49 protein-coding genes and 1 pseudogene (1 of these 50 running past the window's edge) are annotated in these 57,671 nt (G+C 56.4%); 38 read left to right on the forward strand and 12 right to left on the reverse strand.

Features of this window, described 5'->3' with window-relative positions:
- Positions 1-179 precede the first annotated feature (179 nt).
- On the forward strand, positions 180-932 hold the full coding sequence (locus KHU33_RS04240) for an L-asparaginase (protein ID WP_211461266.1): 753 nt from the start codon (positions 180-182) through the stop codon (positions 930-932).
- A gap of 29 nt (positions 933-961) precedes the next feature.
- On the opposite strand, the gene KHU33_RS04245 is transcribed toward KHU33_RS04240, so the two are convergent.
- Positions 962-1,954 (reverse strand): D-2-hydroxyacid dehydrogenase family protein, encoded by a 993-nt coding sequence (locus KHU33_RS04245; protein ID WP_211461267.1) that lies wholly within the window; start codon positions 1,952-1,954, stop codon positions 962-964.
- Positions 1,955-2,208: 254 nt separating this feature from the next.
- Between KHU33_RS04245 and KHU33_RS04250 the strand changes: the two genes are divergently transcribed.
- Positions 2,209-2,391, forward strand: coding sequence for a hypothetical protein (locus tag KHU33_RS04250; RefSeq protein WP_211461268.1), 183 nt, complete (start codon positions 2,209-2,211; stop codon positions 2,389-2,391).
- Complete coding sequence (locus KHU33_RS04255; protein WP_211461269.1) at positions 2,388-4,271, forward strand: phosphoenolpyruvate carboxykinase (GTP); 1,884 nt, start codon at positions 2,388-2,390, stop codon at positions 4,269-4,271. Before KHU33_RS04250 ends, KHU33_RS04255 begins: the two co-directional genes overlap by 4 nt.
- Before the next feature lie 309 nt (positions 4,272-4,580).
- On the opposite strand, the gene KHU33_RS04260 is transcribed toward KHU33_RS04255, so the two are convergent.
- Positions 4,581-4,898, reverse strand: coding sequence for a hypothetical protein (locus KHU33_RS04260; RefSeq protein ID WP_211461270.1), 318 nt, complete (start codon positions 4,896-4,898; stop codon positions 4,581-4,583).
- A gap of 388 nt (positions 4,899-5,286) precedes the next feature.
- Between KHU33_RS04260 and KHU33_RS04265 the strand changes: the two genes are divergently transcribed.
- The gene (locus tag KHU33_RS04265) at positions 5,287-6,252 is read left to right on the forward strand and encodes a LysR family transcriptional regulator (protein ID WP_211461271.1); all 966 of its coding nucleotides are present in this window, start codon (positions 5,287-5,289) and stop codon (positions 6,250-6,252) included.
- A gap of 25 nt (positions 6,253-6,277) precedes the next feature.
- Here the strand turns inward: KHU33_RS04265 and gntK are convergent, their stop codons facing one another.
- Positions 6,278-7,831 carry a gluconokinase gene (gntK, locus tag KHU33_RS04270; protein ID WP_211461272.1) on the reverse strand — a complete coding sequence of 518 codons (1,554 nt, stop codon included), beginning with the start codon at positions 7,829-7,831 and terminating at the stop codon, positions 6,278-6,280.
- Between the two features lie 384 nt (positions 7,832-8,215).
- Between gntK and gntR the strand changes: the two genes are divergently transcribed.
- Positions 8,216-9,250: an HTH-type transcriptional regulator GntR gene (gene gntR, locus KHU33_RS04275; protein ID WP_211461273.1), complete on the forward strand. Its 1,035-nt coding sequence runs from the start codon at positions 8,216-8,218 to the stop codon at positions 9,248-9,250.
- Between the two features lie 179 nt (positions 9,251-9,429).
- Here gntR and KHU33_RS04280 read toward each other — a convergent pair whose 3' ends face one another.
- From KHU33_RS04280 to KHU33_RS04295, 4 genes are all read right to left on the reverse strand, one after another.
- The gene (locus KHU33_RS04280; protein ID WP_211461274.1) at positions 9,430-11,151 is read right to left on the reverse strand and encodes an alkaline phosphatase family protein; all 1,722 of its coding nucleotides are present in this window, start codon (positions 11,149-11,151) and stop codon (positions 9,430-9,432) included.
- Positions 11,152-11,488: 337 nt separating this feature from the next.
- Positions 11,489-11,800: a hypothetical protein gene (locus KHU33_RS04285; RefSeq protein ID WP_230414043.1), complete on the reverse strand. Its 312-nt coding sequence runs from the start codon at positions 11,798-11,800 to the stop codon at positions 11,489-11,491.
- A 44-nt stretch (positions 11,801-11,844) separates the two neighbouring features.
- Entirely contained in the window at positions 11,845-12,303 is a 459-nt protein-coding gene (locus KHU33_RS04290) for an Lrp/AsnC ligand binding domain-containing protein (RefSeq protein ID WP_014008389.1), read from the reverse strand.
- 115 nt (positions 12,304-12,418) lie between these two features.
- Entirely contained in the window at positions 12,419-12,715 is a 297-nt protein-coding gene (locus KHU33_RS04295) for a hypothetical protein (protein WP_211461328.1), read from the reverse strand.
- Between KHU33_RS04295 and putA the strand changes: the two genes are divergently transcribed.
- On the forward strand, positions 12,675-16,367 hold the full coding sequence (putA, locus tag KHU33_RS04300; RefSeq protein WP_329956021.1) for a trifunctional transcriptional regulator/proline dehydrogenase/L-glutamate gamma-semialdehyde dehydrogenase: 3,693 nt from the start codon (positions 12,675-12,677) through the stop codon (positions 16,365-16,367). The genes KHU33_RS04295 and putA overlap by 41 nt on opposite strands.
- Before the next feature lie 122 nt (positions 16,368-16,489).
- Here putA and KHU33_RS04305 read toward each other — a convergent pair whose 3' ends face one another.
- Positions 16,490-18,532: a DUF3300 domain-containing protein gene (locus KHU33_RS04305; protein ID WP_211461277.1), complete on the reverse strand. Its 2,043-nt coding sequence runs from the start codon at positions 18,530-18,532 to the stop codon at positions 16,490-16,492.
- Positions 18,533-18,799: 267 nt separating this feature from the next.
- Between KHU33_RS04305 and KHU33_RS04310 the strand changes: the two genes are divergently transcribed.
- Positions 18,800-20,827, forward strand: coding sequence for an AsmA family protein (locus tag KHU33_RS04310; RefSeq protein ID WP_211461278.1), 2,028 nt, complete (start codon positions 18,800-18,802; stop codon positions 20,825-20,827).
- Between the two features lie 59 nt (positions 20,828-20,886).
- Here the strand turns inward: KHU33_RS04310 and KHU33_RS04315 are convergent, their stop codons facing one another.
- The gene (locus tag KHU33_RS04315; protein WP_211461279.1) at positions 20,887-22,188 is read right to left on the reverse strand and encodes an aspartate carbamoyltransferase; all 1,302 of its coding nucleotides are present in this window, start codon (positions 22,186-22,188) and stop codon (positions 20,887-20,889) included.
- Positions 22,189-23,029: 841 nt separating this feature from the next.
- Positions 23,030-23,917 (reverse strand): LysR family transcriptional regulator, encoded by an 888-nt coding sequence (locus tag KHU33_RS04320; protein WP_211461280.1) that lies wholly within the window; start codon positions 23,915-23,917, stop codon positions 23,030-23,032.
- Between the two features lie 140 nt (positions 23,918-24,057).
- On the opposite strand from KHU33_RS04320, the gene KHU33_RS04325 reads away from it, so the two are divergent.
- The 26 genes and pseudogenes from KHU33_RS04325 (at position 24,058) to KHU33_RS04450 (ending at position 49,720) form a co-directional block, all read left to right on the forward strand.
- Complete coding sequence (locus KHU33_RS04325) at positions 24,058-25,596, forward strand: CoA-acylating methylmalonate-semialdehyde dehydrogenase (RefSeq protein ID WP_211461281.1); 1,539 nt, start codon at positions 24,058-24,060, stop codon at positions 25,594-25,596.
- A gap of 158 nt (positions 25,597-25,754) precedes the next feature.
- Positions 25,755-27,392 (forward strand): GMC family oxidoreductase, encoded by a 1,638-nt coding sequence (locus KHU33_RS04330; RefSeq protein WP_211461282.1) that lies wholly within the window; start codon positions 25,755-25,757, stop codon positions 27,390-27,392.
- 242 nt (positions 27,393-27,634) lie between these two features.
- Positions 27,635-28,405 carry an ABC transporter ATP-binding protein gene (locus KHU33_RS04335; protein ID WP_211461283.1) on the forward strand — a complete coding sequence of 257 codons (771 nt, stop codon included), beginning with the start codon at positions 27,635-27,637 and terminating at the stop codon, positions 28,403-28,405.
- Positions 28,405-29,160, forward strand: coding sequence for an ABC transporter ATP-binding protein (locus KHU33_RS04340; protein ID WP_211461284.1), 756 nt, complete (start codon positions 28,405-28,407; stop codon positions 29,158-29,160). Before KHU33_RS04335 ends, KHU33_RS04340 begins: the two co-directional genes overlap by 1 nt.
- A 109-nt stretch (positions 29,161-29,269) precedes the next feature.
- On the forward strand, positions 29,270-30,478 hold the full coding sequence (locus KHU33_RS04345; protein WP_211461324.1) for an ABC transporter substrate-binding protein: 1,209 nt from the start codon (positions 29,270-29,272) through the stop codon (positions 30,476-30,478).
- 170 nt (positions 30,479-30,648) lie between these two features.
- Entirely contained in the window at positions 30,649-31,533 is an 885-nt protein-coding gene (locus KHU33_RS04350; protein ID WP_211461285.1) for a branched-chain amino acid ABC transporter permease, read from the forward strand.
- Positions 31,534-31,550: 17 nt separating this feature from the next.
- Positions 31,551-32,525, forward strand: a complete 975-nt coding sequence (locus KHU33_RS04355) for a branched-chain amino acid ABC transporter permease (RefSeq protein ID WP_211461286.1) — start codon at positions 31,551-31,553, stop codon at positions 32,523-32,525.
- 272 nt (positions 32,526-32,797) lie between these two features.
- Positions 32,798-33,498, forward strand: a pseudogene (locus tag KHU33_RS04360) (sulfite exporter TauE/SafE family protein).
- A 211-nt stretch (positions 33,499-33,709) separates the two neighbouring features.
- On the forward strand, positions 33,710-35,635 hold the full coding sequence (gene mnmG, locus KHU33_RS04365; protein ID WP_211461287.1) for a tRNA uridine-5-carboxymethylaminomethyl(34) synthesis enzyme MnmG: 1,926 nt from the start codon (positions 33,710-33,712) through the stop codon (positions 35,633-35,635).
- A 69-nt stretch (positions 35,636-35,704) separates the two neighbouring features.
- Positions 35,705-36,367 carry a 16S rRNA (guanine(527)-N(7))-methyltransferase RsmG gene (gene rsmG, locus KHU33_RS04370; protein ID WP_211461288.1) on the forward strand — a complete coding sequence of 221 codons (663 nt, stop codon included), beginning with the start codon at positions 35,705-35,707 and terminating at the stop codon, positions 36,365-36,367.
- Positions 36,368-36,383: 16 nt separating this feature from the next.
- Positions 36,384-37,019, forward strand: coding sequence for a leucine efflux protein LeuE (gene leuE / locus KHU33_RS04375; RefSeq protein ID WP_211461289.1), 636 nt, complete (start codon positions 36,384-36,386; stop codon positions 37,017-37,019).
- Between the two features lie 17 nt (positions 37,020-37,036).
- Complete coding sequence (locus KHU33_RS04380; RefSeq protein WP_211461290.1) at positions 37,037-37,807, forward strand: ParA family protein; 771 nt, start codon at positions 37,037-37,039, stop codon at positions 37,805-37,807.
- Between the two features lie 136 nt (positions 37,808-37,943).
- A complete protein-coding gene (locus KHU33_RS04385) occupies positions 37,944-38,840 on the forward strand; it encodes a ParB/RepB/Spo0J family partition protein (RefSeq protein WP_211461291.1) in 897 nt (298 codons plus the stop codon).
- 342 nt (positions 38,841-39,182) lie between these two features.
- Entirely contained in the window at positions 39,183-39,527 is a 345-nt protein-coding gene (locus KHU33_RS04390; RefSeq protein ID WP_211461292.1) for an ATP synthase subunit I, read from the forward strand.
- Positions 39,524-40,348 (forward strand): F0F1 ATP synthase subunit A, encoded by an 825-nt coding sequence (atpB, locus tag KHU33_RS04395; RefSeq protein ID WP_211461293.1) that lies wholly within the window; start codon positions 39,524-39,526, stop codon positions 40,346-40,348. The genes KHU33_RS04390 and atpB overlap by 4 nt, the downstream gene beginning before the upstream one ends.
- 113 nt (positions 40,349-40,461) lie before the next feature.
- On the forward strand, positions 40,462-40,707 hold the full coding sequence (atpE, locus tag KHU33_RS04400; RefSeq protein ID WP_011872763.1) for a F0F1 ATP synthase subunit C: 246 nt from the start codon (positions 40,462-40,464) through the stop codon (positions 40,705-40,707).
- A gap of 67 nt (positions 40,708-40,774) precedes the next feature.
- A complete protein-coding gene (locus tag KHU33_RS04405; RefSeq protein WP_211461294.1) occupies positions 40,775-41,245 on the forward strand; it encodes a F0F1 ATP synthase subunit B in 471 nt (156 codons plus the stop codon).
- 2 nt (positions 41,246-41,247) lie between these two features.
- Positions 41,248-41,787 (forward strand): F0F1 ATP synthase subunit delta, encoded by a 540-nt coding sequence (locus KHU33_RS04410; protein WP_211461295.1) that lies wholly within the window; start codon positions 41,248-41,250, stop codon positions 41,785-41,787.
- Positions 41,788-41,978: 191 nt separating this feature from the next.
- Entirely contained in the window at positions 41,979-43,520 is a 1,542-nt protein-coding gene (atpA, locus tag KHU33_RS04415) for a F0F1 ATP synthase subunit alpha (protein ID WP_211461296.1), read from the forward strand.
- Positions 43,521-43,537: 17 nt separating this feature from the next.
- Complete coding sequence (gene atpG, locus KHU33_RS04420; protein WP_211461297.1) at positions 43,538-44,410, forward strand: F0F1 ATP synthase subunit gamma; 873 nt, start codon at positions 43,538-43,540, stop codon at positions 44,408-44,410.
- A gap of 49 nt (positions 44,411-44,459) precedes the next feature.
- Entirely contained in the window at positions 44,460-45,860 is a 1,401-nt protein-coding gene (gene atpD / locus KHU33_RS04425) for a F0F1 ATP synthase subunit beta (protein ID WP_061535033.1), read from the forward strand.
- A gap of 93 nt (positions 45,861-45,953) precedes the next feature.
- Positions 45,954-46,379 (forward strand): F0F1 ATP synthase subunit epsilon, encoded by a 426-nt coding sequence (locus KHU33_RS04430; protein ID WP_211461298.1) that lies wholly within the window; start codon positions 45,954-45,956, stop codon positions 46,377-46,379.
- A 203-nt stretch (positions 46,380-46,582) separates the two neighbouring features.
- A complete protein-coding gene (locus tag KHU33_RS04435) occupies positions 46,583-47,353 on the forward strand; it encodes a basic amino acid ABC transporter substrate-binding protein (protein ID WP_211461299.1) in 771 nt (256 codons plus the stop codon).
- A gap of 140 nt (positions 47,354-47,493) precedes the next feature.
- A complete protein-coding gene (locus KHU33_RS04440) occupies positions 47,494-47,946 on the forward strand; it encodes a CoA-binding protein (RefSeq protein ID WP_211461300.1) in 453 nt (150 codons plus the stop codon).
- Between the two features lie 59 nt (positions 47,947-48,005).
- Positions 48,006-48,812, forward strand: a complete 807-nt coding sequence (locus KHU33_RS04445) for a PPK2 family polyphosphate kinase (protein ID WP_211461301.1) — start codon at positions 48,006-48,008, stop codon at positions 48,810-48,812.
- A gap of 95 nt (positions 48,813-48,907) precedes the next feature.
- Positions 48,908-49,720 carry an SGNH/GDSL hydrolase family protein gene (locus KHU33_RS04450; protein WP_211461302.1) on the forward strand — a complete coding sequence of 271 codons (813 nt, stop codon included), beginning with the start codon at positions 48,908-48,910 and terminating at the stop codon, positions 49,718-49,720.
- Between the two features lie 2 nt (positions 49,721-49,722).
- On the opposite strand, the gene KHU33_RS04455 is transcribed toward KHU33_RS04450, so the two are convergent.
- Both KHU33_RS04455 and pdxR read right to left on the reverse strand, forming a co-directional pair.
- Positions 49,723-50,496 carry a transporter substrate-binding domain-containing protein gene (locus KHU33_RS04455; RefSeq protein WP_230414046.1) on the reverse strand — a complete coding sequence of 258 codons (774 nt, stop codon included), beginning with the start codon at positions 50,494-50,496 and terminating at the stop codon, positions 49,723-49,725.
- Positions 50,497-50,516: 20 nt separating this feature from the next.
- Positions 50,517-52,040, reverse strand: a complete 1,524-nt coding sequence (pdxR, locus tag KHU33_RS04460) for a MocR-like pyridoxine biosynthesis transcription factor PdxR (RefSeq protein WP_211461304.1) — start codon at positions 52,038-52,040, stop codon at positions 50,517-50,519.
- A gap of 107 nt (positions 52,041-52,147) precedes the next feature.
- On the opposite strand from pdxR, the gene gabT reads away from it, so the two are divergent.
- From gabT to KHU33_RS04485, 5 genes are all read left to right on the forward strand, one after another.
- The gene (gene gabT, locus KHU33_RS04465; protein WP_268907106.1) at positions 52,148-53,500 is read left to right on the forward strand and encodes a 4-aminobutyrate--2-oxoglutarate transaminase; all 1,353 of its coding nucleotides are present in this window, start codon (positions 52,148-52,150) and stop codon (positions 53,498-53,500) included.
- A gap of 29 nt (positions 53,501-53,529) precedes the next feature.
- Positions 53,530-54,645, forward strand: coding sequence for an ABC transporter ATP-binding protein (locus KHU33_RS04470; protein ID WP_230414050.1), 1,116 nt, complete (start codon positions 53,530-53,532; stop codon positions 54,643-54,645).
- A gap of 49 nt (positions 54,646-54,694) precedes the next feature.
- Positions 54,695-55,735 (forward strand): ABC transporter substrate-binding protein, encoded by a 1,041-nt coding sequence (locus KHU33_RS04475; protein WP_211461305.1) that lies wholly within the window; start codon positions 54,695-54,697, stop codon positions 55,733-55,735.
- 100 nt (positions 55,736-55,835) lie between these two features.
- Positions 55,836-57,128 carry an ABC transporter permease gene (locus KHU33_RS04480; protein ID WP_211461306.1) on the forward strand — a complete coding sequence of 431 codons (1,293 nt, stop codon included), beginning with the start codon at positions 55,836-55,838 and terminating at the stop codon, positions 57,126-57,128.
- Between the two features lie 4 nt (positions 57,129-57,132).
- A protein-coding gene (locus tag KHU33_RS04485) for an ABC transporter permease (RefSeq protein ID WP_211461307.1) crosses the window boundary here: on the forward strand, positions 57,133-57,671 show its 5' portion. The gene runs 295 nt beyond the window's last position; only the first 539 of its 834 coding nucleotides appear in the window; the start codon lies at positions 57,133-57,135; the stop codon falls past the right edge of the window.

Consider the following 57,671-nt stretch of genomic DNA (forward strand, 5'->3'; position numbering starts at 1 on the left):
CCACCACACGTTTTGGTTGGAACGCATCTCCCAAATCAATTGTTAACAGGCCCTAAGCCCGGCGGATAGCTGCTGCGCCAATTCACCGCTCAATTTCACAGCCCTATGAAATCCCGGCGCAGCGGCTACACTGGTAACATTTGATTGCGGCCTGCACATTTTTCCAAGAAGTTCGACTCATGAAACCCATCGCTCCCGGCACCGTTATTTTTCACCGCTATCGCGGCTATGGCGTGATCACGTCGGTCAACCTGCTGACCGGCTGGATAGCTGCGCGCTTCGGCAGCGAGATGCGGACGCTGGATCTGAATCTGTCGTCGGACGAAGTGCAGCACGCGGACGGCGAGCCGATCCTGTTTCGTCACGCACCGCCGGACCGCATGCCGCATGCGCGCCTGATGGCGCTGGTGCGCGAATTGCATCGCGCCGGTTATCAACGCCTGTATTTGTACAGCTGGCCCAAACCGTCCGGCTTGCACTGGCGCTGGCATCTGTTTTGCGGCCGCCGCAACTGGATGGAGCGGGCTCGGCGCGAAGGCTGGTACGGTTCTGGCGCCGATTACAACTTCAACCCGATTCTGGGCTGGGGCGATCAGCCGGGAGCGTCGATAGCGGAACTGGCAAGCGCGCTGGCACAGTTCGATCCGCATGGCCTGGCGCAAGCCTTGGGGCGCGATGAAGATCATAGCGACTGGTTTGCCAAGGTATGCGACGCCTTGCTGCCCGATTACGCCTTCAGCCTGGGTTGGGGCGAGGGCGTCATGCCGGACAGCTTGCCGGTGATTCCAGTGCGCAAGAACCTGCCCGAATATAGCGGCCCGCCGTTGCCCTGGCCGCCGGGCTGGACCGGCATGTGGCGCGACACTACACTGGCCGCGCCGGCTGCCCGGCTGAACAAGCTGATTCTGCCCAGCGGCGCCGACCAAGACTGATTGCCTTGCTTGCAACCGCGCCTGGCAAATTACTTCGGCAGCAAGGCATCCGGATTCAAGACATTCGTCGGCGTGCCGTTGGCGAACTCCAGCACATTCTGAAACGCGGCACGGAAGTACAGTTCGTAGCTATCTTTTTCGACGTATCCCAGATGCGGAGACGCCAGTACATTCTCCATCCGCAGCAGCGGCGAATCCGGTGACAGGGGCTCGGTTTCAAATACGTCCAGTGCAGCATAGCCTGGCCGGCCTTGTTGCAAGGCCGGCAGCAGAGCGCCCTCGGCAACCAGCTCGGCACGGCTGGTGTTGACGAATATGGCGCTGGCTTTCATCGACGCCAGATCGGCCGCCTCGACGATGCCGCGCGTGGCCTCATTCAGACGCAGATGCAGCGACAGGACATCGGCTTCGGCAAAGAATTGTTGTTTTGTATCTGCCGCTAGATAACCGTCTTTCAGCGCGGCGGCACGGCTGGCTTCGCGGCCCCAGATTATCACCCGCATGCCGAACGCCTTGCCATAGGCCGCAATCATGCGGCCGATTTTTCCGTAACCCCAAAGCGCCAGGGTGCGTCCCTTGAGCACCGTGCCCAGTACATTGTTTTGCGGCAGTGCCGATACCGATTGCCATTGCCCCTGCTGCAGATTGCTGACGTAGCGCGGAATGCGGCGGCTGGCCGCCATGATCAACGCCCAGGTCAGTTCGGCCGGTGCGGTCGGGTCGCCGACGCCTTCGACGATGGCGATGCCGCAAGCGGTGGCGGCGTCGACATCGATATGGCCGCTGACCTTTCCGGTCTGGGAAATCAGTTTCAGCTTGGGTAATTTTTGCAGCAGCGCTTTGGAAAAACTGCTGCGTTCGCGTATCAATACCAGCGCTTCAAAATCGGCCAGGCGAATTGCCAGTTGGCCAATACCGCGTGCTGAATTGTTGAACACTTTGACCTCATGGCCGTCCAACATCTTGAAACAATCGAGATGGCGGACGCTGTCTTGATAATCATCCAGTACGGCAATTTTCATAGGAGATTTGGGCTTTATAGGGGTAAATACATGCAAAAAAACGAAGATAAACGGCTGCCACGTAATAAAGCAACAGCATCCGGAAAGTGGAAAATACCTTACTACAATGGTTGGACAATTTCACTACAAATCGGGTGTACAATCGGCCCACTTTTTCCAGGATAAATACTATTTACCGGACAACACAGACAACATCGTTCAATGGTGTGCGGGCGTGCTTCACAGTAAAACCTGCAATAAAACCTACGCGATGTTTGCTGATCGATTTTGTAATGAAGTCCGGCCCATTATTTCATTTTTTGCTGCCCGCAGTCATGCGACAGATAGCCCGCAGCAAGCGCACCAGAATTCAGCCGACCGACGCGGCAAGCCAGCCGGACACCAGTAGCTGGCAAAAAGAAGATTTCTTTATTGGTATTGGAGGTAGTTTTTCATGAATCAACCCCGTATGGGCGGCATCGCCACAATCAATGCCCCGGCATATGTCAAACAGCAAAAGCTGATCAACTGGGTAGCCGAAGTGGCGACCCTGACCAAGCCTGACCGTATCTACTGGTGCGACGGTTCCCAGGCTGAATATGATCGCCTGTGCAGCGAAATGGTGGCGGCCGGCACCATGAAAAAATTGAACCAGGAAAAACGTCCTAACAGCTACCTGGCATGCTCCGATCCGTCAGACGTGGCGCGCGTCGAAGACCGCACGTTCATTTGCTCGGCCAAGGAAGAAGACGCCGGCCCGACCAACAACTGGACCGATCCGGCCGAAATGCGCAATACGCTGCACGGCTTGTTCGACGGCTGCATGCAAGGCCGCACCATGTATGTCGTGCCGTTCTCGATGGGGCCGCTGGGTTCGCCGATTGCGCACATCGGCGTCGAACTGTCCGATTCCCCTTACGTTGCCGTCAACATGCGCATCATGACGCGCATGGGCAAGGCCGTGTATGACGTGCTCGGTACGGATGGCGAGTTCGTGCCTTGCGTGCACAGCGTCGGCGCGCCGCTGGCCGCCGGTCAGAAGGATGTGGCATGGCCGTGCAATCCTACCAAGTACATCGTCCACTATCCTGAAACCCGCGAAATCTGGTCTTACGGTTCCGGCTACGGCGGCAATGCACTGCTCGGCAAAAAATGCTTCGCCTTGCGCATCGCCTCGACCATGGGCCGCGATCAAGGCTGGCTGGCAGAACACATGCTGATTCTTGGCGTCGAATCGCCCGCGGTAAATGGTCAACCTGGCAAAAAGCACTACGTTGCAGCAGCTTTCCCTTCGGCCTGCGGCAAAACCAATTTCGCCATGCTGATTCCGCCGGTGGGTTTTGAAGGCTGGAAAGTCACCACCATCGGCGACGATATCGCCTGGATCAAACCGGGCGCCGATGGCCGCCTGTATGCGATCAATCCGGAAGCCGGTTATTTCGGCGTCGCTCCCGGCACCAATGACAAGACCAACCACAACTGCATGGCGTCGCTGCGTGAAAACACCATCTTCACCAACGTCGCCCTGACCGACGACGGCGATGTCTGGTGGGAAGGCATGAGCAGCACCGCGCCTGATCATCTGATCGACTGGCAAGGCAAAGACTGGACTCCAGCCATCGCCAAGGAAACCGGCGCCAAGGCAGCCCATCCGAATGCACGCTTCACCGTCGCTGCAACGCAAAATCCGGTGATCGATGCCGCCTGGGACGATCCGGCCGGCGTGCCGATCTCCGCCTTCATTTTCGGCGGCCGCCGCTCCACCACCGTACCGCTGGTGACCGAAGCCCGCAGCTGGGTTGAAGGCGTGTACATGGCAGCTACCATGGGTTCGGAAACCACCGCCGCTGCTGCCGGCCAACAAGGCATCGTGCGCCGCGATCCGTTCGCCATGCTGCCGTTCATCGGCTACAACATGAGCGACTATTTCCAGCATTGGCTGACACTGGGCGAGAAGCTGGCAGCGCAGGGCAAGCAAAATTCGGTTGAGTTGCCGAAGATTTTCTGCGTCAACTGGTTCCGCACCGGCGCCGACGGCAAATTTGTCTGGCCTGGCTTCGGCGACAATATGCGCGTGCTGAAATGGATGCTGGAGCGGCTGGCTGGCAAGAGCGGCGGGGTTGAGCACTTGTTCGGCGTAACGCCGCGCTATGCCGATCTGAGCTGGGAAGGCTTGAATTTCAGCGAAGAGCAATTCGAGCGCATCACCGCGATCGATAAAGCTGCGTGGAAAGCGGAAACGGCGCTACATACAGAACTGTTCGACAAGCTGAAATATCATTTGCCGAAAGAGCTGGCCGAAGTGAAGCTGACGCTGGAAAAAAATCTGGCTGAATAAGGCTTATTACGCAGCAAACAAAAGCGCCCGCTAGATGCATCTAGCGGGCGCTTTTTTATTTTTTTATCTGAATTCACAGGCAAAAAAAATCCCTACTGCCGGTTAGGCAGTAGGGTGAATCCTTCCATCGCAGGAAAGAGGAGACGTCAGAAATTCGATAATGACTAGGTCTGCGGCCTGTTACAGGCCGTTCAAACCCATCCACGCTAAAACGCGCGTCGTCGCCGCACGCAGCCATTGCAGCACTGCGAAAGTCGGGAAGCCGTCTTCGTCGTAATAGATATATTGGTGCATAGCAACTCCTTGTGGTTAATCGCGACCGGCCAGCAATCGCAGTTCGGCGGCCAGGTTCGGTTGGCTGACGGCATGGTCGTTAGCCATGCGGCGCATTAATTGCTGCCCTCTGAATTTGCTGCGGGCAATCCGCTGTTCCAGCGATTTGCGCGGCTTGATCAGCATCAATGCTGCACGCAAAATCCCCATCCATAACGGTTTGAAATACACCATCAAGGTCGCCAGCGCTCCCAGGCCCAGCAATGGCCGCAGTGCGGCGGCAGCGGCAGCAAGCAGCGCCGATGCGTCGAACAATGCGATTTCAGCTGGCAGGGCAAAAGCGAATAAAGACATGCGACTACTCTTCAATGGTGATGTTGCATTGCAGTATATTCATTACTTGAGTAGCTATCCAATTCTGATTTTGGATATCAGTTATGTGTTCAACGAATAATGTCCGGCTGCGATTAAAGAATGCATTCCGTGTGCCGATAAGACAATATGTGTAATATAAAGCGTGGCAGGCATGGATCGCATTACTTTGGTTTCACCTCAGCAATATTTTATGTATCAGACATAATCCAGCCTGATATGCATTTTATGCTGCTACGCAACATTTTTACGGTACTTGAAATCTGTCATTGCGCTTTCATATAACAGTTATAAAATCCGCGAATATTTCTTGCAGGCTAAATTTGTTATCGCTGCACCCATCTAAAAATGATTAACGATAGATCCAACCATGAGCTTTTTGACGCTTGATTTGAATCTGCTGCGTGTTTTCGACGCCGTCATGACCGAGCAGAACCTGACGCGCGCCGCCAGCCGGCTGGCGATGACCCAGCCAGCGGTGTCGAACGCCTTGAAACGCCTGCGCGACACCCTCAACGATGAGCTGCTGATTCGCACCGCACACGGCGTCAAGCCGACCCAGCACGCCGAAGAATTGTGGCCGGTGGTGCGGCGCGCGCTGACCGATCTGGAAACCGCGATCACGCCGGAGACTTTCGATGTCTCGCGCGCTCACACCACTTTCCAGATGGCGATGGCGGACGCCACCGCAGCGCTATGGTTGCCGGCGCTGGTGCGCACCATCGAGCGCGAAGCGCCGCAGCTGAATCTGCGCATGGTGCCGCTGACCACCCGCGATCCGCGTCAGATGCTGTTGCGTGGCGACGTTGATCTGGCGGTCGGTTTTTTCCCCGGCGTCGCCGCCCAGCTGGCCGGCGGCCAGACCACCAGCGCCTCGCCGATTCACCATGAGCGGCTGTACACTGGCGAATACGTTTGCGTGATGCACAAGAATCATCCGCTGGCGAATCAAGTGCTGACCCTGGACAATTACTGCGCATCGCATCACTTGCTGGTGAGTTTTTCCGGCCGCGCGCATGGCTTGATCGATGAAACCCTGGCGGCGATGGGACGCGAGCGGCGCATCCTGCTGACCGTCAACCAGTTTTTCACCGCCGGCCGGGTGGTCGCCAGTTCCGATTTACTGACGGTCTTGCCACGCCACCTGATCGGCGCGACCGGCATGACTGAAGTATTGGTGGCGCGCGAACTGCCGTTCCCGACACCTGCGGTCCACGTCGACATGCTGTGGCACGAACGGGATGCGCGCAATCCGGCCCATAAATGGCTGCGCGGGCATTTAAGCGAAACCGCCCACGAAAAATTCAGCCTGATCGATCCGGAAGAGGAAGATTAGTAATCATTACTCTGTCCCAAACTGATCAGATGCGAACGGCAGTCTCTCGCTGGAACTGCGACAACTGCCGGTACTGCTGCTCCAGCAGCTTGGGAATAGCCGCATAGATCGGCCACAAGCGCCGGTACAGTGCCACGTTCTCGGCAATCGGCAAATGCCGGTGAGTAGCGCCGACCATGTCGCCGATCGCCTCCAGCGATGCAATTTTCCCCAGAGCGTATAAACCCAGCACGCAAGCGCCGAGACAGGACGATTCGACGCTTTCCGGCACCACCACTTCGCGCTCGAAAATATCCGCCATCATTTGCCGCCACAGTGGCGAACGGGCGAAGCCGCCGGTCGCCATCATGCGGGTGGTCGGTCCGATCAAGTCTTCGACCGCCGGCAAAATACTGTACAGGCTGAAAATCACGCCTTCCAGCGCAGCGCGGATCATATGCGGTTTACCGTGATGCATCGCCAGGCCAACATACGAACCGCGTGCATCGGCATTCCATAGCGGCGCGCGTTCGCCCGCCAGATAAGGATGGAACAGCAAGCCCTCGGCGCCAGCGGTTACGGCCTCGGCAATCTTGGTCAGGGCCTCATACGGATCGAGTCCGGCTGCCGTGGCGGCGGCGGACTCGGCGGTGGCCAGTTCATCGCGCACCCAGCGGAAAATGCTGCCGCCATTGTTGGTGGGGCCGCCAACCACCCAGTGTCTGGCGGTCAGCGCATAACAAAAAGTGCGGCCGGAGGGATCGGTCAGCGGCTTGTCGATCACGGTCCGCATCGCCCCCGAGGTGCCGATGGTGACCGCAACCTGGCCCGGGCCGATGGCGTTGACGCCGAGATTGGACAGCACGCCATCGTTGGCGCCGATCACAAACGGCGTACTCGGCAGCAAGCCCAGTTGCTGCGCCATGGTTGGCGCCAGCCCGGTCAGGTGATGAGTGGTCGGCACCAGCCGCGATAATTGCTGCGGGCCGATGCCGAGTAAGTCCAGCGCGCCCTGATCCCAGTCCAGCTGCTGCAGATTGAACAGGCCGGTGGCGGAGGCGATCGAGTGATCGACCAGCCATTCGCCGAACAGGCGATACAGCACATATTCCTTCATGCCGATAAAACGTGCGGTGCGCGTGAACAGCTGCGGCTGCTCGTGGCGCAACCACATGATTTTGCAGAGCGGCGACATCGGGTGGATCGGCGTCCCGGTGCGCAAATAGATGGCGTGGCCATCCAGCTCGTCGCGAATCCGGTTGGCCCATTCGCCGGCGCGGTTGTCGGCCCAGGTGATGCTGTTGCTCAGCAATACACCATCCTGATCGACCGCAATCACGCTATGCATGGCGGCGCTGAAAGACGCCAGTGCGATCTGCTCAGCGGCGACGCCGCTGTTGCTGACGGCAATCTGGATCGCGCTCAGAACCGCCGCGTAGATTTGCAGCGGATCTTGCTCAGCCATGCCCGGCGTGGTGCACAGCAAGGGGTATTCCACCGCGTGCTGCGCCACCACCTGTCCTTGGGTGGTGAACAGCACCGCCTTGGTGCTGGTGGTGCCGATATCTACGCCAAGCATATATTCTGGCTGGTGATGCATGAACTACCTCGTGACGGAATAAGTGGATGAAGCAAACTGAGCCGGCGGCTATCCAGGATTGGGCCGATCACCTGGTCAAATATCAGCCTTAGCCGCTTCATTGTAGTCTTGTCAGCGGCGGCACAGCGGCCGCAATGATACATCAGTTGGTAGCGCTAACATTACGTCTCTTGGTAAAACGGAATGCAGTATTGCGGGCCAGTAGTATCATTACTCCAGGGAAACCATATCACTGTGCCATGGCTTGCGTGTAACATTGGCTGCGCTAACCAAATGGGCAAGATTCCATTGGCAAGCACAAAAATATGGCGCCTGGCGGAATAATGAGTAAAGCTAACCGCATCTGGCTAACTACAAATAGACCATAAGAATGCCACCGCAACCATGAGCAACCCGGAACTCAAGCAACAACGCCATAGCCGCGCCAGCGGCAGGGTAACCATCGTCGATGTCGCCCGGCTGGCCCGTGTCAGCCCGATGACGGTATCGCGCGCATTGAAAACGCCAGCGCTGGTGCAGCTGGAAGCACGTGAACGGATTGCGGCGGCGATCAAACAACTCGGTTATGTGCCAAATCAGGCTGCCAGCACGCTGGCGTCGGCCAAATCGCAGGTGATCGGCGTCATCGTGCCCTCGCTCAGCAACTCGGTATTCGTGGACACCTTGACCGGGATCCGCGATAGCCTGAATCAACACGGCTACAAATTCCTGATCGGCGAAAGCAGTTATTCGGCGGACAAGGAAAGCCAGCTGATCAGCACTTATCTGGCGCACGCGCCGGACGGCTTTTTGCTGAGCGGCATAGAACAGCAAGAGACGCTGTGCGACCAGCTGGCGGCGCACAATGTGCCGGCGGTGCGCATGTTCGACCTGAATCCCGACGGTAGCGATGTGGCGGTCGGCTTTTCGCACGAAGAGGCGGGTTACAGCATCGCCCGCCATCTGATCGAACGCGGCTACCGCCAACCGGGCTTTCTCGGCGCCCAGCTCGATCCGCGCATGATGAAACGCCGGCATGGCTTCCGCAAGGCGCTGTCCGAAGCCGGTTTGGCCGCCGACGTCGAAGTGTTGACGCCGGCGCCGTCGACGATAGAACTCGGCACCAGGATGCTGGGCCAGATTGTGGGGCAAACGCCGGCTTGCGATGCGGTATTTTGCTGCAATGACGATCTGGCGCTGGGCGTTTTGTTCGAATGCCAGCGACGCGGCCTGTCGGTCCCCGGCCAGATGGCGATTGCCGGTTTCAACGATTTGCCATGGTCGGCCTACGCCAATCCCAGCATCACCACAATCATCACGCCGCGTTACGACATCGGTTTTACCGCTGCCCAATTACTGATCAAAATACTCAGGCACGAGGTAGTGGAGAAAACCAGCGTCGACCTTGGTTTCAGGCTGGCGATACGAAGCAGCACCTGAACCTAGGGCAAGCGACGGCAGCCGAGCGCGGCGTGGCGCCGCCGGCGTATAAGTAATCGGTCGCCAGCGATGCCATGGGAAAGAAAAGGGGCAGAGTCGAATATCCGTTTGGGATAATTCGACTCTGCCCCTTTTTATTCACGGTTGGGCTGTTCAGCCCAACCTATCGCATTACCCGATCAATGCAAATCCGGCAAAGCCTTAGTACGCTCAATCTGTACAGCCCGCAATTCCCTCGGATCCAGCGCCAGCAATGAGAGGATTGTCGGAGCAATCTGTGTAGTCTCAACATGATCGTCATTCGACTGATGTGCGATACCGGCGCCCCATACTACGATAGGCACATGCCTGTCCTGATGTGCGTTGCCGCCGTGTTCGGCAATCTTGGACAACTTGCCGCCGGCCCAGACGACTCCTTGCTGCGCGATACCGACTACATCGGGAACGCGTTCATCGCCATGCTTGGTACCGAACAAATCTTCAGCCTCTTCACCCGCATAGATTTTTGTGACGCCAGCTTGCGTAAATGGTTTGGAGACGCTGTTACCCAAAGCATCCGAGCCGATGCCGGTTCCCGAATAGGCAAGCAGGAATTTCTTCGCAAAGCGCGTTGCTTTAGTCGAGCGGTCGGTGAGCCACATCAGAATGCCGTCGTCATCGATTGCATGGGCCACCAAATGGGTTTTGGCGGGGTCTTTGCAACCTGCACCGTTGTTTTCCCAAGCGCAGTTCAATGCGTCAATCATGTTGCCATCATTGATTATCGTCAGCGCCGTGCGGTTTTGCGGTGACTGGCCGTGTTTTGCAGAGAGAATCACCACCGTTTTGCTGAGATCAAGCGCATCAACCATGGTCTTTAGCTGGCCGTCCACAAAAGTTAATGCACTTTGCAATACTGACCCTGGCACCGCGCCATTCAAGGTGTAGCCGCCCAAGCCGTTGGTCATGACGGTGCTGGGGTTTTTCGGGTCGATGTAGTAATTTGATTTGTTGAGTTTTTGCGCGGTGGAGACAGACTGGAAGTTCATGCCGAAAATAGCGGGCGTACCCAATGAGTTATTGCCAGCGTGATCGAAACCCTTGATCCAATTCACGACAGCTTTTACTTTGAAGGCATCGTATTTTTGCGTGTTGGTGTTGTCTTTAGTCCAGTCGTCACCGGCGCCTGCAGGTGCTGACGGATCGGTGACTGAACTGTTGATTTCAGGTGCGAACAAGTCGTCGATCCCCTTGCCGGACGGGCCATTGAGAATGTCATACGCTGCGTGCTTGTCCGACCACGCTGTACGCAAATGATGCTGCTTCGCTACTTCAAAAATCGTGTTTACTTGAAGATACTGATGTGGATATACCGGCGAACATGTTTCTGGATTTACCGGTAATGTTTTTGGATCTAACAAGTCTTGTGCATGGCCCGTCAACTGAGATATTTTTGTAAAGTCGGCATATAACCCGGGAATCGGTTGACCGCTGTCCAAGCGGTTCATGTCCTTTGCGTTGACTTCCGCATAGTAAACTTCCGCTCCCGGTTTCGCTCCTGCACAGCTGGTCGTTCCCGCAGGCAGCAGCCCCCGGCTATAGGCATCATCGTAATAAATACCCGTGGTTTTTGGATTGCCGCCAGTGACTTGGCCGACCATGCCTGGAAATGAATCCGAGGGGAAAGGGGTTCTGGCGTTGGTATAGTTAGCGCCTTCACGCACCATTCGCGCGATGGTGGATTGCGGATACGCGGTAACAAACCAGTCAAGATCGGCCTGGTGCATGCCGTCGACTGAAATAAGCAGGACATGTTTGGCTGGCTGTTTTTTAGCATCCGTCTCTTCGGCATGACTAAACGTCGTTGCACATGCGAGCAAGGATAGCATCAAGGCCAAGGTGATTTTTTTCGGGGTTTGCATAGTTATTTTCCTACAGTGAGATAGTGAAAAAAACTGGAACGAAGAAAGTCGAGGTCAAGCATAAGCTTCGTATGTGACCGGACAATTACGTTCGGCAATATTTTTGAATGGAATAAAAAAGGGTCAGGGAATAAAAAAGGGTCAGAGTCGAATATCCACCTGGGAAAATTCGACTCTGACCCCTTTTATTCTCTGACCCCTTTTATTCTGACCCCTTTTATTGTTTGAAAAAAGCGCGTTATCTATTGCTAGAGCTGTGCGTAACTTCTGTGATGGAACAAGCATGAAGACAAGCTGGCACTTCGCACGAGAGTAAGGCAGACATAGTTATTCCGCCTCACCCCCGCCGCACCCACGCCACCTTACCGGCAGTAATCCCCAGCGTGCGCCGGGCTTCCAGGTAATCCATCGTCCCGGCGAAGTGCTTGCCATCGCGCTCGCCGATGCGCCAGACGCAACCGGTCAACAGGGCGACGGCTTGCTGTTCTGTCTTGCCTACCAGCGCACTGTCTTCTTGTTTGTCTGCCGTGCAGCCCGATGGCGAGTTGCCCGCATGGGATTCGGCTTGCTGGGATGGCAGCGGCTCATCCATGACGGTGCATCCTTGCAGGGCAGCGAAACATGCTGCTGCCAATATGAGTCGATTCATGGTCATTTCCTGTAATCACAGTTCAGTGGATAGGCCGCAATGTGTCAGCGTATCGGTAACTTGGTGGTGTGCTTGACCTCTTCCATCACGGCATAGGTATGCGTCTCGCGCACGCCCTTGAGCTGCAGCAGCGATTTGCCGAGAAACTCACGATAGGCGTTCATATCCTTGACGCGCGCCTTGACCAGATAATCGAAGCCGCCCGCCACCATGTGGCACTCCAATACTTCCGGAATGATTTGCACGCTTTGGCTGAATGCTTCGAAGACTTCCGGCGTGGTGCGGTCCAGCACCACTTCGATAAACACCAGTAACGCCACGTCCAGCAGCTGTGGATTGAGCTGGGCGGTGTAATGCAGGATATAGCCGGCCTCCTGCAATTTGCGCACACGCTCAAGGCAAGCCGCAGGTGACAAGTTGACGCGGGCCGAGAGGTCGACATTGCTGATACGACCATCATTCTGCAATTCGGCCAGGATTTTTTTACTGATCTTGTCAAGCATGGGCTGTTTCCAGAAAAATTTTATTCGGTTAAATTTTCTCACCAATAACAAAATTTTGATAGCAGCCATTATTACCAGAATTAATCCATGCCAATGCCGCCTACAATCGAACAACTTAGATTTCTACGAAAACTAAAAAAGTTATCCAGAACAATGCCAGCGAGCAAATCTGCAGCCGGGCGGCGACGTTGCGGTTTATGCAATGTCGACTGCAACTAAAGCCAACATAGCGGCCGATAGCAGATTCGCTTACAGAGCTTGTGGGAGCCGCAGCAAGTTGACACCATAAATATCTTACCGAGACCGAGACAATCGCCATGCCGCCGCTATCGCCGTCATCCCAGCCATCCAGCAACACACCTTCCGCCACCATGTTCAGCCCTCCTTTCAGCAGCTTCCACCAGGAAGTCATGACCGATCCGACGCCATTGCGCGCCGCCATCACCGCCGCTTACCGGCGCGATGAAACCCTGGCCGTGCAATGGCTGCTGGCGCAGGTGCAAACCAGCGCCGGCTCGCATGCCGCCAGCCAGGCACTGGCGCGCAAGCTGGTGCAGGCGGTGCGTGAAAAACGCACGCGCGCCTCCGGCGTCGACGCCTTGATGCATGAATTTTCGCTGTCGTCGGAAGAGGGTGTGGCGCTGATGTGCCTGGCGGAAGCGCTGCTGCGGATTCCGGATCACCAGACTGCCGACCGCCTGATCGCAGACAAGATCAGCAAAGGCGACTGGCGCAGCCATCTGGGCGAATCGCCGTCGCTGTTCGTCAATGCCGCCACCTGGGGTTTGCTGATTACCGGCAAACTGGTCAGCACCAGCAGCGAACGCGGGCTGGGCTCGGCGCTGACCAAGCTGATCGGCCGCGGCGGCGAACCGCTGATCCGCAAAGGCGTCGACGTTGCCATGCGCATGCTGGGCAACCAGTTCGTGACCGGCCAGACCATCGCCGAAGCGCTCGACAACAGCCGCGACAATGAAAAACGCGGCTACCGTTATTCCTACGATATGCTGGGCGAAGCAGCGTTGACGGAAGAAGATGCGGCGGCCTATTACCGCTCCTATGAAGATGCGATCCACGCCATCGGCAAGGCATCGGCCGGGCGCGGCATCAAGCAGGGGCCGGGGATCTCGGTCAAGCTGTCGGCGCTGCATCCGCGTTATTCGCGCGCGCAACGCCAGCGCACCATGGAAGAGTTGCTGCCGCGCCTGAAGCAGTTGCTGCTGCTGGCCAAGCAATACGACATCGGCCTCAACATCGACGCCGAAGAAGCCGATCGCCTGGAGTTGTCGCTGGATCTGATGGAAGCACTGGCGTTCGACGCCGATCTGGCCGGTTTCGACGGCATCGGTTTTGTGGTGCAGGGCTATCAGAAACGCTGTCCTTTCGTGATCGATTACCTGGTCGATCTGGCGCATCGCAGCGGCCGTAAATTCATGGTGCGGCTGGTCAAGGGTGCGTATTGGGATTCCGAAATCAAGCGCGCACAAGTCGACGGCTTGTCTGGTTTCCCGGTATATACCCGCAAGGTGTACACCGATGTCTCATACCTGACGTGCGCGCAAAAATTGCTGGCGGCGACCGATGTCATTTATCCGCAATTCGCCACCCATAACGCCCATACCTTAGCCACCATCTACAGCTGGGCGCAAGAAAAAAATATCACCGATTATGAGTTCCAGTGCCTGCACGGCATGGGCGAAACCTTGTACGACCAAGTGGTCGGCAAAGACATGCTGGACAAGCCTTGCCGGATTTATGCGCCGGTTGGTTCGCACCAGACCTTGCTGGCTTACCTGGTGCGGCGCTTACTCGAAAACGGCGCCAATTCTTCTTTCGTGAACCAGATCGTGGATGAAAGCGTCAGCATCGACTCGCTGATTGCCGATCCGCTGCAAGCCGCACAGCAACTGGGCGGCGAGCCGCATCCGCAGATTGCCTTGCCGCCCGCCATGTACGGTGCGGAACGCAAGAATTCGGCGGGCCTGGACCTGAGCAACGAAGAGGTATTGCGTCAGATCGATAGCGCTTTCAGTATTTTCAGCAAGCGGCAATGGCATGCTACGCCGCTGCTGGGTGAATCACAAACTGACTCACAGGAATACAGCCAGGCAGCGCGCCCGGTATTGAATCCGGCTGACCAGCGCGACGTGGTGGGCAGCGTGATCGAAGCCAGCGTTGCCGATGTGGATAAGGCCTTGCATGCCGCCAGCGTCTACGCCATGGATTGGCAAACCTTGCCGCCGGCGGAACGAGCCGGCAAGCTGGAACGCACCGCGGAATTATTTGAAGTCAATCAGCTGGAATTGATTGCCCTGGCGATCCGCGAGGCAGGAAAATCGCTGCCCAACGCAATTGCCGAAGTGCGTGAGGCGGTCGACTTCTTGCGCTATTACGCGGCGCAGGTCCGGCATACCCAGAACGCCTTGGCGCTGGGGCCGGTGGTGTGTATCAGCCCGTGGAATTTTCCGCTGGCGATCTTCATCGGCGAAGTCAGCGCTGCGTTGGCCGCCGGTAATGTGGTGCTGGCCAAACCGGCTGAACAGACGCCGCTGATCGCTGCACGCGCGGTGCAACTGATGCATGAGGCCGGCGTACCGCGTGCAGCCTTGCAGTTCCTGCCGGGCCAGGGCGATACCGTCGGCGCCACGCTGACCGCCGATGCGCGGGTCAAGGGCGTGATCTTTACCGGCTCGACCGAGGTTGCGCAAATCATCAATCGCACCCTGGCCAAACGTTCTCTGGCGGAGTCGGTCGATTTGCCGCTGATCGCCGAAACCGGCGGTCAAAACGCCTTGATCGTCGACTCTAGCGCATTGCCGGAGCAAGTGGTGCAGGACGTCCTGAATTCCGCCTTCGACAGTGCCGGCCAGCGTTGTTCCGCCTTGCGCGTGCTGTGCCTGCAAAACGATATCGCCGACCGCACCCTGCACATGCTGAAAGGCGCCATGCAGGAACTGCGGATCGGTAATCCGGATCGCCTGACTACCGATATCGGGCCGGTGATCGACGCCGAAGCGCAGGGGCAGTTGCTGGCGCATATCGAAAAGATGCGCGTCGCGGCGAAAGACTTCTATCAATTACCGCTGCCGGCCGAGCACGGCAACGGTACTTTCGTGGCGCCTACGCTGATCGAAATCGGCGCCATGTCAGAGTTGAAGCGCGAAGTATTCGGGCCGGTATTGCATGTGTTGCGGTATGCACGCAATCAACTGCCGCAGTTGATCGATGCGATCAATGGCAGCGGCTATGGCCTGACTCTGGGCATCCATTCGCGGATCGACGAAACCATCGATTTCATCGTCGCGCACGCGCACGTCGGCAATATCTACGTCAATCGCAATATTGTCGGCGCAGTGGTCGGCGTGCAGCCGTTTGGCGGCGAAGGAAAATCCGGCACCGGGCCGAAAGCCGGCGGTCCTTTGTATCTGAAGCGCCTGCAACGCAATGCTGCGGTGTCGCTGGGCGCGCACACGATTCATGCGCCGAATGTGGATGCGAAGATTGCTACGCCGGTGCTGCAAGCCTTGCTGAGCTGGGCTCGCACCCACGGCCATCAGCAGATAGCGGCGCTGGGCGAAGAATACATGCACGCCAGCTGGCTCGGTACCTCGCTGCTGCTGCCCGGCCCTACCGGGGAGCGCAATAGCCTGTCGTTCGCACCGCGCGGGGCGATTCTTTGCAGCGCCGATAACGTCGGCGCCATGTTGAATCAACTGGCGGCGGTTTTCGCCACCGGCAATTTACCGGTAGTCGAAACGGCATCCTCGGCCATGATCCCGGAAGGTTTGCCACGCGCGGTGCGTGCCGCGATCCGGGTGGTCGACCAGCTCGCTGGCGACGACCATGCCACGCGTCTGCAACTGGCTCTGGTCGACGGCGCAGGCACCGAGCGCTTGCGTCCTTTGCTGACCGCGCTCAGCGAACAAAGCGGGGCGCTGGTGCCCTTGCTGGAAACTTCGGAATACGCCTCGATTCCATTGTGGCGCTTGCTGGCCGAACGCGCCGTTTGCGTCAACACAACCGCTGCCGGCGGCAACGCCAGCCTGATGACCTTGCAGGCTTGAACGCATAGCGGGCGGTGAAAATAGAAAGGCTGGCTGAACGCAGGTTTCAGCCAGCCTTTTTTCTTGGGCAACGGTGCTTTGCTATCCGCGCCGGTAGCCCCGATTATCTTATTTCAGCACGCTCATTTGTGATCTTCTTCTCTCTGTTGGGGATGAAGATTGCCGCCGTTATTATGCGCCTGCTCGTGACTTTGCTGAGGCGGAGGTGGATGCGGCCGCTCGGCTTGCGGCCGAGGTTGCATTTGTGGCTGAGGCTGTGGTTGTGGTCGCGGCTGGATTTGCGGCTGAGGTTGCGGCCTTAGTGGCGCTTGTATCTGCGGTTGTGGCCGCGGCTCCGGACGGTTGAAGACCTGAGGTGCAGGATTCATCGCCGGCCGGTTCTGCTCCTCATGCATTTGCTGGCCGCCGTTTAGCCGGTTCTGGAATTGCTCTGGCAGCCGATTTTGCGCATTTTGCGTCGCAGCCTGCGGTGCCGGCTGCGGTCTTGCCATCTCCGGCACTGCACGACGGTTGATATCAGGCCTTTGCATATTGCCGCCAAAAGGATGCTGGTTCAGGTTTGCAGGCTTTTCCGTTTCCAGATTCCGGGGTCGGACAGGAGTCTTGCTCTGCGCGTTTTGCTGCAGCTGATTCGGCACCGGCCCTGCGTTCTGCCCTGGCTGGCCGAAAGCCGGATGAGCTTGTTCGCCGGCTTGCGGCTGGCCCGGAGCCGGCCGGACAAATCCTGGGCGAGCCAGCTGGTTCAGATTGGGCGCAGCGCCAGCGCCGTTTGCCGGGGGAAGCTTGCCGAAATTGGGCTTGGTCATGTTGTTGAAATCCGGCTGCGGATGATTCGGCCGCGGAATGCCGGCAAGTGGCGCTGAATTCTGATTCACATGCGGCTGCGCGGGATTTGCTTGCGTACCGAAGTTGGGCCGCGCCATGTTGTTGAAATCCGGCTGCGGATGATTCGGCCGCACAGGGCCTGCAAACGGTATGGCATTCTGATTCGCCTGGGGCTGGGCAGGATTTGTTTGCGTGCCGAAATTGGGCCGGGCTGCATTGAAATTCAGCGCGCTTCCGGCCTGGACGGAAGGCGCGCCATTAGCCAATGCAGGATTGTTGGCAAGCCCGCCAAAATTATTGCGATTGTTGTTAATAACCGCATTGTTGTTTGAGTTGTTATTGGAATTGTTGTTGTTCGAATTGAGATTGTAGTTGTTGGTAATGCGATTGACGATGGTGGTAGAACGCGACACATAGGTGTTGTTGTTATACACAACCGCAGGCCGGTGCCATTCATGGTCATGCCAGTTGCCGCCGCCCCAATGCACGTCCCAGGAATTCCATCCCCAGTCGTGATGGTCGATCACGGCGCCGACTACAACGCCCAGTCCAAACGTCACCACGCCGGCAGTCACAATGTCGGCAGGCGGGTAGTAGAGAACGGGGGGTTCGTAAGAATAGCTAGGATAGACCGGCAGCGGCTCGCCATAGACCACGCCGGGATTGTAGGCCGGGACATACACCACATCCGGCTCGGCTGGTTCAATGACGATGGTTTCCGGCGGCGCTGGAATCACTTCTGGCCCAGCGTACACCGGTGGTTCGTCGAGCGGTGGCGCATAGCTGTAAGTCGGCGCTTGTTGCGCGCGCGGCCTTACTGCAATCCGCTGCTGCCTGGTATTTTTCAGGTTGCCGCTGTTGGCAGCGCGCTGGCGCATCACCTGGATTGCATTCATCACGTCGGTCGGATCGTTGACGTAAGCGTCGCCAAGGGCCGAGGTCCAGGGGATATTGCGCGCCATCTGATCCAGCACGCCAGGAAACTGCGTCAAGCCTTTGACGCTGACGTCCCAGGGTTGCAGATTGGCGGCGTCCTGCAGCTGGCTGCCTTTCAGATTCTTGTTTTGCGCCAGCCAGTTGTTTGCAGCAGTCACCTGGTCGGGATAGCTGGATGCGGCCAGCACTTGCGCCACCAATTTATCGGGGAACAGGGCGATGGGGCCGACCAGTTGATACAGCTGGTCGGCGGTTGGCGGTACATAGAGCGGGGTGGCCTGTGCTTGCAGTGCCTGGGGCGCTGCTGCTGCGGTAGCGTCTGTTTTTTTATCGCAGCCGGCCAGCGGCAGCATGATCACGCACACGCTTAGCATCAGCGACAGCGGGGTTTTGTTATTTGTCATTTTTGCTCCAGACAACAGGGGAATGGACACTATGTATACAAGCTAGCACGGCCATTTGGAGGCGCAACAATGGCTTACAAACTCTTGCATGTCTCACACAAAACATACGCTCCGGCTGGATTTGCCGGGATAGTTAGATAACGTCTCATCATCGGGTCCCGATGACATACAATTTCTTATCAGTTTTATTATTGGTAAAGCAGCAAGCAGAGCAAGCCGTATACTTGCCGGATTGAACCTTTTCATCGCCCACGCCTCACAAAACTCATGACTACATCTACATTTCGTCCGGCGCGGCTGTTGTTATGGTCGATTGCAGCGTTGATTGGTTTGATTGCCCTGTGTACGGCATTGTTGCTGACGTTTGACTGGAACCGCGCCAAGCCTTGGCTCAACCAGCGTGTCAGCGAAGCTGCCGGGCGCAGCTTTGCGATTCGCGGCGATTTGTCCTTGACCTGGCAAAAATCTCAAACCGACCAGGATAGCTGGCGCCGCTGGGTGCCCTGGCCGCGTCTTAGCGCCAAGGACATCGTGCTCGATAATCCCGAATGGGCCAAGACCGGCCCGCATATGGCGGAAATCGGCCAGCTGACGTTTTCATTGAGTCCGTTGCCGCTGCTGGCTAACCGCATCGTATTGCCGTCGCTGGAATTGGATGCACCGAATATTGCATTGGAACGCAAGCCGGACGGCGACAACAACTGGACTTTCAAAGCCAGCGGGCCGTCCGCCTGGCAGCTGGAATTAAAAAAAATGACACTGGCGAAGGGCACGCTGAAATTGCTGGATCCCGTCAGGAAAATCGATATCAAGGCAGATATCGACAGCCTGCCGGCGACCAGCCCGGAAGGTTACGGCATCGGCTGGAAAGTCAGCGGCACGTTTAACCAGGCCGCGGTCAGCGGCGACGGCAAAGCCGGCGCCGTGCTGTCGCTGCAAAATTCGAGCACGCCGTATCCGCTGCAAGCCAATGTCCATATCGGCAAAACAGCGATTGCGATACAAGGCACGTTGACCAAGCCGAGCGATCTGGCGGCGCTCGACCTGCGCCTGAAACTGTCCGGCGCCAGCATGTCGAACCTGTTTCCTCTGACCGGCATCGTACTGCCGGCGACACCGCCGTTTGCCACCGAAGGGCGGCTGATCGGCAAGATCAACCGCGCCGGCGGCGACTGGATTTACGATAAATTCAGCGGCCGGGTCGGCTCCAGCGATTTGTCCGGCACGTTTGAATACATCGCAGAGAAGCCGCGGCCTTTGTTGAAGGGCACCTTACTCTCCAACCAGCTCAAGCTGCAGGATCTGGCGCCGCTGATCGGCGCCGATTCGAACGCCAGCAAGGCCAATCGCGGCGACGGCGTGGCCCAGCCCGGTAATAAGGTATTGCCGGTCGAGCAGTTCGATACCGCGCGCTGGGGCAGCATCGATGCCGATGTTAAATTCACCGGCCGCAAAATTATCCGCGACAAAGAGCTGCCTATCCAGGATCTGGTCGCGGATCTGCATTTGAAAGACAGCGTGCTGTCATTCACGCCGTTGAATTTCGGCGTGGCGGGCGGCAATCTGATTTCCAACATCAAGCTCGACGGCAGCAATAAACATATCAAGGCTGAAATGAAGATTTCGGCGCGGCATCTGAAAATCAAACAATTGTTCCCGACGCTGGAGTCAGCCCAGGCCAGCCTGGGTGAAGTCAACGGCGATGCTTCACTATCCGCGGTCGGCAATTCTGTGGCCAGCATGCTGGGCAGCTCGAACGGTGAACTTAAGACGCTGATCAACCAAGGCACCATCAGCAAATTCCTGCTGGAAGCGGCCGGCCTGAATATTGGCAATATAGTGATTTCCAAATTGTTCGGCGACAAGCAGGTCAAGCTGAATTGCCTGGCCAGCGATTTTGCCGTGACCAACGGCGTCATGGACGCCCGCACCTTCGTGATGGATACCGACGATGCGATCATCAACGTTGCGGGACAGATCAATCTGGCTCAGGAGTCGCTGGCCCTCACCATCAATCCGAAAAATAAAGGATTACGGATTTTCTCGCTGAGATCGCCGCTGCACGTTACAGGCAGCTTCAAGAATCCGGACGTAGGTGTGGACAAGGGTGTGCTGGCGTTAAAGGCAGGCGGAGCGGTTGCGCTCGGTGTGCTGGCGCCGGTGGCGGCGGTGCTGCCTTTGATTAATATCAGTCCGGACCAGCAAAGCGATTGTGCCGGTTTGCTGGCGCTGGCCAAACAGAAACCGGTGGCGCCGCCGCCCGGCAAGACCCTGCGGCAAAAGAAAGCGCGCTAAGCCGCTTTTAGCCAGCCGCTGCTGCCGGGCCATGTGTGCCATGGTCCGGCCAGAAAATTTCAATCCAAGCCGTCAAACGCTGCGTCATCCGGCCCGACATGGTGCGGCGAGCGCCAGCTGACGTCGCTCATCGAGTGCTGCACCTGATTCTCCACGCCTAGCAAGGTGGCAAAGATCGCCATTCTCACCGGTATGCCGTTATCCGTCTGGCGGAAAATCGCCAGGCGCGGATCATGGTTAAGATCGGTGCTCAGATCGTTGGCGCCGGGCCGGCCGTCGCGCGGTAATGGATGCATGACGACGGTGTCGGCGCCGCAGGTGGCGTCGATCAACGCCTGGTTGATCTGGAAATCCGGAGTGTAGCCTTCTATGGCCTCGTCGGCAAAACGTTCTTTCTGGATCCGCGTGGCATACACGATGTCGGCTCCCTTCAATCCCTGCGCCAACGAAGTCGATTGCTCCACCACGTGGCCACCGCGCGCAATGCGTTCCAGAATATGGGCGGGCATCTCCAGTGTAGGCGGCGCGATCAGGGTGAACCTGAGGCCGCGATACAGGGCCAGCAGCTTGATCAGCGAATGCACGGTGCGGCCGTACTTCAAATCGCCGACCATGACGACATGCGCGCCGTCGACCAGCTTTCCTAGCCGCGAAAACTCGCGCTGTATGGTGTACAGGTCGAGAATCGCCTGGCTCGGGTGCTCGCCCGGGCCGTCACCGCCGTTGATCACCGGAATATTCGTGGCGCGGGCAAATTCGTCGACCGCCCCTTGTTCCGGATGCCTGACCACCAACGCGTCGACATAGCCGCTGATGACACGGCTGGTATCGTAAATCGACTCGCCTTTGGTCATCGACGAGAAGGTAAAGCCGGTGGTATCGCAAACCGAGCCGCCCAGCCGGCAAAAAGCCGCGCCAAAGCTGATACGCGTGCGCGTGCTGGCTTCAAAGAACAAATTGGCTAATACGGCGCCCTCAAGGATGCGCGACACCTTCTGACGCCTTGCAATGGGCTGCATCATGTCGGTCACGCGGAACAGCTGTTCCAGAGAATCGCGTGAAAACTGCTCTACCGATAAGAGTTGAGGCTTGCTGTTATAGGAGATCTGCTCGCGGAGCGGGGCGTTCATCTTACTTGGATATACGCTCTGCGTTAAGACTGCTTGGTTTAACTCCCCACCCAGAATTTCGCTGACAAATTTGTTGACGATATCCGGCATCACGCGGAATTCACCTGATGTTTCCGGTAACAGCCATGTATCGAGCGCGCGTTTTCGAACTCCGATACGGTCGGAGAAATTGTCCCTGGTCAGGTTCATGCGACGCATGGCGTCGCGGAGGAAAGTCTGTTGATCGCTCATTCGCATCACCTTTATATACGCTTTGCGTACATTAAAGGTTTGAATTTAGCCTGTCCAGATTTTTCTTCTATTTTGATGCTGCCCACTATTTAGGCAGAAGAAAAATTTTTCTAAAAATTGGACTGGAAGGCTCAAAAAACTCGGAAAACAGACAGATTTTTCGATTTTGTGGATAAAGCTGTGAACATCCTGTTTTCTCATTGTGGATATCTAAGATAGTTTTCCACAGCCGTCTTTTTATCCAAGAATTATTCTTTCGCGATACACCGATTACTCAGCCTTTATCCAACTCGCAAGTACTTGAATGAATGGTCAAATTTGCAGTTATCCACAGAAAAGCAGGTGGTTAACTACTACTACTATTTATATATAAATCTTTAAATACAAAACCGAAAAGCTTTTTCTTTTGAAGTGGCTTTGAAAAAATAATTGAGAAAAAGAAGTTAAAAATACAACTTCTCGAAAAAAATCACATTTTTGTTAACGCTCGTCTTAGTTAAATTGACGAAAGACATCTACTTAAAAAATAGAAAAAGACGATATGCAAGAAAGCAACTGTGGATAAGTCTTTGGATAACTACAGGAATCCATTGTGAATAAATAAGATGAAAAACCAGAGCTCCATTTTTATCCAAGAAATGTTCTTTTCAGATACAAGGTTTACTCAGCATTTATCCAAGCTGTAAGTGATTGAATGAATAGTCAAATCTATAGTTATCCACAGAAAAACAGGTGGTTAACTACTACTACTATTTATATATATAAATCTTTAAATACAAAGCTGAAGAAGTCAATTTTCCAAAAAATCGGGATTTCTCCATAATAAATTGCTTTTAGAACACTAGCTTTGCCATATTGTTTTCAATATGGCAAATATGGCAGCGATAATTGGTTCATCTTTTCGTTTATCCAGCGTGATAAACGAAAGTTCTGTCGATAAATTGACCGTATCGGAAATTACCAAGCCATGAGCATGTGCTTCACGTAGTGCAATTGACTCACGCACCAAAGATAGGCCGACTCCGGATTTCACCAGATCCAGCATCGATGGTTCCTGGTCAACCAGGGCAACTTTATTCGGCGTAACTTTGTATTGAGCAAAAGTTTTGCTGAGTAAACGATGATGTGCCGATTCCGGAGGAGTCCAGATCCAAGGCAGTTTTGCCAGAGCTGGCCAGTCTTTTCCGGAAACCCTGCTTTTCCAGCCGGACGGTGCAAGCACACAGTAAGTAAATTGTGTCAGTGTGAGCCGGTGGAAATTCTTGTTTGGCGTACCGAGGTAGTAACCGACATCGAGATGGCCGGATTTGATCTGCCGTAGTACGTCACCGGACATGCTGTGCTGCAACTGTGTAGAAAGCTGGGGATAACTTTCTACCAGGCGCTGGAGAAAGGCGCCCAGCCGGATGAATTCAGGATCGAGAATGGTGCCGATTGCGAGTTTGCCACTCAAGATTTCTGAGCTTTTCGAATGCAAGCTTTCTGCTTGCTGGCGTAATTCTGAGACGGCGGCGATTGTACGTTCCGCAAATGGCAGTAATTTGACGCCATCGTCGGTCAACGTCATGCCACTGGGGACGCGTGTGAACAATTGCAGATTCAAGCTACTCTGCAAGGATTTGATTTGCAGGCTGACAGCCGGTTGCGTCACATGCAGTAATTCTGCTGCGCGCGTCAGATTTCCTTCTCTGGCGACTGTGACGAAGGCGCGAAGTTGAGTAATATCCATTTGCTTAATTTTTCATCAGGATGATTTGGTTATTAGCGTTTCTTATATTGATATTGATCATAACTCATTGGATTGTTGGTAAATCTAGCGATATTCTGGCAAAACGCTAACTCAACCCGGTTTCACCAAAAGGAATCCTTATGACTGCCACATCCAGCTCAACCTTAAACTCTACTCCGCTCATTCAGCATTACATCAACGGCAAAGTGGTTGAATCCAGCAGCGGCCGGCTGCAAGATGTGTTCAACCCGGCTACCGGTGCGGTTTCCGCCAAGGTCGTGCTGGGTAGTGTCGAGGAAGTCAACGCCGCGGTTGCTGCGGCATCGGCGGCCGCGCCGGCATGGGCAGACACCGCGCCGCTGAAGCGGGCGCGGGTAATGTTCAGGTTCAAGGAATTGATGGAGCAGCATCACGATGCGTTGGCAGCGGCGATTACGCGTGAACACGGCAAGGTATTTTCGGATGCCAAGGGAGAAGTGACGCGCGGCCTGGAAATCGTCGAATTCGCTTGCGGCATTCCGCATCTGCTGAAGACGCAATTTACCGATAATATCGGTGGCGGCATCGATAACTGGAATCTGCGTCAACCGCTGGGCGTTACCGCCGGCATCACGCCTTTCAATTTTCCGGTGATGGTGCCGTTGTGGATGGCGCCGATGGCGATCGCGACCGGCAATACTTTTATCCTCAAGCCTTCTGAACGCGATCCGTCGCCGTCATTGATGATGGCCGATTTATTGCACAAAGCAGGTTTGCCGGACGGCGTATTTAATGTGGTGCAGGGTGACAAGCTGGCAGTGGATACGCTGTTGCAGCATCCGGATGTGAAGGCGGTGTCGTTCGTCGGTTCGACGCCTATCGCAGAATATATTTACCAGGAAGGCGCCAAGCGTAAAGGGGCTTATCCGCTCAGAGTGCAGGCGTTGGGCGGTGCGAAAAATCATTTGGTGGTGATGCCGGATGCGGATCTGGATCAGGCGGTCGATGCGTTGATGGGCGCCGCTTACGGTTCGGCCGGCGAACGCTGCATGGCGATATCGGTGGCAGTCGCCGTTGGCAATGTTGCGGACAAATTGATCGCAGCGTTGATTCCACGCGTGAAGGCGCTGAAGATAAAAAACGGCATGGAAGCCGATGCCGAAATGGGGCCAGTTGTCAGTGCCGCACACAAGGATAAAATCGAGACTTATATCGAAGGCGGTGTTGCTGCAGGGGCCAAGCTGCTGGTCGACGGCCGCGGCTTGAAAGTAGCCGGCCTGGAGCAAGGATTTTTCCTTGGCGGATCATTGTTTGATCAGGTTACGCCAGAGATGAAAATTTATAAGGAAGAGATTTTCGGACCGGTGCTGTGCGTTGTCCGGGTGCCTGATTTCGCTGCGGCGGTGAATTTGATTAATGCGCATGAATTCGGTAACGGCGTATCGTTGTTCACCTCGGACGGCAATACGGCGCGCGAGTTTTCACGGCGGGTCGAGGTCGGCATGGTTGGCATCAATGTGCCGATTCCGGTGCCGATGGCCTGGCATTCTTTTGGCGGCTGGAAGCGCTCCTTGTTTGGCGATACCCATGCCTATGGAGAAGAGGGATTGCGGTTTTATACGCGCTACAAATCGATCATGCAACGGTGGTCGCAGACGATTTCAAAAGGTGCGGAATTCACCATGCCGGTGGCTAAATAAATAGTATAAATAATATTGTTGTTCTATAGAGATCTCGTTCTGTGATGTTTGTGCTGTTGAACAGCGCCGGACGAGACCTTGAAAATAAATTCGTAAATCAGCTTGTAAAACAGATTTTCACAAGACCCGCATTTTGCAAGACCTATAGAAAGAGACGCATGGAATCAGCAGGTAAATACGACTACATCATCATCGGTGCAGGCACCGCCGGCTGTGTGTTGGCGAATCGTCTGAGCCAGGATAGTTCGGTGAAAGTATTACTGATTGAAGCCGGCGCCAAAGACGACTACATCTGGATCCACATTCCTGTCGGCTATCTGTATTGCATCAATAATCCCCGCACCGACTGGATGTACCGGACTGAGCCTGATGTCGGCTTGAATGGACGCAGCCTGATTTATCCGCGCGGTAAAGTACTCGGCGGAAGTTCATCTATCAACGGCATGATTTACATGCGCGGCCAGGCCCGCGATTATGATCAGTGGGCGCAGTTGAGCGGCGATCCGGCATGGCGCTGGGAACAGGTGCTGCCGCTATTTAAAAAAAGCGAGGATCACTACAACGGCGCCAATGAATTCCACGGCGCCGGCGGTGAATGGCGGGTTGAAAAGCAGCGTTTGTCCTGGAAGATCCTGGATGCATTCAGAGATGCCGCAGCGGAAGTCGGGATACCCAAGGTTGACGACTTTAATCGCGGCGACAACGAAGGATCCGGCTATTTCGACGTGAACCAGAAACGCGGCATTCGCTGGAATGCGGCCAAGGCGTTCTTACGGTCGGCCAGCGGCCGCGGCAACCTGACGATCATGACCGGCTGCCAGGTAAAACGTCTGCTGCTGGAGCGCGGCGAGAAGGGACTGGTATGCAAAGGCGTTGAATTTTCCGGCGGCGGCAAAGAGTGGAATGCCGAGGCCAGCCGTGAAACCTTATTGAGCGCCGGCGCTGTCGGCTCGCCGCAGATTCTGCAATTGTCCGGTATCGGCCCGGCGTCGCTGTTGCAGCAACATCAAATCCCGGTGATGCAGGATACGCCGGGCGTCGGCGAGAATCTGCAAGACCATTTGCAGATCAGGATGGCGTTTAAAGTCAGCGGCGTCAAAACCCTCAACGCCATGAGCAACAGCTGGTTGGGCAAGGCCAGGATCGGCATGGAATATCTGTTGACGCAAAGCGGCCCGATGTCGATGGCGCCGTCGCAGCTGGGAGCGTTTGCCAAGTCCGATGCGTCGCAGGCCACGGCTAACCTGGAATACCATGTACAACCCTTATCGCTGGAAAAATTCGGCGATCCTCTGCATGCTTTTCCGGCTTTTACCGCCAGCGTCTGCAATCTGCGGCCGACTTCGCGCGGCCATGTGCGGCTTGCTTCCGGCGTGGCTGAGACCGCGCCAAAAATCACCTTGAATTATCTGGATACCGAGGAAGACCGCAAGGTCGCGGCGGCGTCTGTGCTGTTGACGCGCAGGATTGTGGCTGCGCCGGCGCTGCAGAAATATTCGCCGGAAGAGTTCAAGCCCGGTCTGCAATACCGGACCGAGGAAGAGTTGATCAAGGCCGCCGGCGAGATCGGCACCACGATTTTTCATCCGGTAGGGACTTGCAAGATGGGGCGTGGCGACGATCCGATGGCGGTGGTGGATAGCCAGCTCAGGGTGAAAGGGGTAGCCGGGCTACGCGTGGTTGACGCGTCCGTGATGCCGGCTATCACCTCCGGTAATACCAATTCGCCGACCTTGATGATTGCGGAAATGGCGGCAAAATTCATCAAGGAGGCTCTTAAGGAAGGTTGTCAGTAAGCGGATAGTAAGAAGAAATGCGCAGAATCGGGCTTCTGGTTTTAAGCATTGTTCAATATATTTTGCGAGGCATAGCGAAATTTCTCCAAAGTTTCTCCAAAGTTTTTGTATAGTATTTCTACGTATTGCCCCACCAGAGCGGCGACGGTAGTATCCGTAAAAAAATATAAGGCTGATAAGGTGATTGCAATATCATCTATGAGCTGGGATGTTCCGATAAAGCAACATCAATAGGAGACCAGATGACCGACATCATCTTGGAGACAAAAAACCTGACCAAGGAGTTCAAGGGGTTTATGGCCGTCAATGGCGTTAACCTGCAAGTCGAGCGTGGCCATATCCACGCATTGATCGGTCCCAACGGCGCCGGCAAGACCACTTGCTTCAATCTGCTGACCAAATTCCTGGTGCCGACTTCCGGCCAGATTCTGTTCAACGGCCTCGACATCACCACCGAAGCGCCGGCCCAGATCGCGCGCCAGGGCATCATCCGTTCCTTCCAGATTTCAGCCGTTTTTCCGCACTTGAGCGTGATGGAGAACGTGCGCATAGGATTGCAGCGCAAACTGGGGACTTCCTACCATTTCTGGAAAAGCGGCAAGTCGCTGGCGCAATTGAACCAGCGTGCGATGGCGTTGCTGGCGGAAGTCGATCTGACCGAATTTGCCGATACCCTGACCGTCGATTTGCCCTACGGCCGCAAGCGGGCCTTGGAAATTGCCACCACCTTGGGCATGGAGCCGGAACTGATGCTGCTCGATGAACCGACCCAGGGCATGGGACACGAAGACGTCGATCGGGTCACGGCGCTGATCAAGAAAGTATCCGCCGGCCGCACCATCCTGATGGTGGAGCACAACATGAATGTAGTGTCCGGCATTTGCGATAAGATCAGTGTGCTGCAACGCGGTGCGATGCTGGCTGAAGGCCGCTATGAAGAAGTCTCGAAGAACCCATTGGTAATGGAAGCCTATATGGGCACCACGACCGAGACACTGGCAGGAGCGCATTGATGTCTGCAGTCCAATCCCCATCCACGAGTCCTGGCGCTGCCGGCCAAGCCGCAATCGCGCTGAGTATCGAAAATCTGCAAGCCTGGTACGGCGAATCGCATATTTTGCACAACGTCAATCTGAGCGTGCACAGGGGCGAAGTGGTGACGCTGCTGGGCCGCAACGGCGCCGGCCGCACCACCACCATGCGCGCGATCATGGGCTTGACCGGCGCCCGCAAGGGCTCGATCAAGATCGGCGGCGTCGAGACGATTGCACTGCCGACCCACAAGATTGCCCATCACGGCGTTGGTTATTGTCCGGAAGAGCGGGGTATTTTTTCTTCCTTGTCGACCGAGGAAAATCTGTTGTTGCCGCCGTCGCTGTCGACCACCGATAAGGGCATGTCCGTCGAAGAAATCTATGACATGTTTCCCAACCTGAAAGAACGCAGAAACAGTCAGGGCACGCGTCTGTCCGGCGGCGAACAGCAGATGCTGGCGGTCGCGCGCATCTTGCGCACCGGCGCGCGGCTGCTGTTGCTGGATGAAATATCCGAAGGCCTGGCGCCGGTGATTGTGCAGACGCTGGCGCGCATGATTACGACTTTGAAAGCCAAGGGCTACACCATCGTGATGGTGGAACAGAACTTCCGTTTTGCAGCGCCTTTGGCAGATCGTTTTTACGTGATGGAACACGGGCAGATCGTCGAGTCTTTTGCGTCGTCGCAGCTGGAACAGAAGATGCCGGTGTTGAATGCTTTATTGGGCGTGTAGGTAAGTGCAGGTTTGGCAGGTCTGGGCAAGGTGAGTCCCGCTGATTGCGTAATGTCGTTTCGCAGTTGCGGGATGACGGGTCGTTTAAAAAATGGAGAAGACAATGAAAATCAAATTAAAGACTTTGGCAGTCGCGGTGGGCAGCGTTGTCGCCTTCGGTTTTGCCGCGCCGGTTTCGGCGCAGATTTCCGGTGACGTCGTCAAGATCGGCTTCATCACCGATATGTCGAGCGTCTACTCCGATATCGACGGCCCCGGCGGCGCTGAAGCGATCAAGATGGCGATTGCCGATATGGGCGGCAGCATCAACGGCAAGAAAATCGAGCTGGTGGTGGCCGACCATCAGAACAAGGCCGACATCGCATCGAGCAAGGCGCGCGAATGGTTTGACCAGCAAGGACTGGACGTGCTGATCGGCGGCACCAACTCCGGCACGGCGCTGGCGATGGCAAAGATTGCCGCTGAAAAGAAAAAACCGTTCTTTGAAATCGGCGCCGGCAGCACCCGTCTGACCAATGAAGAATGCACGCCTTACACCGTGCACTATGCCTACGACACCTACGCCCTGGCCAAGGGTACCGGCTCGGCAGTGGTCAATCACGGCGGCAAGAGCTGGTATTTCCTGACTGCCGATTATGCTTTCGGCGCTTCGCTGGAAAAAGATACAACCGCGGTGGTGAAGGCCTCCGGCGGCACCGTGCTGGGTGCGGTCAAGCATCCGCTGAACGCCTCCGATTTTTCCTCGTTCATGCTGCAGGCGCAATCTTCCAAAGCGCAAATCATCGGACTGGCAAACGCCGGCGGCGACCTGATCAATGCGGTCAAGGCGGCCAATGAATTCGGCGTCACCAAGAATGCCAAACTGGCCGGCCTGCTGGTGTTCATCAACGACATCCATTCGCTGACGCTGAAACAAACGCAAGGCATGTACCTGACCGACAGCTGGTACTGGGATCAAAACGACGAGTCGCGCAAATGGGCGAAACGTTATTTCGAGAAAATGAAAAAAGAACCATCCAGTTTGCAAGCTGCCGATTACTCCTCGGCGATGCAATACCTGACTGCGGTCAAAACCATCGGTACCGACGACGGCGACAAGGTAATGGCGCAACTGCGCAAGGCCAAGTTCAACGACATGTACACCAAGAACGCTTATCTGCGCGCAGACGGCCGGGTGGTGCACGACATGACGCTATACCAGGTCAAGGTGCCGGCCGACTCGAAATACCCTTGGGACTATCTGAACAAGATCCAGACCATCCCGGCCGAACAAGCTTTCACCGCCAAGGCGGAGAGCAAGTGCGCGCTGTGGAAATGACGGCAGCTTGATTTTCTGAACTTCTAAACGGTACTTGAATTGTCGTCGAGTACGCGGTCTGACGATATGCCTGGCGTGTCATGGGCGTGTACATCCTGCACCGGATGTGCACGCCATTGCGCTGTTCGATAGTTGTTCACTCGCACGAGTGATTTTTTAATGATATTGCCATGGAAATATTCGGCATTCCCTTTCAAGCCTTGATGAGCCAGCTGTTGCTGGGGCTGGTCAACGGTTCGTTCTACGCCATGCTGTCGCTCGGCCTGGCGGTGATATTCGGCCTGCTCAACGTGATTAATTTCGCTCACGGCGCGTTGTACATGATGGGCGCCTTCCTGGCCTGGATCGGGCTGACTTATTTCAATCTGAATTACTGGGTGATGCTGATCCTGGCGCCGTTGCTGGTGGGCCTGTTCGGCGTCGTCATCGAGAAGACCATGCTGCGCTGGCTGTACAAGCTGGATCATCTGTACGGCTTGCTGCTGACCTTCGGCATCACCTTGATGGTGGAGGGCATCTTCCGTTCTTTCTACGGCGTCTCCGGCCAGCCGTTTTCGGTGCCTGATCTGTTGAGCGGCGCTACCGATCTCGGCTTCATGGTGCTGCCGAATTATCGGGCCTGGGTGGTGCTGGCGTCGCTGGCGGTATGTTTTGCGACCTGGTTCGTGATTGAAAAGACCAAGCTGGGTGCTTACCTGCGCGCCGGCACCGAGAATCCAAAGCTGGTCGAAGCGTTCGGCGTCAACGTGCCGCTGATGGTGACCTTGACCTATGGCTTCGGCGTCGCTTTGGCGGCCTTTGCAGGGGTGCTGGCGGCGCCGGTGATTCAGGTCTCGCCACTGATGGGGTCGAACCTGATTATCGTCGTATTCGCGGTTGTGGTGATCGGCGGCATGGGTTCCATCATGGGTTCTATCGTTACCGGCCTGGCGTTGGGGGTAATCGAAGGATTGACCCGCGTGTTTTATCCGGAAGCGTCGGCCACGGTGGTGTTCATCGTGATGGCGATTGTGCTGATGATCCGGCCGGCAGGCCTGTTCGGTAAAGAGAAATGAGCGGAGCAGCTATGAGCATGAATAAAAGAATTGGCTACGGCTTGCTGTTAGTCGCTGCACTGGCTGCACCGTTCGGCATCTATCCGGTGTTCTTGATGAAGATCATCTGCTTTGCGCTGTTTGCCTGCGCTTTCAATCTGCTGATCGGCTTTACCGGTTTGTTGTCGTTCGGACATGCTGCATTTTTTGGCGGAGCGGGTTACATCGCTGGGTATGCCTTGCAGACGCTGGGCTTGCCAACAGAAGTGGGGCTGATTGCAGGAACTGCTACGGGTGCGCTGATTGGCTTGGTGATGGGCAGTCTGGCGATCCGGCGGCAGGGGATTTATTTCACCATGATCACCCTGGCCCTGGCGCAGATGCTGTATTTCGTTTGCCTGCAGATGAAGTTCACGGGTGGCGAGGATGGCTTGCAAGGCGTGCCGCGCGGGCATTTGTTCGGAGTTATCGATCTTGGCAAGGACCTGACTTTGTACTACGTGGTGCTGGCGATTGCAGTGGCTGGCTTTGCGCTGATCGTGCGCACCGTGAATTCTCCCTTTGGGCAGGTGTTGAAAGCGATCAAGGAAAACGAGCCGCGCGCCATCTCGCTGGGTTACGACGTCAGCCGTTACAAGCTGCTGGCCTTCGTTCTGTCGGCGGCGCTGTCGGGCCTGGCCGGTTCTACCAAGACGCTGGTGCTGGGTTTTGAAACGCTGACCGATGTGCACTGGACCATGTCCGGGCTGGTAGTGTTGATGACTTTGGTAGGAGGCTTGGGCACCATCGTCGGGCCGATTGTCGGTGCGGCGATCATCATCATGCTGGAAAACAAGCTGGGCGATATCGGCAATTGGCTGGCGTCGGTTACGCACATCGACTGGTTTAACGGACTGGGCGAGTCGGTGACGATCGTGACCGGTTTTATTTTTATCGTTTGCGTGCTGGCGTTCCGGCGCGGGATTGTCGGCGAAATCTCGGCTTTGCTCAAGCGCTCTTCCAACACCGGATGAGGTAGTCATTCCAGACGGTGAAAAGCCCGTACATAGCCCGGCTAGTACGGGCTTTTTGTTTGGATGCCTGGCTTCGATTTGATCTGCCTAAATAATAGGCAGTGCATCCATCCAATTCAGCCAATGGAATTACTTGGATGGCTATGACTAAATAACATAGCCGCTCAATATGCGGATCCGGGTTTAGGCACGTAAAATTGCGTTTTTTAACATTTCCTGGCTGCATCCGGCCTCAGCTACTTCTAACCTTCGTTTGCCTTCATTCCCATATCATGCCCGAGTTATTTCCCGATTTTCTTATTTTGGCTATCGCCAGTTTTGTTGCAGGTTTGATTGACGCCGTAGTTGGGGGAGGGGGCTTGATCCAGATTCCCGCCTTGTTCGCGATGTTACCGAATAGCGCGCCAGCGACCATCTTCGGGACTAATAAGCTGGCAGGGATATTCGGCACCAGCGCCGCTGCGATCAATTTCGCCAAGCGAGTCAAGTTGGCGTGGGGTGCGGCGCTACCCGCAGCGGGGGCGGCATTCCTGTTTGCCTTTTTGGGTGCATATACCGTAACCCATATTCCGACTGAGGCGATTCGCAAATCGCTGCCTTTCATTTTGCTGGCGGTCGCGATATATACGGTAAAGAAGAAAGATTTCGGCAGTATCCATGCTCCTTTGCATAGCGGTTCGAAAGAGAAGCTATTCGCGATATTGATTGGCGGCGGTATTGGGTTTTATGACGGTGTTTTCGGCCCTGGTACAGGTAGCTTCCTGATTTTCCTGTTTGTACGTTTTTTTGGTTTGGATATAGCGGACATATCATCTGGCAGCTTGGATTGATAATGGCTATCTGTAACGTAGGTGGTTCTTTAGTCGGCACTCGGCTGGCGCTTAAACATGGCAGCGGTTTTGTGCGGAAGCTGTTTTTGCTGGTGGTCTCTGTATTGATCTTAAAAACAGGTTACGACGCCTTTCTCAAATAAATTTGCAAATTTAGTCAGCAGTGACTTAACAGCGGCGATTGTTTCACGTGAAACAATCGCCGCTGTTGTTTTCATGTTTTAAGAAATCAGATTTTGCAATGTTTCACGTGGAACAATCGCGATCCCTTGAGCATGAGGGTGTAAGCGATAGCTGCATGCTTTATAATCACGCCTCAGCCCACCGTTTTTCATCGTCTCTAAGAGGCGCACTATGCTTTTTCCTACACATTTTGACGTAATCGTCGTCGGCGGCGGTCATGCCGGCACCGAAGCCGCACTGGCATCCGCCCGCATGGGCCAAAAGACTTTATTGTTGACACACAATATCGAGACCTTGGGCCAGATGTCGTGCAATCCTTCAATTGGTGGGATAGGCAAGGGCCACCTTGTAAAAGAGGTCGACGCCATGGGTGGCGCGATGGCAATTGCCACCGACGAAGCCGGTATCCAGTTTCGCATCCTGAATTCTTCAAAGGGGCCGGCAGTCCGTGCAACGCGGGCGCAAGCCGACCGCATCTTGTACAAGCAAGCAATTCGCTCCCGTCTGGAAAACCAGGAAAACCTTTGGTTGTTCCAGCAAGCCGTGGATGATCTGCTGGTTGAGGGCGATCGCGTGGTTGGTGCGGTGACGCAAGTTGGCATTCAGTTCCGTAGCAGGGCAGTGGTGCTGACTGCCGGCACTTTCCTCGACGGTAAAATTCACGTCGGCCTCAATAACTATTCCGCCGGCCGCGCCGGTGATCCGCCGGCGATTTCCCTCTCGGCACGCCTGAAAGAACTGAAGCTGCCGCAAGGGCGCCTGAAAACAGGCACGCCGCCGCGTATCGACGGCCGCACCATCGATTTTTCAGTGATGCAGGAACAACCGGGCGATCTCGATCCGGTGCCGGTATTTTCAGTGATGGGCAATACCGCGATGCATCCGGCGCAACTGCCGTGCTGGATTACCCATACCAACCAGCAAACGCATGACATCATCCGCGCCGGCCTCGATCGCAGCCCGATGTATACCGGCGTGATAGAAGGGGTAGGGCCGCGTTATTGCCCGTCGATCGAAGACAAGATCCACCGCTTTGCCGGCAAGGATTCGCACCAGATATTCCTGGAGCCGGAAGGGCTGACCACCAACGAGTTTTACCCTAATGGTATTTCGACAAGCTTGCCGTTCGATGTGCAGCTGGCCCTGGTGCATTCGATGCGCGGCCTGGAGAACGCTCACATCCTGCGTCCTGGCTATGCCATCGAATACGATTACTTCGATCCGCGCGCTTTGAAGGCTTCGCTGGAAACCAAGTCGATCCAAGGCCTGTATTTTGCCGGCCAGATCAATGGCACTACCGGTTATGAAGAGGCTGCCGCGCAAGGCATGCTGGCCGGCTTGAACGCCGCCCTGCAAACACAGGAGCGCGATGCCTGGACTCCGCGCCGCGACGAGGCTTATCTGGGCGTGCTGGTTGATGACCTGATTACCCAAGGCGTGCAAGAGCCTTACCGCATGTTCACCAGCCGTGCCGAATATCGCTTGAGCCTGCGCGAAGATAATGCCGATCTGCGTCTGACGGAAATCGGCCGCCAGCTTGGCTGTGTCGGCGATGTCCAGTGGGCGCAGTTCGAGAAGAAGCGCGAAGCAGTTGCTGTCGAGATGGAGCGCCTGCGTTCCACGTGGGTGAATCCGCGCATCGTCGCCGACGCTGAAGCCGAGCGCTTGCTGGGCAAGCCCATGGAGCGCGAGTATGCGTTGGCCGATCTGCTGCGCCGGCCAAATGTTACTTATGAACAATTAATGACGCTGAAGGGCGTCGACGGCCAGGAGCTGGGCGGTCCGGGCGTGCAGGATGACAGCGTCAGGGAACAGGTCGAAATCCAGGTCAAATACGCAGGTTATATCGACCGTCAGGCGAAGGAAGTAGAGCGCCATGAACACAATGAAAACCTGAAGCTGCCGGCTGACCTGGACTACATGGAAGTGCAAGCCTTGTCGATCGAGGTGCGGCAGAAGCTGAATCTGCACCGGCCGGAAACCTTCGGCCAGGCATCGCGCATTTCCGGCGTTACGCCGGCCGCCTTGTCGCTGCTGCTGGTGCATCTGAAAAAGGGCGGCATGAAGCGCCTGAATGCCGATGATCAGGCGGCCTGATAAAAGACTGCATTGCATGAAAAACAACGACCACCCAGGTAATTGCCGGGATAATCAAGGAGTGGCAGCATGAGTTCAACGCAGACCGCGTCGCTGGAAGCGAGCCTGCAGCAGGGTGCACAAATATTAGGCATTACGCTGGATCTGCAGCAGCAACAGCAATTGCTGGCCTATCTGAACTTGCTGGCGAAATGGAACAAGGTCTATAACCTGACCTCGATCCGCGAACCGGCGCAGATGATGACCCACCATTTGCTGGATTCGCTGGCGGTGGTGCCGGCCTTTGCGGCGGCGGAGCATGTACTGGATGTCGGCGCCGGCGGCGGCTTGCCGGGGATGATCCTGGCGATCTGGGCAGGCAAGGCCAAGCCGGCGATGCGGGTGTCCATGATCGACACCGTGCACAAGAAAACGGCATTCCTGACTCAGGTGAAAGCCGAATTGGGATTGAGCAATGTTAGCGTCCATACCGCCCGGGTAGAGCAGTTGCAGGTGGCGCAGAAATTCGATGTGATCACCTCGCGCGCCTTCGCCGAGTTGGCTGATTTTATCAACTGGTCGGCACATTTGCTGACCGATGACGGCCAGTTCATTGCGCTCAAGGGCGTCAAGCCTGACGAGGAAATCGCCCGCTTGCCGGCCGGCTGGCAGGTAACGGAAATAAGGCCGCTGGCAGTGCCGGGGCTGGATGCGGAGCGGCATCTGATTTTTATCAAACGCAGCAAGCAATAACAGGAACAGGCTTACCATGAGCGTTTTTTTTCACACCCTCGGCATTACCGACGTCTGGCAGCTGATCGCTGCCACCGTGGTCTTCCTGGTACTGCCTGGGGCAGGGACTTTTTGCATCCTGACCTGCGCAGGCAAGGCCGGCCTGCGCGGCGGCTTTGCTTCCGTGTTCGGCGTCATGCTGGGCGATGCGGTGCTGATGTTCCTGGCGGCGATCGGCGTGGCGGCATTGCTGACGGCTAACCCGCTGGTGTTCAAGGGTGTGCAATATATGGGCGCGGCTTATCTGGCCTTCCTTGGCTGCAAATTGCTGTTTGCTAAAAAGACGGGCAGCGTCAGCGCCGATAGCGGCTTTGCCAGCGGCAGCAATTTCACCCGCGGTTTCCTGGTGACCTTGATCAATCCGAAATCGATTATTTTTTACATGGCGTTTTTCCCCTTGTTCATCGATCCGGCCGCGCATCGCGGCAGCCTGACTTTCCTGGCCATGGGCGCAATCATTTCCAGTTGCACGCTGATTTACGGTAGTCTGCTGGTACTGCTCGGGAATACTGCCGCCAAGCGCCTGGGACAAAATCGCCATATCGCCGCATTCGCCTCCAGGGCCGCAGGAATCTTCCTGATCGGTTTTGGCATCAAGTTAACAACCAATTAAGACGACCTGACTACTACATGGCAAAAATATTTTGTGTCGCCAATCAAAAGGGCGGAGTCGGTAAAACCACCACCGCCGTCAATTTGGCCGCAGGCCTGGCGCAACTGAATCAGCGCGTACTGCTGGCCGATCTCGACCCGCAAGGCAACGCCACCATGGGCGCCGGGATCAACAAGGGCACGCTGACGGCCTCGATCTATGAAGTGCTGCTGGGCATGTCGGATATTAAAACGGTATGCAAGACCTCTGAGACCGGCGGCTTCGATGTATTGCCGGCAAATCGCGAACTGGCCGGCGCCGAAGTGGAAATGGTCGAACTGGAGAATCGCGAAAAGCGTTTGAAAGACGCCTTCACCAGTGTCGCCGACGACTACGATTTCATCCTGATCGATTGCCCGCCGGCGCTCTCGATGCTGACCCTCAACGGTCTGTGTGCAGCGAACGGCGTGATCATCCCGATGCAATGTGAATATTATGCGCTGGAAGGTTTGTCGGACCTGGTCAACACCATCAAGAAGGTGCACGCCAACCTGAATCCCGATCTCAAGATCATCGGCCTGCTGCGAGTGATGTTCGATCCGCGCATGACCTTGTCGCAACAGGTCTCGGTGGAAGTGGAGAAGCATTTTGGCGACAAGGTGTTCAAGACAGTGATCCCGCGTAATGTGCGTCTGGCGGAAGCACCATCGTACGGCATGCCGGGTGTCAGTTTTGACGCCGCCTCCAAAGGTGCGCAGGCTTATATCGCCTTTGGCGCCGAGATGGTGGAGCGTATCAAGACCATGTAATGCACAGCTAATACATCGCTTATACAGGAGTTATCCATGGGCTTAATCACAGCTTATTCCCGATTTATCCATGGTTTGTTCACAGGGTTATCCACAGGCTTGTTGGTGTGTAATCAGTAATCTACGGTAGGAAAAGATGGTCACGAAAAAATCGAAAGGGCTGGGTCGCGGCCTGGAAGCTTTACTGGGCGGATCCACCGATATCGCCGAAGCCGTGCCGACCGTTGCCGGCGCGCCGTCGGTATTGGCGGTCACCGTCATGCAGGCCGGTAAATATCAGCCGCGTACCCGCATGGACGAGGGCGCCCTGGCAGAACTGGCGTCGTCGATCAAGGAGCAGGGCTTGCTGCAGCCGATCCTGGTGCGGCCGATCGCCTTGCACAACGGCGCCCAGCACTATGAAATCATCGCCGGCGAGCGCCGCTTCCGGGCCGCCCAGCTGGCCGGCCTGATCGAGGTGCCGGTACTGGTCAAGGATGTCGACGACCAGACCACCGCGGCGATGGCGCTGATCGAAAACATGCAGCGCGAAGACCTGAATCCGCTGGAAGAAGCGCAGGGTATCCATCGCCTGATCACCGATTTCAGTTTCACCCACGAACAGGCAGCGGTCTCGGTCGGGCGCTCGCGTAGTGCGGTATCGAATCTGCTGCGTCTGCTGAATCTGGCCAAGCCGGTGCAGACCATGCTGATGGCGGGCGATATCGATATGGGTCACGCGCGGGCGCTGCTGGCGGTGGATGCGGCGACCCAGATCACGCTGGCCAATCAGGTGGTGGCCAAACGCATGTCGGTGCGCGATACCGAGAAACTCGTGGTGCGCGCCACTACCGAGGCCGACGCCGCCAGCCGGCCTGCCAAGAACAAGGAAAAGTCACGCGACATCGCCCGGCTGGAAGAAGAATTGTCCGATTTGCTGGCGACTCAGGTAACCATCAAGACCGCCGCCAAAAATCGCGGTCAGCTGATCATCGATTTTTCCGATCTGGATACGCTGGACGGTTTGATCGCACGTCTCAAGGGCGCAGAGTGAGTTACAAAGCAGGCGGCCGGCTGACGGCTTGAGGCGTTTTCAGGATTCACAAATTTGGTGCATCTGGATAAATCGCCTGCTTTGGCGGATCACGGATTGCTCCCAAAGATGCGTCAGGACGCGACAATTGGAGCTATCGTCATCTGTTGTATAAGCTTATGATTCGGCAGCAAAAGTTTGACGAAAGCCGCGGCCAGCCTTTATAATCCTCGGGCTTCTAAATCAGCCGTAGACAGGCAACTGCGTGGCAACTGCGTGATCGTTGCATGATAACTGCGCTGCATCATCACACTGCAACCGCGTTCTGTTAGGCGAGTAGTTTTCGCACATTATTGGGTCAGTATGCTGCGCATCGTGCTTATGCAATTTGTTACTACGGCCGTGCTGGCATGTGTGGCAGGTTTACTGGCCGGCGTATCCGGATTTTGTTCCGCGCTTTTAGGTGGTGTGTGCTGCGCGGTTCCCAATGGACTGTTTGCTCTCCGTCTTTACATCAGCGCGCGCAAACCTGGTGGCGCCAATCCGATGTCTTTTTTCATCGGCGAGTTTGTCAAAATTGCTACAACGATTGCGCTGTTTGGCGCGGTCGTATGGTTGTACCACGATTTGAATTGGCCGGCATTTATCGTCAGCTTCATCGTGGTACTCAAAAGTTACATAATCTTACTTTTTAGACATCGATCATGACTGTAGCTCCAAGCGAAGCACTAACCCCCTCAGAATATATCGTCCATCACCTTGGACATCTTTCAACTGGCCACCAAAGCAAGATAGTCGATTTTTCGATTATCAATATCGACACGATTTTCTGGTCGGTGTTTGCCGGCGTAGTCGGCTGCCTGCTGATGTATCTCGCCGCGCGTAAAGCAACTGCGGGCGTCCCGGGCCGTTTCCAGGCTTTCGTCGAAATGGTAGTCGAGATGGTCGACGATCAGGCCAAGGGTATCGTTCACGGCGATCGCAGCTTCATCGCACCATTGGCGCTGACCGTATTCATCTGGGTTGCATTGATGAACTCGCTCGACTTCCTGCCGGTTGACATGTTCTCCAGCTTGTTCAAGCTGGTTGGTCTGGACGGCTTGATCTCGCATCACCGCGTAGTACCAACCGCTGACCTGAACGGCACCATGGGCATCGCTTTGGGCGTATTGGCGCTGATGCTGTACTACAGCTTCAAGATCAAGGGCGCTGGCGGTTTCCTGCACGAACTGGTCGCAGCGCCTTTCGGTATCTGGCTGGCTCCCGCCAACTTGCTGTTGAACGTGATTGAATTTGCTGCAAAAACCGTGTCGCTGGCGATGCGGCTGTTCGGCAACATGTATGCCGGCGAGTTGTTGTTCCTGCTGATCGCGTTGCTCGGTTCGACCGCTACCGCGTTCGGTTTTGTCGGTCACGTCGTTGCCGGTTCGATCTGGGCGATTTTCCACATCCTGATCGTGTTGCTGCAAGCGTTTATTTTCATGATGCTGACCTTGGTGTACATCGGTCAGGCGCATGAGGCTCATTAAAACGCGTCACTAAAAAGCCGTACTAGTCAGCGCTGGATTTGAATTTGTAGTTTTTGTTTTAGATCTGTTTTTTGTATTAATTTTTGTATTCACTTAACTTTGAAGGAATTGTCATGACTGATCTGTCTTTTGTTGCTTTGGCTTGTGGTTTGATCATCGGTTTGGGCGCTATCGGTGCTTGTATCGGTATCGCAATCATGGGCGGTAAGTACCTTGAAGCATCGGCACGTCAGCCAGAACTGATGAACACTCTGCAAACCAAGATGTTCCTGTTGGCTGGTCTGATCGACGCTGCGTTCCTGATCGGTGTTGGTATCGCTATGTTGTTCGCATTCGCAAATCCGTTCATCGCTAAGTAATTAAGTCGAGCGTAACCGAATCGGCTGAAATCATTTCAGCCCACGTTATTCTGAGAAGGAAATTACTGTGAACTTAAATGCAACATTGTTTGCGCAGTTCCTGGTCTTCTTTGTCCTCGCCGGCTTCACGATGAAATTCATCTGGCCGCCGCTGATAAAAGCGCTCGATGAGCGCGCCAAGAAGATCGCGGACGGCCTGGCAGCCGCTGATCGCGGCAAGGCAGATCTGGCAGCCGCTGAGAAGCGTGCATCGGCAGAACTGGCAACCGCGCGCGACGAAGGTCAAAAGCGCATTGGCGAAGCTGAAAAGCGCGGCCAGCATATCGTCGACGAAGCCAAGAAAACGGCCGCCGAAGAAGCTGCCCGCATCATCGCTAACGCCAAGGCTGAAGCGGAACAGCAAATGACCAAGGCACGCGAAGCTCTGCGCGGTGAAGTTGCGACCCTCGCGGTCAAAGGCGCCGAACAGATCCTCAAGCGCGAAGTCGATACTGCGGCACATGCCGATTTGCTGAACCAACTGAAAACAGAGCTGTAATCATGGCTGAACTTGCAACGATTGCTCGTCCTTATGCAGAAGCACTGTTCCGTGTGGCCAAGTCGCAAGATCTGGCTGCGTGGGCGAATCTGGTGGCCGAGATGGGCCAGGTAGCGGCCAATTCCGATGTCAAGGCGCTGGCGCACAATCCTGCCGTCTCGCATCAGCAAATCGCGGATACATTTCTGGCGCTGTTGAAATCGCCGCAAGCAGCCAGCGCCGAAGTCAAGAACTTCGTCGCGACGCTGGTTGATAACGGCCGTTTGATCGCATTGCCGGAAATCGCCGAGCAATTTCAAGTGCTGAAGAACGCACAAGAAGGCGCTGCCGATGCCTACATCACCAGTGCTTTTGAAATGACCGAAGCGCAAGTGAAGGATTTGATCGCCACGCTGGAAAAGAAATTCGGCCGCAAGCTGAACCCATCGGTAACTGTGGATAACTCGCTGATCGGCGGCGTACGCGTAGTAGTCGGCGATGAAGTGCTCGACACCTCGGTGCGCGCCAAGCTGCAAGAACTGCATGCTGCCCTGGCTGCGTGATCATCGATTGGCTTTGACCTGAGCGAAGGAGATCTCAAAAAACCGTAGCGAGCGGTTCAAGGTCTGATCGACGAATTGCTTTAGTCATGGAGCTGTACGTGACTACAGCGAGCATCGCAGAACAGAGATTGAAGCGCGCAGTAGGTTATTTGAGATATCCGTGAGCAACGAGAAAAATTTTAGGAGTTAATATGCAACTCAACGCGTCTGAAATCAGCGAACTGATCAAGAGCCGGATTCAAGGCCTTGGCGATACCGCTGAAATTCGCAATCAAGGCACGGTTATTTCCGTGTCCGACGGTATCTGCCGTATCCATGGTCTGTCTGACGTGATGCAAGGTGAGATGCTGGAATTCCCAGGCAACACATTCGGCCTCGCGCTGAATCTCGAGCGCGACTCTGTCGGCGCCGTTATTCTGGGTGACTTCGAACACATTTCCGAAGGCGCTACAGTTAAATGTACCGGCCGTATCCTGGAAGTGCCTATCGGTCCTGAACTGCGCGGTCGCGTAGTGAACGCGCTGGGCCAGCCTATCGACGGCAAGGGGCCGGTCGACGCCAAACTGACAGCGCCGATTGAAAAAATCGCGCCAGGCGTGATTGCCCGTCAATCGGTTTCGCAACCTCTGCAAACCGGCATCAAGTCGATCGACTCGATGGTGCCGATCGGCCGTGGCCAGCGCGAACTGATCATTGGCGATCGTCAAACCGGTAAGACTGCCGTGGCGATTGATGCGATCATCAATCAAAAGGGCCAGGACGTGACATGTATCTATGTCGCCATCGGTCAAAAAGCGTCGTCGATCAAGAACATCGTGCGCTCGCTGGAAGCACACGGCGCGATGGAATACACGATTGTGGTTGCAGCGTCGGCTTCCGAGTCGGCTGCTATGCAATACGTGTCGGCCTACTCCGGCTGTGCAATGGGCGAATACTTCCGCGACCGCGGTCAAGATGCATTGATCGTGTATGACGATCTGTCCAAGCAAGCTGTTGCGTACCGTCAGGTATCGCTGCTGTTGCGCCGTCCACCGGGCCGTGAAGCTTACCCTGGCGACGTGTTCTACCTGCACAGCCGTTTGCTGGAACGCGCAGCACGCGTCAACCCGGACTACGTCGAAGCTTTCACCAAGGGTGAAGTCAAGGGCAAGACTGGTTCGCTGACCGCATTGCCGATCATCGAAACCCAGGCCGGCGACGTTTCCGCTTTCGTTCCAACCAACGTGATTTCGATTACCGACGGTCAGATCTTCCTGGAAACATCGTTGTTCAACGCCGGTATCCGTCCTGCGATCAACGCCGGTATTTCGGTGTCGCGCGTTGGCGGCGCTGCCCAGACCAAGGTTATCAAGAACCTGTCCGGCGGTATCCGTACCGACTTGGCGCAGTATCGCGAACTGGCTGCGTTTGCGCAGTTTGCTTCCGACCTCGACGAAGCGACCCGCAAGCAGCTGGATCGTGGCGCCCGTGTTACCGAGCTGTTGAAGCAAGCGCAATACTCGCCGTTGTCGATCTCGCTGATGGCGGTGTCTTTGTTCGCGGTCAACAAGGGTTTCGTGGACAGCATCGACGTCAAGCAAGTGCTGCCGTTCGAAAGCGGTTTGCATGACTTCATGAAGACCAGCCACGCGCCTTTGCTGCAAAAGATCGAAGAAACCAAGCAACTCGACAAAGATGGTGAAGCTGCGTTGTCTGCCGCCGTTGCTGATTTCAAAAAATCGTTCGTGGCTTAATTTAACTGGAGCACGGAATGGCTACAGGTAAAGAGATACGCGGCAAGATCAAGAGCGTAGAAAATACGAAGAAGATCACCAAGGCGATGGAAATGGTCGCTGCATCCAAAATGCGCAAGGCGCAGGACCGGATGTATGCGGCACGTCCCTACAGTGACAAGATTCGTAATATCGCTTCCAACTTGTCGCAGGCCAATCCAGAGTACACGCACCCGTTCATGGTGAAGCAGAACAACTCCAAGAACGTTGGTTTCATCGTTGTCACGACCGACAAAGGTCTGTGCGGCGGCATGAACACCAACTCCTTGCGTTTGCTGACCGCGAAACTGCGTGAGCTGGAAGGACAGGGCAACAAGGTTCAGGCAGTAGCGATCGGTAACAAGGGTCTGGGCTTTCTGCACCGGATCGGCGCCAAGGTCGTTGCGCACGCCGTGCAACTGGGCGATACGCCGCATCTGGACAAGCTGATCGGGCCAGTCAAGGTGCTGCTCGACGCTTACCAGGAAGGTAGCCTGGACGCGGTTTATCTGGTGTACACCAAGTTCATCAACACGATGAAGCAGGAGCCGATGCTGGTGCAACTGCTGCCGCTGTCGAGCGATCGTCTTGAGGCTGATAAAACAGGCGCCCATGACTGGGACTACATTTATGAGCCGGATGTGCAAAGCGTCATCGATGAATTGCTGGTGCGTTACGTGGAAGCGCTGATTTATCAGGCTGTCGCTGAAAACATGGCGTCCGAGCAATCGGCGCGGATGGTGGCGATGAAGTCGGCTAGCGACAACGCGGGTAACGTGATTGGCGAATTGAAACTGGTCTACAACAAGACGCGTCAAGCTGCGATCACCAAGGAATTGTCCGAGATCGTCGCCGGCGCTGCTGCGGTGTAACGCAAACTGCGTTTAACAGAAATTAATTTTAATTATTGAAGGAACGAAAATGGCTGATGGCAAAATCGTTCAGTGTATCGGCGCTGTGGTGGACGTTGAGTTTCCCCGCGACGCGATGCCTAAGATTTACGATGCCTTGAAGATGGATGGCTCGGAACTGACGCTGGAAGTACAACAACAGCTGGGTGACGGCGTTGTCCGCACCATTGCGCTGGGTACATCCGACGGTTTGCGCCGCGGCATGACAATCAAGAACACAGGCCAGCCAATCATGGTGCCGACCGGTAAGGCAACACTGGGCCGCATCATGGACGTGCTGGGCAACCCGATCGACGAATGCGGTCCGGTAAGCCACGAAACCACTGCCTCGATCCACCGCAAGGCTCCTGCATACGACGAACTGTCGCCATCGCAGGAATTGCTGGAAACCGGCATCAAGGTTATCGACCTGGTTTGCCCGTTCGCCAAGGGCGGTAAAGTTGGTCTGTTCGGTGGCGCGGGTGTGGGCAAGACCGTGAACATGATGGAACTGATCAACAACATCGCTAAAGCACACAGCGGCTTGTCGGTGTTTGCCGGTGTCGGCGAGCGTACTCGTGAAGGTAACGACTTCTATCACGAAATGGCTGACGCTAAAGTGGTTGATCTGGAACATCCGGAAAAATCCAAAGTAGCGATGGTTTACGGCCAGATGAATGAGCCGCCAGGTAACCGTCTGCGCGTTGCGCTGACCGGCCTGACAATCGCTGAAGGCTTCCGCGACGAAGGTAAAGACGTGTTGTTCTTCGTCGATAACATCTACCGTTACACACTGGCCGGTACCGAAGTATCGGCGCTGCTGGGCCGTATGCCTTCCGCCGTGGGTTACCAGCCTACGCTGGCTTCGGAAATGGGCCAGTTGCAAGAGCGTATTACGTCGACCAAGACCGGTTCGATCACATCGATCCAGGCCGTCTACGTTCCTGCGGATGACTTGACCGACCCGTCGCCTGCAACTACGTTTGCCCACTTGGACTCCACCGTCGTGTTGTCGCGTGATATCGCCTCGCTGGGTATCTATCCTGCGGTTGATCCGCTCGATTCGACCTCGCGCCAGCTGGATCCGCAAGTGGTTGGCCAAGAGCACTACGAAACTGCGCGCGCGGTTCAAGGTACATTGCAACGCTACAAGGAATTGCGCGACATTATCGCGATTCTGGGCATGGACGAACTGGCGCCGGAAGACAAGCTGCTGGTGGCGCGTGCACGTAAGATGCAACGTTTCCTGTCGCAACCTTTCCACGTTGCTGAAGTGTTTACCGGTTCGCCAGGTAAATACGTTTCGCTGAAGGATACGATCAAGGGCTTCAAGATGATCGCCAGCGGCGAACTCGATCACCTGCCGGAACAAGCGTTCTACATGGTCGGCACGATCGAAGAAGCAATTGAAAAGGCCAAGAAGATCGGCTAATCGGCAAGCGCAGGGGCTGCTGTAGTTGATGTTGCAGCTGAGCGGCTCCGCTGCTTCTCCGTTAGCGACTTCATGGACAACAAAGGGTTTAAGATGGCAAACACTATTCACGTAGACGTTGTTTCCGCGGAAGAGCTGATCTTCTCCGGCGAAGCCGAATTCGTCGCGTTGCCGGGTGAATCGGGCGAGCTGGGGATTTATCCTCGTCATACCCCGCTGATCACGCGCATCAAGCCGGGTGCTGTACGGATCAAGGTGGCAGGCCAGGCACAGGACGAGTTTGTGTTCGTTGCCGGTGGTCTGCTGGAAGTGCAGCCGAATAACGTTACCGTTCTGGCCGATACCGCAATCCGCGGCGCCGATCTGGACGAAGCGAAGGCAAGCGAAGCCAAGCGTCGCGCCGAAGAAGCGTTGAGCAATAAAGAATCCCTGATCGATTATGCAAAAGCACAGTCCGAATTGTCGGCAGCTATTGCACAACTGGCAGCGATTCAGAAATTGCGTCAAAAAGGTCGCTGATTTGGTAATGCGCCGCTAGTTCGGATAGCAACAAGAAAAAGCAGCTTCGGCTGCTTTTTTGTTGTCCAGGCCATTTGTCTTTATCGTTTGTTGCCGCATTGTTGTCGATTTTTCAATGACGTAGCCGCTATTCTTCCACTAAGATGGTTTGGTCCCCCGCGCACAAACTGGGTATCCCTATCGCTGCACCAAGGAGGAAGCAAATGAAAATCCGGCTACTGCATTTTCTGGCCATCGGTCTGCTGGCAATCGGCCTGTGCGCCTGTGAAAAACCTGGCGACACGCCGCCCACTCCGAAAATCTACCGGGTCGGCATGAATGCCGCGTTTGCGCCGTTCGGCTCGATCGACACCAATGGCAAGATCGTTGGTTTTGACGCTGATATCATGCTAGCGGTGGCGGACCAGGCGGGTATCAAGATTGTCTGGGTGAATACGCCGTGGGAAGGGATTTTTTCCACCCTGGCCAACGCCGGCATCGACATCATCGCTTCCGGTGTCACGATTACCGAGGAGCGCAAGCAAAGCATGATCTTCTCCGACCCGTATTTCGAGGCCAAGCAGGTGATTCTGGTGGCGCCCGGTAAAAACATCAACAGCCCGGAAGACCTGAAACAGGCGAACCGGGTCGGCGTCACCGCCGGCACCAGCGCTGACACCATCATGCAGAAAATGCTGGGTAAAAACAGCACTGCCCTGGTGCGCTTCGAAAGCCTGCCGTTGCTGCTCAACGAGGTGGATAACGGCGGTGTGGACGCCGCGGTGGGCGACAATGGCGCGGTGGCGAACCACCTGAAATTCAACAAGGACAAAGGCTTCAAACTGATCGAAAGCGATAAGTTTGAAAAAGAATATTACGGTATCGCTGTGCGGCCGGCCGACACCGCCTTGCTGGCCAAGATCAATAGCGCGCTGAAAGCCTTGCGCGCCAACGGCCGCTACGACACGATTTACGCCAGCTACTTTGCCAAGTAGCCGGCGCTTTGGGCGGCAGGGGCAGGGCGGTGAGCAGCCCGCCTCGAGCCTGCTGGCAGGAAATCAGGTTCTCGCGGTAAGATCATGCAAAGCTTCCCGAGCAGGATTCCCCTTACGCCGACAGGTCGATCGCCCAACTCATGCCAAACACATTCGCCCCCGCATCTGCCCCCATTCATAATGCTGCCAACCCGATCATCGCCATCGTTGGCCTGTCCTCCACACCGGAGCGGCCGAGCTACGGCGTAGCCCGCTACATGCAGGAACGCGGTTATCGGATCATCCCGGTCAACCCCACGCATGTAGGCGCTCACATCCTCGGAGAGCCTTGCTACGCCAATCTGTACGATGCCGCCAAAGCGCTGGCTGCGGACAATCAGAAAATTGATATAGTCGATTGTTTTCGCAAGGCAGAGGACATTCCGCCTGTCGTCGGCGAGGCGATCATGATCGACGCCCGTTGCATCTGGATGCAGCTCGGCATCGTCAATGAGCCGGCTGCCGCTAAGGCGCGCGCCAACGGCATACAGGTAGAGATGGACAGCTGCATCAAGATCGAGCATGCGCTGGGAAATCTGCACGGCATTCTGTGAGCAACCACAAACAATAAGCACAACACCACTCACGCGAAATCAGCTTATCGGGGAGAGCGATGAAAGCATGCAAGCAGTTCCGTGCCGGCAAGCAGACCAGGATCAAGGACGCCGATGCCGCGCAGAAGCCGCTTTCCAGCGGCGACAAAATCAAGGATAAGGAATTGGTGCTTGCTCTGGCGACGCAAATTGCGGCGCAACAGGAGATGCTGTACGCCGGCCGGACTCACAAAGTATTGGTGGTGTTGCAGGGCATCGACACCAGCGGCAAGGACGGCACGGTAAAAGATGTGTTTAACGTCATCAATCCGCAAGGTGTCCGGATAGCCAATTTCAAAGCCCCCACCGACATCGAGCGGGCCCACGATTATTTATGGCGGGTGCATCCACTGGTGCCGCAGCAGGGCGAGATCACGGTGTTCAACCGCAGCCACTACGAAGACGTATTGATAACCCGGGTCCACGACTGGATCGATGAGGCCGAATGCGAGCGCCGCTACGCCCAGATTCGGGATTTCGAAAGAATGCTGGCGGAAACCGGCACCGTCATCATCAAGTGCCTGTTGCATATTTCGAAAGACGAGCAGCGCGAACGCTTGCAGGAGCGCGTCGACGATCCGGGCAAGCACTGGAAATTCGATATGCAGGATCTGGAGGAGCGCAAAAGCTGGGATAAATATCAGGAATTGTTTGGCAAGGCGATCCAGGCAACCGATGCCGACCATGCGCCCTGGTATGTCATCCCGGCCAATTCCAAGACGCATCGCAACCTGGCGGTTGCCAGCATTCTGCTGGAAACCCTCCTCGATCTGAAACTGAAACCGCCGCCCGCCAAGCCGGAGTTAAAAGGCTTGAAGATCGCGTGAATTGAAGGACGGTAACCACTATAATTGCTTGCTGTTAGGCAAAAAATATAAAACCGTCCGATGCATGACGATCGCAATAATCAAGGAGACATGAAGTGCGCCGCTGGTTGCCGGAACTGATTGCATTACCGCTCTTGCCATGGCTGATCGTACAAGGCCGTCGCACGCGCCGTATCACGCCACGCCTGCCCGGAGCAATGGGGCCGACTATCGGCCAGGCCCAGATTGCCAGCGCCAAAGAGCCGCCGCAACGGCCGCTGGCGTTGCTGACTATCGGCGAATCGCCGGTTGCCGGGGTCGGCGTCGCCACCCATTACGAGGCGATCACCGGCCAGTTTGCCGCCGCGCTGGCGATGCGCCTGCAGCGGACAGTGACCTGGCAGGCGGTTGGGGAAAACGGCGCCACCCTGAGCGTGGCGGTGAAGACCATGTTGCCGCAGGTGGCGTCGCAAAAGGTGGACATCGTGCTGATCGCTTTCGGCGTCAACGACACCACCGCGTTCCGCTCCTGCCGCCGCTATCGGGCCGAGCTGCTGCAATTGATGCGTGACTTGCAGGCGCACCTGACGCCGCGCCTGATCGTGATTTCGGGGATTCCGCCGATCCACGCCTTCCCGGCCCTGCCGGAACCGCTGCGCTACGTGCTCGGCATGAAAGCCAAGGCGCTGGACGAAACGGTGGAGGAGTTGATTGCCAATCTGCCGCCGGATCTGAACCACATGCGGGTGACGCGGGTGCCGATTTTGCTCGACATCAACGACCACACCCTGATGGCGTCCGACGGTTTTCATCCGTCGGCCAGTGGCGTTTCCCTGTGGGCGCGCCAGCTGGCTACCGCCGTTGCTGCGCATCTGAAATCGATCAAGAAAAGCAAGCTGGCGCAGCAGTCGGCCAGCAAGCAGGGCTAATTTTATTTCAGCCACTGATTGAACACGTGGTCATAGTCGCCGCTGGCCTTCAACTGATGCATCCAGGTGTCGACGAATTCCTTGAACGGCACGTCGCCGCGCGGCAGCATGAAGGCTTTTTCCGAGAATTGCAGCGGCTGTTCGGGACGGATCGAGCATAGCTGCGGATGCAGCTTCGCCTGCCATAGCGTTTCGCTGGCGTCGGTCACCATCACATCGGCTTTGCCCTGCACGATCTGGTCGAAGATGGTGACATTGTCCGGATACAGAATCAGTTGCGCCTGCTTGTAGTTGGCGCGGGCGAAACGCTCGTTGGTGCCGCCGGGATTGACGATGGCGCGGGTAGCCGGCTGGTCGATCGCCGCCAGCGACTGGAATTTTGCGACATCGGCGCAACGCGCAATCGCGGCCTTGCCGTCCACCATATGCGCGGCCGAAAACGAGACTTTCTTTTGCCGCTCCAGCGTCACCGACACGCCGCCCATCGCGATATCGCATTTCTCCAGGAAGTCGCTGGTCAGGTTGGTCCAGCTGGTTTTGACGAAGCGCGCTTCGACGCCAAGCGCCTTGGCCAGCGACCTGGCCAGATCGACATCGATGCCTTCGAAACTATTGTCGCTCTTGAAAAAAGTAAACGGCTTGTAATCGCCGGTCATGCAAACGCGCAGATTGCCGGATTTGATGACTTCGTCCAGCCGCGACGGCGCCACTTGGGCGGAGGCCGAGGTGGCTGCTGCGCCGAGCGTTAAAGCGAGCGCAAGAATAAGCTTTTTCATGAAATCTCCTTGGTCAGTATTCATTTCCAGTGGGCTTTTACAATCGCAGCCAGCTTGTCGAAAGCCGGCGCAATCTGTTCATTCGGCACGCAGGCGTAACCCAGCAGCAAGCCCTGGCGCGCCGTCTCGTCATTCATGAAATAGCGCGACAACGGCCGCGCCACAATTCCCACTGCGCGCGCGGCGCGGCTGATCGCCAGATCGTCGCATTGCGGCGGCAAGCCCAGCGCCAGATGCAGGCCGGCCTCGCCGCCGGTGAGCGTGATGCGATCGTCGAAATGGCGCTCGATGGCGGCTTGCAGCAGGTGCAAACGCTCGGCGTACAACACCCGCATGCGCCGGATATGCGAAGCAAAATGACCTTCGGTCATGAAATCGGCCATGATCGCCTGCATGAATACCTGGCTGCCGCGATACAGCTCGGACACGCCGATGGCGAACGCCGTGGCCAGCGATTCCGGCACCACCATGAAGCCGATGCGCAGGCTGGGGAACATGGTCTTGCTGAAGGTGCCCATGTACAGCACGCGGTCGTCGATATCCATGCCTTGCAGAGACGCCAGCGGCCGGCTGCCGTAACGGAATTCGCTATCGTAATCGTCTTCGATGATCCAGACTTTGCGGGTCGCCGCATATTCCAGCAGCATGCGCCGCCGCGACAAGCTCATCACCATGCCCAGCGGGTACTGATGGGATGGCGTGGCGCAGATAAAGCGCGGCGGCTGGCGCAAGTTGGCCAGCCGCATACGCATGCCTTCGGCGTCGACCGGAATCGCCACCGGCTTGATGCCGAGCGAGTTGAGGACGCTGCGGGTGCCCCAGTAACACGGATCTTCGACCCAGGCGCTATCGCCATGTTCTCCTAGCAATTTGACGACGATATCCAGCGATTGGTGGATGCCGGTGGTGATGATCACCTGGCTGGCGTTGCAGTTGACCGAGCGCGCAATGCGCAGATATTCGGCGACTGCTTCGCGCAGCGGCAGGTAGCCGCCGGCCTCGCCGTAGGTCAGCAGATCGGCGCGTGAACGGCGCCAGTGCTTGTTTTGCAGGCGGCTCCAGATCTTGTTTGGAAACAAGGTCACGTCCGGCACGCCCGGCATGAATGCACCCCACTGCAAATCGCTGACGCCGGCTTGCTGGATCAGTTGCGCGCCGTGGGCCGACAGTTCCGACTGGCCGCTGGGGTCGGTCAGCGGCGGCGTGTTCAGGCGCACTTCGGGAATCTGGTCGGGGGTGGTGTCGGCGATGAAGGTGCCGGAGCCGGCGCGGGTTTCCAGATAACCTTCGGCGATCAACTGCTCGTAAGCATAGGTCACCGTATTGCGCGAAATGCCCAGTTCGCGCGCCAGATCGCGCGACGACGGCAATTGCCAGGCGGACGGCAGCAACTGCGACAGGATAGCTTCGCGGATGGCCTGGTAAATCTGCCGATTGAGCGGCATGCCGGCAGCCTTGGCGCCATTGCGTGCTTGTGCGCCGGCATCGTCGGCGCCACGCTCTATGCGCATCAGCAGAAAATCGGTGAGCGAGGCGATGCGCAAAGTGGCTCCATTAGAAAACTGAAAGTGGCACTATATTATAGATCCAGCCCGGCCTTAGTATGCATCAAAGCTAGTACAAAAAATGCATATCGAATCTAGGAGCCAGTATGAAAAACGACGGATATCACGCAGCCGCGGCTGCAGCCGGAGCAAACTCAAACACCAACGCTGCACTGCATCAACGGAAAAATGCCGCCACCCCGCGCGGCGTCGGCGTTATGTGCGATTTCTACGCTTCGCACGCACTCAACGCTGAAATCTGGGATGTGGAAAACCGCCGCTTCATCGATTTCGCCGCCGGCATCGCTGTCTTGAACACCGGCCATCGCCATCCGAAACTGGTGGCGGCGATCCAGGAGCAGCTCGGTAAATTCACCCATACCGCCTATCAGATCGTGCCGTACGCAAGCTATGTCGAACTGGCCGAGCGCATCAACGCCATCACGCCAGGCGACCATGCCAAAAAAACCACCTTCTTCTCGACCGGCGCCGAAGCGGTAGAAAACGCCGTAAAGATCGCCCGTGCCGCCACCGGCCGCAGCGCAGTGATCGCGTTTTCCGGCGCCTTCCACGGCCGGACCATGATGGGCATGGCGCTGACCGGTAAAGTGGTGCCGTACAAGGTCGGTTTCGGGCCGTTCCCGGCTGAGGTCTATCACGTGCCGTTTCCGGTCGAGCTGCATGGCGTCAGCATGGAAAGCTCGCTGGCCGCGTTGCAAACCTTGTTCAAGGCCGACGTCGATCCCAAGCGTGTGGCCGCCATCATCCTGGAACCGGTGCAAGGCGAGGGCGGTTTCTATGCCGCGCCGCCGGCGTTCATGCAAGCGCTGCGTGCATTGTGCGACGAGCATGGCATCTTGCTGGTGGTGGATGAAGTGCAAACCGGTTTTGCCCGTACCGGCAAGTTGTTCGCGGTGGAACATTCCGGCGTGATTCCGGACCTGATGACAATGGCCAAGAGCCTGGCCGGCGGCATGCCTTTGTCAGCGGTTTGCGGCCGCGCCGAGATCATGGATGCGGCGGCGCCCGGCGGCCTGGGCGGCACCTACGCTGGCAATCCGCTGGCGGTGGCTTCAGCGCTGGCGGTGCTGGACGTGATCGAAGAAGAAAAACTGGTCGAGCGCGCCAATTTGCTCGGCGCCAAGCTTAAACAAGTGCTGGAAGGCCTGCGCGCCGATGTCCCGCAGATCGCCGACATCCGCGGCCTGGGGGCGATGGTGGCAGTGGAATTCCTGCAACCCGGCACGCGCCAGCCGGACCCCGAGTTTACCAAGAAGGTACAGGCCGAGGCCCTCAAAAACGGCTTGCTGTTGCTGACCTGCGGGGTCTACAGTAATGCGATCCGCTTCTTGTTTCCGCTGACCATAGAGGATAACTTGATGGATGAGGCGCTGGCCATTCTGAGTGCAGCAATGCGTACAGTTGCCGCCGATTGCTTACTTGTCGGGAGAATAAGTTGAAGCAAGAAAATATCGCCACCCACTTGCCTTTGGTTTCCAAGGAAGTCGCCGGCAAGCCAGGCACAGCGGATACCCTGGTGCAGTTTTCCGGGGTTAAGAAAACCTATGACGGCGAGAATCTGGTCGTCAAGAACCTGAACCTGGATATCCAGCGCGGCGAGTTCCTGACCTTGCTGGGACCATCCGGCTCCGGCAAGACCACTTGCCTGATGATGCTGGCCGGATTCGAATTCCCGACCGGCGGCGAAATCCGGCTGGATGGCCAGTTGCTCAACAAAGTGCCGCCGCATAAACGTAACATCGGCATGGTGTTTCAGAACTATGCCTTGTTCCCGCACATGACCGTGGCGCAGAACGTGGCTTATCCGCTGCGGGTACGCAATATCAGCGGCAGCGAACGCGCCGAGAAGGTAAAAAAAGCGCTGGACATGGTGCAGATGGGCAAGTTCGGCGATCGTTATCCGGCCCAGCTCTCCGGCGGCCAGCAACAACGGATCGCGCTGGCGCGGGCGCTGGTATTCGATCCCAAGCTGGTGCTGATGGATGAGCCGCTGGGCGCGCTCGACAAGCAGTTGCGCGAGCACATGCAACTCGAATTGAAAGCCTTGCACAAGCGTCTCGGCGTAACGTTTGTCTACGTCACCCACGATCAAAGCGAAGCGTTGACCATGTCGGACCGGGTCGCCGTATTCGAGCAGGGCATCATCCAGCAGCTGGCGGTGGTCGACCGTCTTTACGAATATCCGGAAAATCAATTCGTCGCCGGTTTTATCGGCGACAACAATCGCTTCAACGGCGTGCTGGCAGAAGCCGAGGGCAGCAACGGCACAGTGCGTTTGCCGCATGGCGGCTTGCTGAGCGGGCTCAACGCCAACCAGGCTAGCGTCAATCAGCAGGTAGTGGCGTGCATCCGGCCGGAACGGATTCATCTGCTGCCGCTGGCCGACGCGCCGGAAAACGCTTTGCGCGTCAGCGTCAGCAGCCTGATTTATTTCGGCGATCACGTGCGGGTACGTTGCGCGATTCCGCAGCAAGACGATTGTTTCGTCAAACTTTCCCTGAATGATCCGGCGCTGGCCGGATTATATGAAGGCACCCAGGTCGCATTGGACATAGATCCCAAGCACCTGCGCATATTTATTTAGCGCGAACTGACAATTTCTGTAATTGTTTTTCAATCCCCGAGGAGATGTGATGAAGTCGATATTCAAACCTGTTCTTACCAGCGTTGTATTGTCGCTTGCCGCAGTCGGCATGGCCCAGGCGGCAGCCTTGACGGTGGTTAATTTCGGCGGCGCCAACGGCGCGGCGCAGAAAGTTGCCTACATCGATCCTTTTGCCAAGACTAGCGGCGACAAGATCACGGTAGTCGAATTCAATGGCGAGCTGGCCAAGGTCAAAGCCATGGTTGAAGCCAAGAAAGTCAGCTGGGATGTAGTGGAAGTGGACGCTGGCGATATCGGCCGTGCCTGCGAAGAAGGCTTGCTGGAAAAAATAGACTTCAGCAAGATCGGCAGCAAGGCCGATTTCAGCCCTGCCGCAATCCATGAATGCGGCGTCGGCGCTTTTGTCTGGTCGACCGTGCTGGCCTACGATGCCGACAAGCTGAAAGTTGCGCCTAAGACCTGGGCCGATTTCTGGGACACCAAGAAATTCCCCGGCAAGCGCGCCATGAAGAAGGGCGCCGAATACACGCTGGAATTTGCGCTGATGGCGGATGGCGTGGCGCCGAAGGACGTTTACAAATTGCTCGGCACCAAAGCCGGCGTCGATCGCGCCTTCAAGAAACTGGATGAACTGAAGCCGAATATCCAATGGTGGGAAGCCGGCGCGCAACCGCCGCAATTCCTGGTGGCTGGCGATGTCGTGATGTCGACTGCATTCAACGGCCGTATCGATGCTGCGCAACGGGAAGGCAAGAACCTGAAAGTGAGCTGGATCGGCAGCATCTACACGCTCGATTTCTGGGTGATTCCAAAGGGCACGCCGAACAAGGCCGACGCCGAGAAATTCATCGCCTTCGCCAGCAAGCCGGATTCGCAAAAGGCTTACGCCAGCAATATCGCTTACGGTCCGGTGAACAACCAGGCGCTCAAGCTGCTGGATCCGAAAGTGCTGGCTAATCTGCCGACCTCGCCGACCAACGCCAAGGATGCCTTGCAACTGAGCTTGTCGTTCTGGACCGATCATGGTGAAGAACTGGAGCAGCGTTTCACTGCCTGGGCCGCCAAGTAAAAATGCAGGTATAGCCGCAGGCCATGCGCAGGCAGTATTTCACTGCGCTATGGCTCGCGGCAGTTCTTTGTAACTCACTATTCAGCACGCCCGGATCACCATGACTTCTATTGCATCTGCCGGCGTCGGTTCTGTCACGACGGCGCCGCCTGCATCACCGCAGAATTCCCAGCTCAAGCGCGAATTGCGCCAGGCGCAATTTCGTAAGCGCGCCGCTGCGCTGGCATTGATCGCGCCGTTGGCGATTTTCCTGTTGCTGACTTTTCTGGTGCCTATCGCCATGCTGCTCAAGCGTGCCGTGGAAAATCCGGAAATCGCCGCTACGCTGCCGCATACGGTGGCCGCATTAAGTCACTGGGATCGCAAGAGTGCACCGCCGGACGCCGCCTATGCCGGGCTGGCAAGCGATTTGCTGCAAGCCAAGGCAGACAGTTCAGCCGGTTCGCTGGCGCGCCGCCTCAATTCGGAAATCTCCGGCGCCCGTTCGATCATCATGAAAACCTCGCGTGCCTTGCCGTTGCTGGATGCAGACGGCAAGCCGCTGCCGGCCACGCAGATCAAACAAGCGCTGATCGATCTCGATGAGCAGTGGGGGCAACTGCCGTATTGGCAAGTGATTGCCAAGAACGGCGCGCCGTACTCCCCGTACTACCTGCTGGCGGCGCTGGATCTGAAGCAGGATGCCTTCGGCCATATCGAAAAAGCCGACGCCAGCGCATCGGTATATCAAAAGATTTTCGGCCGCACATTCTGGATCGGCCTGGTTGCTACCCTGGCTTGCCTGATTATTGGCTATCCGCTGGCGTACTGGTTGTCGACCATGTCGGAACGGCGCGCCAACCTGTTCATGATCCTGGTGCTGATTCCATTCTGGACTTCGATCCTGGTGCGGGTCGCGGCCTGGATCGTATTGCTGCAATCGGAAGGCCTGGTCAACAAGGCCTTGATGGCAGGCGGCCTGACCCAGGCGCCGCTGGAACTGCTGTTCAACCGCATCGGCGTGTATATCGCCATGACCCACATCCTGCTGCCGTTCATGATCCTGCCTTTGTATAGCGTGATGAAAGCGATTCCGCCGACCTATCTGCGCGCTGCGGTGTCGCTCGGCAGCCATCCGTTCGCCGCCTTCTGGCGCGTGTATGTGCCGCAGACCTATCCAGGCATCGGCGCCGGCGGCTTGCTGGTGTTTATTCTGGCGGTCGGCTACTACATCACGCCAGCCTTGCTGGGTGGACCGAACGAACAGATGGTCAGTTATTACATCGCCTATTTCACCAATGTCACCATCAACTGGGGCATGGCTTGTGCGCTCGGCGCGTTGTTGTTTGCCGCGACGCTGGTGTTGTACGGCGTGTATCGCCGCTTCACCAAAAACGACGTGGCCATGGGATAAGAAAATGAAAATATTTCCGCAATTCCCTCCCTATGTTTCCTTGACCGAACGCGTCTGGTTTTTCTTCTCGCGCGGCTTCAATTTGCTGGTGCTGCTGTTCCTGCTGCTGCCGATCCTGGTCATCATTCCGCTGTCGTTCAGCGACAGCACTTTCCTGGTGTATCCGATCCGGGGCTTTTCCTTGCGCTGGTATCAAAACCTGGTGCATTCGGCAGAATGGGTCAGCGCCGCCAAAAACAGTTTCATCGTCGCGCCTTTGGCGACAGTGTTGGCGACCATTCTTGGCACGCTGGCCGCGGTAGGCTTAAACAAGGCGGATTTCCGCGGCAAAGGTTTGCTGATGGCGGTGCTGATCTCGCCGATGGTGGTGCCGGTGGTGGTGGTCGGCGTCGGCGTTTATTTGTTCTTCGCGCAGATCGGTCTGTCCGATAGTTATACCGGCCTGATCCTGGCGCATGCGGCGCTGGGTGCGCCGTTCGTGGTGACGACGGTGCTGGCGACGTTGCAAGGCTTCAACCAGAACCTGGTGCGCGCCAGTCTCAG

The sequence above is a fragment of the Collimonas silvisoli genome, from assembly GCF_018305005.1.
In the GTDB taxonomy this organism is placed as follows: Bacteria; Pseudomonadota; Gammaproteobacteria; order Burkholderiales; family Burkholderiaceae_D; genus Collimonas; species Collimonas silvisoli.

Bases quoted from the DNA above. Each gene is read 5' to 3' on its own strand.
- KHU33_RS04315 (WP_211461279.1), bottom strand. From the start codon at position 22,188: ATGAGCGATCAACAGACTTTCCTCCGCGACGCCATGCGTCGCATGAAC.
- KHU33_RS04265 (WP_211461271.1), top strand. From the start codon at position 5,287: ATGAGCTTTTTGACGCTTGATTTGAATCTGCTGCGTGTTTTCGACGCC.
- KHU33_RS04280 (WP_211461274.1), bottom strand. From the start codon at position 11,151: ATGCAAACCCCGAAAAAAATCACCTTGGCCTTGATGCTATCCTTGCTC.
- KHU33_RS04295 (WP_211461328.1), bottom strand. From the start codon at position 12,715: ATGACTTCCTGGTGGAAGCTGCTGAAAGGAGGGCTGAACATGGTGGCG.
- KHU33_RS04435 (WP_211461299.1), top strand. From the start codon at position 46,583: ATGAAAATCCGGCTACTGCATTTTCTGGCCATCGGTCTGCTGGCAATC.
- KHU33_RS04410 (WP_211461295.1), top strand. From the start codon at position 41,248: ATGGCTGAACTTGCAACGATTGCTCGTCCTTATGCAGAAGCACTGTTC.
- KHU33_RS04340 (WP_211461284.1), top strand. From the start codon at position 28,405: ATGTCTGCAGTCCAATCCCCATCCACGAGTCCTGGCGCTGCCGGCCAA.
- KHU33_RS04475 (WP_211461305.1), top strand. From the start codon at position 54,695: ATGAAGTCGATATTCAAACCTGTTCTTACCAGCGTTGTATTGTCGCTT.
- KHU33_RS04310 (WP_211461278.1), top strand. From the start codon at position 18,800: ATGACTACATCTACATTTCGTCCGGCGCGGCTGTTGTTATGGTCGATT.
- KHU33_RS04480 (WP_211461306.1), top strand. From the start codon at position 55,836: ATGACTTCTATTGCATCTGCCGGCGTCGGTTCTGTCACGACGGCGCCG.
- KHU33_RS04245 (WP_211461267.1), bottom strand. From the start codon at position 1,954: ATGAAAATTGCCGTACTGGATGATTATCAAGACAGCGTCCGCCATCTC.
- atpD (WP_061535033.1), top strand. From the start codon at position 44,460: ATGGCTGATGGCAAAATCGTTCAGTGTATCGGCGCTGTGGTGGACGTT.
- KHU33_RS04380 (WP_211461290.1), top strand. From the start codon at position 37,037: ATGGCAAAAATATTTTGTGTCGCCAATCAAAAGGGCGGAGTCGGTAAA.
- KHU33_RS04240 (WP_211461266.1), top strand. From the start codon at position 180: ATGAAACCCATCGCTCCCGGCACCGTTATTTTTCACCGCTATCGCGGC.
- mnmG (WP_211461287.1), top strand. From the start codon at position 33,710: ATGCTTTTTCCTACACATTTTGACGTAATCGTCGTCGGCGGCGGTCAT.
- KHU33_RS04285 (WP_230414043.1), bottom strand. From the start codon at position 11,800: ATGAATCGACTCATATTGGCAGCAGCATGTTTCGCTGCCCTGCAAGGA.
- KHU33_RS04255 (WP_211461269.1), top strand. From the start codon at position 2,388: ATGAATCAACCCCGTATGGGCGGCATCGCCACAATCAATGCCCCGGCA.
- atpE (WP_011872763.1), top strand. From the start codon at position 40,462: ATGACTGATCTGTCTTTTGTTGCTTTGGCTTGTGGTTTGATCATCGGT.
- gntK (WP_211461272.1), bottom strand. From the start codon at position 7,831: ATGCATCACCAGCCAGAATATATGCTTGGCGTAGATATCGGCACCACC.
- KHU33_RS04430 (WP_211461298.1), top strand. From the start codon at position 45,954: ATGGCAAACACTATTCACGTAGACGTTGTTTCCGCGGAAGAGCTGATC.
- KHU33_RS04355 (WP_211461286.1), top strand. From the start codon at position 31,551: ATGAATAAAAGAATTGGCTACGGCTTGCTGTTAGTCGCTGCACTGGCT.
- KHU33_RS04350 (WP_211461285.1), top strand. From the start codon at position 30,649: ATGGAAATATTCGGCATTCCCTTTCAAGCCTTGATGAGCCAGCTGTTG.
- KHU33_RS04305 (WP_211461277.1), bottom strand. From the start codon at position 18,532: ATGACAAATAACAAAACCCCGCTGTCGCTGATGCTAAGCGTGTGCGTG.
- rsmG (WP_211461288.1), top strand. From the start codon at position 35,705: ATGAGTTCAACGCAGACCGCGTCGCTGGAAGCGAGCCTGCAGCAGGGT.
- atpB (WP_211461293.1), top strand. From the start codon at position 39,524: ATGACTGTAGCTCCAAGCGAAGCACTAACCCCCTCAGAATATATCGTC.
- putA (WP_329956021.1), top strand. From the start codon at position 12,675: ATGTTCAGCCCTCCTTTCAGCAGCTTCCACCAGGAAGTCATGACCGAT.
- KHU33_RS04455 (WP_230414046.1), bottom strand. From the start codon at position 50,496: ATGAAAAAGCTTATTCTTGCGCTCGCTTTAACGCTCGGCGCAGCAGCC.
- KHU33_RS04260 (WP_211461270.1), bottom strand. From the start codon at position 4,898: ATGTCTTTATTCGCTTTTGCCCTGCCAGCTGAAATCGCATTGTTCGAC.
- KHU33_RS04290 (WP_014008389.1), bottom strand. From the start codon at position 12,303: ATGCTTGACAAGATCAGTAAAAAAATCCTGGCCGAATTGCAGAATGAT.
- KHU33_RS04320 (WP_211461280.1), bottom strand. From the start codon at position 23,917: ATGGATATTACTCAACTTCGCGCCTTCGTCACAGTCGCCAGAGAAGGA.
- KHU33_RS04385 (WP_211461291.1), top strand. From the start codon at position 37,944: ATGGTCACGAAAAAATCGAAAGGGCTGGGTCGCGGCCTGGAAGCTTTA.
- KHU33_RS04445 (WP_211461301.1), top strand. From the start codon at position 48,006: ATGAAAGCATGCAAGCAGTTCCGTGCCGGCAAGCAGACCAGGATCAAG.
- atpG (WP_211461297.1), top strand. From the start codon at position 43,538: ATGGCTACAGGTAAAGAGATACGCGGCAAGATCAAGAGCGTAGAAAAT.
- gntR (WP_211461273.1), top strand. From the start codon at position 8,216: ATGAGCAACCCGGAACTCAAGCAACAACGCCATAGCCGCGCCAGCGGC.
- KHU33_RS04330 (WP_211461282.1), top strand. From the start codon at position 25,755: ATGGAATCAGCAGGTAAATACGACTACATCATCATCGGTGCAGGCACC.
- gabT (WP_268907106.1), top strand. From the start codon at position 52,148: ATGAAAAACGACGGATATCACGCAGCCGCGGCTGCAGCCGGAGCAAAC.
- leuE (WP_211461289.1), top strand. From the start codon at position 36,384: ATGAGCGTTTTTTTTCACACCCTCGGCATTACCGACGTCTGGCAGCTG.
- atpA (WP_211461296.1), top strand. From the start codon at position 41,979: ATGCAACTCAACGCGTCTGAAATCAGCGAACTGATCAAGAGCCGGATT.
- KHU33_RS04440 (WP_211461300.1), top strand. From the start codon at position 47,494: ATGCCAAACACATTCGCCCCCGCATCTGCCCCCATTCATAATGCTGCC.
- KHU33_RS04325 (WP_211461281.1), top strand. From the start codon at position 24,058: ATGACTGCCACATCCAGCTCAACCTTAAACTCTACTCCGCTCATTCAG.
- KHU33_RS04335 (WP_211461283.1), top strand. From the start codon at position 27,635: ATGACCGACATCATCTTGGAGACAAAAAACCTGACCAAGGAGTTCAAG.
- KHU33_RS04390 (WP_211461292.1), top strand. From the start codon at position 39,183: ATGCTGCGCATCGTGCTTATGCAATTTGTTACTACGGCCGTGCTGGCA.